Here is a 57,671-nt window from a genome sequence, read left to right on the forward strand (position 1 = left end):
ATCAGAATAAGTAGCATCCAGGGTAGTGTCGCAGTTATCAGCTTCATCGGTAACATCTCCTGTTAATGAAAGATCCGTTTCATCGTCATCACACTCGATAGTGATATCGGCAGGAACCGTAAATGTAGGATCAGTAGTATCTTCAATCGTGAATGTAGTCTCATACCATGATGTATTATTACAATTATCTGTAGCATTAAAACGAATATGACGTACTAGAGTACCTCCACAGTTATCAGTAGTGCTTAAGACTACCCATGACCAGGAAACATCATCATCACAAGCATCGGTGGCAGTAGCACCTCCATTAGACATTAACCATGCATTATAAGCAGCGGTATTTCCACTACCATCACATTCAACAACTTCAGGGCCACCACCGGTAATCACTGGTGGGATGGTATCATCAATGTTGATAAGTTGAGTGTCAAAAGCAGTGGCGCCACAATTATCTGTTATAGTAAATGTTCTGGTAACAACAATCGGACAAGTGCCACTAATTTCATCTTTATAAGTAATTAGTGCTACATTATCTTCAACGAAAGAACCTCCTTCTGCTGTATATTGAGCTTCTGTAATTGTTGCAGAAGTTGGGCTGTATGGTAACGCCGTTAAACCTCCGTTTGTAATGTCATCGGTGTCACAGCCTTCTACATCCTTATCGGTTGGTGCAGTAATTATTGGGTCAGCATCATCAAGAATCGTAATGTCAAAATCATCAGTGACTTGACATCCAAAACTATCTTCAACAGTTATTGTATATGTTCCGGCCTCAGTTAAGTTAGAGATATCTTCATTGTTAGCGGTAAATGAATTAGGGCCAGACCACGAATAGGTATAAGGAGCAGTACCACCCGAAACAGTTAAATTTATGGCGCCGGTATCTGTAGAACACGCTTTTTCAGTTACAGTAGCTGATAAAGTTAATTGAGCTGGAAATGTTATTTCCTGAGTGAAGGTATTACTTACAGTTGGATTTTGAGAATCGGTTACTGTTAGTGATACCGTATGTGGCCCGGGAGAAGTGAATGTTATTCCAGAAGGGTTAGGATCAGAACTATTAGAAGGTTGTCCGTTTTCAAAACTCCAACTGTAGGTATATGGTTCTAATCCACCATTTGTAGTAGAAGTAAAGTCACTAACTATTTGGGTTCCATCATTACAAGCTATATAATCAAATTGAACAGCTAAAGGAGCTGCAAAAAAAACAGATGTGTCATTCGAACATTGAGATTTACCATATGTTTTACAATTGTAAGAAGAGCTAGAGTCTAAGTTTCCATTACCTTCCCAAACTATTAAAGTTTCGGTAAATTCAAGTTCATCTCCGCATTCCCATGTATAAACATTATCGATTACTTTTATATCCATAGGGGTGGTATTTGCTTCAAAAACAGTACCTAACCACTGATTGATTTCATATGAGTCATCGCCTATATTAAATGTGGCAAATAGTCTGGTTTCATCAAAATCGGTGTTTTGGTTAGTTTCATATTTAGCCCAAACTTCCACTTGATAAGTGTCTCCAGTATTACAAGTTGTTACTAACTCATCTAATCTTTGTCCTGTATTAACTTCAACTAAGTAAACTTCAATAATACTTATATTATTAGAGGTACAATTGAATCCACAATTTAAAGAAGGGTCTCTTAAATCTGGTTGATCTGATGTAAACTGCGAGTACCCAATTCCAATATTCACCAACAGCATAAAGGCCAACAATAACAATTTGTTGACTGATTTATACTTTGGCATTTTTGAGAGTAGAAATTTTTTCAAATCCATCGTTTTTAGGTTATATCTAAAACATGAAAATGTAGGGTCGATAGGGAGTTATCCCATATCAACATCAAAGCCTTAGCTTATGCTACACTTCTTCTGCTTATCGTAAAATTTTCAGGTAAATAAAAAAGTTGCGGTATGATACCGTGTCGATCATCGTTCGTAGTCTTAAGAACTACATCATCTGAATAGAAGTTTGCACTCAGAAAGTACAAGAGTTTAGAGTAAAAATGTTTCATGGGCCTAATAATTTTAAATTTCTTTGCCCACAGCAACATGCTAGCTATCAATCAATGTTTGTATGGGTCACTAGCAAAAAATATTAAAGTGTTGTATCTTTAATACCAGGTTAAGTTAAGATGATTTGAATTTGGGATTCAGGAATTATCCTAGCACAAAGGAAGATTTAAACGTCACTCAACACAAAAATAAATGTTAAAATACCTGCTTTTGTCGATAAGCGTACACCCCAAAACACTTCATCGGTAAAAGCGGTTATTTTAACGACTCGAAAAATATGAAAAAGCTAGTTTTAATGCGTCATGGGAAATCATCGTGGGAATACGATGTTGAAGATATCGAACGACCTCTTAAAAAAAGAGGGATGAAAGACACGCAACGGGTAGCAAATCAATATGTTAAATTGGAAGGCCTCCCCCAGCATATTTTTTCAAGTCCGGCGAATCGTGCATTATCAACTTGCAAGCTTTTTATGGAAACTGCTGATGTACCGAAAAAGAAACTTACCGTTGTCGATAAACTTTATGATTTTGGAGGAAATTCGGTAATCAGTTATATCAAATCCCTCGATAAATCCTTAGATCATATTATGATCTTTGGTCATAACCATGCTTTTACTTCCATCGCTAATATTTTTGGAAATCGCTTTATCGATAACCTACCCACCGCGGGCTTGGTAGTGTTGCAATTTGATGTCGATTCCTGGAAAGATATCGATAAAGGAACGACCGAACTCCTCATCATCCCTAAAAAACTTAGAAAATGAAAATAAGAATTGTTGGATGATGTGGGATAATATTTTTAGTTTATAACTTAGATCATTATTGCTTGTTTCGTTTTTTAAATCCTTTCAGAAGTATATATGTTCTTTTTTTCATTGCCAAATGCTTTGCATTCATGAATACCATATAAAACAGTAATTATTACATGAATAAAAAAAGAACCAAAAAAGTCTAGCCTTGCCTTTTCGACGACCTCATTGAAGTTTGAATGTTAAATTAAACGAACTCGCCCCGCTAGGGCGTGACTCAAACAGCGTTTAATTCTTAACACATTTCTTACTTATGAGGTGCCCGCCTGCAAAGGACTATGGCGGGTTTGGTATATGGTTTACTCTTGAAACCTCATAACAACGTAACATGAAAACAGTGTAACTCCATAACACCATCACATGATATCAATGTAACAACATAACATCTTAACCCAATAACCCCATAACTTCATAACATCTTAATCCTATAACCCCATAATCCCATAACACCATAACAATTCTACTTATTCCTGTAAGCACGAGGCGATAACCCGATATATTTTTTAAATACCCTCGAAAAATACAACTGATCCTGAAATCCGGTCTTAAGACTAATTTCTTTGATGCTTAAATCGGTATAGCTAAGAAATTCACAGGCCTTTTGGATCTTCTTTAAATTAAAATAATACATTAACGAATGACCTGTAGCTTGTTTGAAGTAATTGAACAGGTGCGATCGGGAGTAATTAAATGCTTTCGCAATATCTTCGGCAGTTAAAGGCTGATCAATATTAGCCATTAAAAAATCAACAATGGCATTTCTTAAATTTTGTCCCTGTTCTAACGCCACCTCTTTAATGTGATCATAAAAAATAAAATCAGAAACAAACTTATAAGTAAGGATACATGCATACCTTAATTGTGCTTCAGAAAAGTTATTGTCTGCCAAACTAAATAGTTGTTCAAACAGATCAACGCTTTTCTTTTGATAGCCCACATGAAAAGCCTTATTGACTCTTTCCTCATGAGTACGTAACAAGGAATCTGAAGAAGAACCATTAAAATGAAGCCAGTAAATACTCCAGGGTTTTTTAATATCAGCTCCGTAACGATGGGGGGTATTTTTAGGAATTATAAAATACATACCCGGTTGGATCTGGTGATGGGTGTCATTTACTTCAATCCAACCACTACCTGAAGTACAATAAATAAAGATATGTTCTTCAGATCCTTTTTTGCGATATCTTTGGTGGTAATGAGCGTTTGGGTAATAACCCAAATCCCCAAAATGAAAGGGACTACTAACGGCATCCGTTTGCAACCATTTTTTAAGTTTTTTGGGCATGGCTACGATCTGTTGCCCAGGAAAACCTTCTTTTATAGTAATATTGTCCATATTTACCCTTTTCTTATCTATATCAAAATTAACAATAAAACCTACTTTTATAATCTCAAAAAGGGATATAATAATTTTTTAGTTTTATGTGTCTCTTATTTTATAGCATATAAATATCTATATTTTTAATAATATAAGTCTAATGAACCAGTTTAAATACAATAATAAATACTTACTCTCCATTGTTTTTATTTCCGCCCTGGGCGGCTTTTTATTCGGTTATGATTGGGTTGTAATCGGAGGGGCAAAACCCTTTTATGAAGTATATTTTAATATAGTAGATTTTCCTTCGCTACAAGGATGGGGAATGAGTAGTGCCCTGGTAGGATGTGTCTTTGGAGCAATGGTCTCCGGAGTTATTTCAGATCGATTGGGTAGAAAGAAACCTTTACAGATTGCTGCTGTTCTATTTCTGTTATCCGCATTAGGAACAGGATGGGCTCATAATTTTACTTTCTTTATAATTTACAGAATTATCGGGGGGGTGGGAATTGGTATTGCATCAACCCTTTCACCGTTATATATCGCAGAAGTTTCCCCGGCTAAATACAGAGGACGATTTGTAGCCATTAATCAACTTACGATCGTTATTGGGATCCTGGCAGCCCAAATTGTAAACTGGATCATAGCGAAAAATGAAATCAGTGATCAGGCAATGCTTTGGAATCAGCAGACAGGCTGGCGAATTATGTTCTGGGCTGAACTGATACCTGCTATGTTGTTTTTTGGCTTTCTTTTTATGGTGCCCGAAACTCCACGGTTTTTGGTAAAGTCCAACTTCACCGAAAAGGCTCTGAAAGTATTGAAAAAAATAGGAAATGAAGCCTATGCGGCTAAAGAACTGGCATTAATAAAAGGTACGCTGCAAACCGATCATAAATCTGTCGGTATCAGGAAAAAGGAACTCAAAAAACTCTACCCTATTCTTATTGTAGGGATCGTACTATCAGTATTCCAGCAATGGTGCGGAATTAATATCATCTTCAACTATGCCGATGAGATTTTTACCACCGCTGGGTATAGCGTAGGGGATATGCTGTTTAATATCGTAATTACCGGCAGCATCAATCTGATTTTTACCTTTGTTGCCATGGGGACTGTAGATAGTTGGGGAAGAAGAAAACTAATGCTGTTTGGTGCCCTCGGATTGGCCGTTGTGTATGTTGCCTTGGGTGCAGCGTATTATTTTAATTTTCAAGGCTGGCCAATATTGCTGTTAGTGCTCATCGCCATCGCTATCTATGCCATGACTCTGGCTCCGGTTACCTGGGTGGTCATTTCAGAAATTTTCCCTAACCGTATCAGGGGAGTAGCCATGTCTGTAGCTACCTTTTCCCTGTGAACAGCTTCCTTTGTGTTAACCTATACCTTCCCGCTTTTAAACGCATTCCTCGGAGCCTCCGGAACCTTTTGGTGCTATAGTGGTATCTGTATCTTAGGATTTATATTCATCTATAAAAAATTACCGGAGACAAAAGGAAAATCACTCGAAGAAATTGAAGAAGAATTGATAAATAATTAAAGAGACCTATGTTTTTTAAACCGATAAAAATAGCCGTATTACTTAGTTTGACGTTCATGGCATGCAGTGAAAAAATGACGGTAAAAGACGACCGTCCTAATATTCTTCTGATCATTACCGACGATCAGGGGTATGCAGATTATAGCGCCTATAATGGAGCACCTGATGCCATAACCCCTCATATGGATCAAATTGCTCAAAAGGGGATCCGTTTTACCGATGGATACGCAACCGCACCCGTTTGTAATGCTTCGCGTCAGGGAATTATAACAGGAGCCTATCAGGAGCGATGGGGAACCTATTATTATGGCGGTAAGATCTTTTCTGAAAGTCAATATACCATCCCTGAATTATTAGGAAAGCAGGGGTATCGATGCGTTAAAATAGGAAAGACACATTATGCTGATATACTGGATAATAATGCTAAGATTCAAAATCCGCTGGAATATCGGGAATTCCCATTGAACCACGGGTATGAAGAATTCTTAGGCTTCTGTGCACATCGTCACGATTACTTTAAATTAAAAGCCTCCGACGATTGGGTAGAAAATCCTGACGATGATAGGATGTCACAGTTCGGTCCGCTATGGAGAAATAAAGAAAAGGAAGATTTTAACGGGTATACTACCGATATATTTGGAGACGAAGCCGTAAGGCAAATAGAAAAGAAAGACAACAGACCCTTCTTTATGGAGCTATCCTTTAATGCGGTCCACCATCCAATTTATCAGGCGCCCGATAAATATCTCAAGCAATTCGGAGTCGAAAAGTTTCCTGAATGGAATCCTGAAGAAGAATCGTTTTTAGATTACCATGCACGCACATGCTGGCGCATGGAAGAAGATCCTGATGGTCGTAAAAGATACCTGGCGAATTTAGCCTGTTTAGATGATAATATAGGGAAAGTACTGCAGGCGCTTGATAGAACGGGAAAACTTGAGAACACCCTGATATTTTTTATTTCCGATAATGGAGGTTCTCAAAATACCTATGCCGATAATGGTGCCTTAAACGGACATAAATATATTCTTAGGGAAGGAGGCATCCGTACGCCTTTTACCATGAGTTGGCCAAAAAGAATAAAAAGCAATCAGGTTATTAATACGCCGGTTTCACATATGGATATTATGCCTACTTGTTTGGCAGCAGCTGGTTCGATAGCCACAGATAGCCTCATGTTCGACGGGAAAAATCTCTTTGATTTAACTGAGTCCAAACCTCAGGTATTTCACGAAACCTTGGTTTGGGATACCGGTAATGAATGGGCCCTTCGCAAGGGTGATTGGAAATTACATGTCGTAAAAAAGGACAATCATTTCAGAAGTATCCACCTCGATAAAGGAACCTACCTGTATAATTTAAAAAATGACCTTGGAGAGACCACCAATCTCGCAGGTGAACACCCGGAAAAAATAAAGGAACTCACAGCCAATTATCAAGATTGGAAAGAAGAAATATCTCAAAAATAGTACATAGTTGATCTTAAAATCAACCAAAGAATTTAATACCAATAGCTACAATTAATTATGAGTAAGGTTAAAGCCTGGAAAGATGTTGTAATAATACCTGCCTATGAAGTAGGGAAGCCAGAAAAATATCCGGTTTTTTTAGATAAACGAGTATATCAAGCCAGTAGTGGTGTAGTGTACCCAAATCCCGTGATCGAATCTATAAGTGACGAAAAAACCTTCAAAGAGTGGGAGGTGGTGTTTATCGAAAATGATTATGTGAAAATAATGATCATTCCAGCCCTGGGAGGAAGAATTCAAATGGCTTATGATAAAATAAGAGAACGCCATTTTGTATATTATAATCAAGTGATTAAGCCTGCATTAGTAGGCTTAACGGGGCCGTGGATTTCAGGAGGTATTGAGTTTAACTGGCCTCAACACCACCGTCCGAGCACTTACGATCCCACCGACTTTAATATAGAAGAAAATAAAGATGGCAGTATCACCGTATGGGTAAGTGAACTGGAACGCATGTTCAGAACCAAAGGGATGGCTGGTTTTACCTTATACCCCGATAAAGCATACCTGGAAATAAAAGCCCAGCTGTATAATCGCACGCCTCATCCACAAACCTTTTTATGGTGGGCCAACCCGGCAGTTGCAGTAAACGATCATTACCAGTCAGTATTTCCACCCGATGTGCATGCCGTTTTTGACCATGGTAAGCGTGATGTTTCAGAATTTCCTATTGCTAAAGGGGAATACTATAAGGTGGATTATGCGCCTGGTACAGACATTTCAAAATATAAAAATATCCCGGTACCCACGTCTTATATGGCTATTACCTCCAAGTACGATTTTGTGGGTGGGTACGAGAATGATACCAAAGGAGGTTTATTACATATAGCAGATCACCACATATCACCGGGAAAAAAACAGTGGACCTGGGGAAATGGCGATTTCGGACATGCATGGGATAGGAACCTAACAGATGAAGACGGCCCCTATATCGAGCTTATGTGCGGTGTTTATACCGATAATCAACCCGATTTTTCATGGTTACATCCTTATGAAGAAAAAAGCTTTAAGCAATACTTCATGCCATATTACAATGTGGGAGTTGTTAAAAACGCCACCAAAGAAGCTTTACTGAATTTAGAGCATAAGGATTCAGAAGCCTTATTGAAAATTCATGTGACTGCCGTATATAAGAATAGTTGCATTATCCTGCGCAATTCTGAATCTATACTGTTTGAAGAAACTTTAGATTTGAGTCCGCAAAATGGCTTTGAAAAAAGTATCCCCCTGGGTAATTCAACATTTGAAACACTTACTGCTACCTTATATGATGCTAATGGAAAAGTATTGGTTTCATGGTCGCCGGAGTTGAATGCTGATGTTGAAATTCCCGAACCGGCCAAAGCAGCCAAACAACCTGAAGAAATTAAGAGCATCGAGCAGTTATACTTACGTGGATTACACCTCGAACAATACCGCCATGCTACTTATGACCCAACTAAGTATTACCTCGAAGCCCTTGCTCGTGAACCGGGAGATGTACGATGTAATAATGCCATGGGGTTATGGAATCTTAAACACGCCAAATTCAAAGAAGCGTTAACGTATTTTGATAAGGCCATAGAAACCTTAACCGAGCGCAACCCAAATCCATACGATGGTGAGCCTTATTTTAATAAAGGACTCGCACTAAAATTCCTGGGAAAAAAGGAAGAGGCTTATGCAGCCTTTTTTAAAGCCTGTTGGAATGCCGCCTGGCAAGATGCAGGATATTTTAACCTGGCGCAAATAGATTGTTCAAATGGCAATCTTGAAAAGGCGCTGGAATTGGTTGATAAAGCACTTATTAAAAATTGGCACAATCACAAAGCAAGGCATTTAAAAGTACTTCTGTTAAGAAAAATGGGGCAAAACGAAGAAGCCATGCAGTTAGTCAATGAATCCCTGGCGATCGACAACTTTAATTTTGGCATACACTATGAGAAATACTTGTTAAGTGGGAAGCAGGAAGACTTGATAACCTTCAAAGAATTAATACGCGATAATCCACATAATTATATCGAGTATTCTTTAGACTACGCTCAGGCAGGACAGTTTGAAGAAGCTATAGCTCTTTTGGATGTTCACGTCGACGGAAAAGATACCGTTTACCCTATGATAGCCTATTTTTCAGGATGGTACCTTGAACAGCAAGGACAATTAGAACAAGCATTAAAACAGTATCAAAAAGCATCCATGATGCCTGGGGATTATTGTTTTCCAAATCGTTTAGAAGAAGTTGTTGTGTTGCAATCGGCCATACGACAAAATACATCCGATGCTCAGGCTCCTTATTATCTGGGGAATTTCTGGTATGCATTTAAACAATATAAAGAGGCTCAAAGTTGTTGGGAGCTTTCCGTTAAATTAAGCGATGATAATCCAATTTGTCATCGAAACCTGGCTTTGTTGTATTTTAATAAAACCGACCAGAGGGACTTGGCAAGAACCCATTTAGAACGTGCCTTCGAGTTAGATAATCAGGATGCCAGACTGTTAATGGAGTTGGATCAATTATATAAAAAATTAAATGTACCGGTAAAGGATCGTCTGCAACTGTTATCTTCTAATTTCGAATTAACTGAAATGAGAGACGATTTATACCTGGAGTGGATTACCTTAAATAATTTCAAAGGAGATTATGAGAAGGCTTTTGCTGATATTAAAGCGCGTCAATTTCATCCATGGGAAGGAGGAGAAGGTAAAGTGCCTTTTCAGCACATTACCATACACGTTGAACTTGCTAAGGAGTCCATAAAGCGAGGAGCATACCATGAGGCTGTATCTTTCCTTGAGGCAGCACAGGTATATCCCCATAACCTTGGCGAAGGAAAACTGTTCGGAGCTCAGGAGAATGATATTTTTTATTGGCTGGGATGTGCCTATGAGAAATTGGAAGAACTAACCAAAGCTGAACAATACTGGACTAAAGCATCAAAAGGATTAAGTGACCCGAGTCCGGCGATGTTCTATAACGATCAACAGCCCGATAAGATTTTTTATCAAGGCCTGGCATTATTAAAATTAGGTGATAAACAGGAGGCAAACCGCAGATTTAAGAATCTGATTTCGTATGGTGAAATGCATATGAATGATGATCTTAAATTAGACTATTTTGCTATCTCTCTTCCAGACCTTTTAATTTGGGAAGAGGACCTGAGTAAACGAAATCAAATTCATTGTTACTATTTGATCGGGTTAGGTCAATTAGGACTGGGTAATTATAAACTGGCTGAAGCAGCATTAAATAAGGCTTTAAACTTCGACCGTTATCATATGCCAGCCCATATCCATCTTAATATGGTTCACGATAATATTCAAAAAACAGACGTAGAAAAATAATTAGATTAAGTATGTTTAAAAACATTGTTTTATTCACAGTATTTGTATGCAATCTGACATTTCTGCAAGCTCAGGAAAATGTGCTCGACCTTTCAGGTGACTGGCATGTCAGCCTGAGTGAAGAGCGGCCGGAGATTGAAAATACAACCGATTATAAAAAGGAAGGGATAATCAGATTGCCTTCTTCATTAGCACAACAAGGCTATGGTCTGAAAACGAAAGGGTCCGATTTTGGAGTGCTGACTCCAACCCATAAATATTTGGGTGTAGCTACCTTCGAACGAAGCATCGAGATTCCCAAAGATTGGAAGAACAAGGAGTTTCAGATTTTTTTAGAACGGGTGCTTTGGCAGTCGAAAGTATATGTGGATGGAGTGGAGTTAAGCACTCAGGATGCCCTTGGGACACCGCATATTCATAACATAGGAATACTTACTCCAGGAAAACACCAACTTAAAATAGAGGTTAATAACGATATGATCCATAATATCGGAGATAAAGGACATGCCTATGGTGCCTATACTCAAAGCATCTGGAATGGAATTGTAGGAAGAATGGAACTCATGGCACACGACCCTACTCATATCACTGCACTCCGCACATATCCCTTACTGGATAGTGATCAGGTACGTGTAGAATTGGATATCACAGCAGCCAGAAAAGAAAAAGGGAAACTGTTTATAGATATCAGCGAGTTAGGCCATAAAGATGTGGTTAAATCTTTAGAGGTATCCTATAAACTGGAAGAAGGAAGCCATAAAAAAGAAGTGGTGCTTGATTTAAATGGAGCACTTAAAAAATGGAATGAGTTTGACCCCACGGTCTATATACTAAATGCCCGCCTTAAAACAAAAAGATTTGATGACAGCCGGGAAACTGAATTTGGATACCTTAAAATAGGCCATAACGGAACCAATATTCTTATTAATGACACCCCGGTTTTTTTACGTGGAAACCTCGATTGTGTACACTTTCCGCAAACAGGCTATCCGTCAGCCAAAGTAGAAGATTGGGAGCGCATATTTAAAATATATAAAGATTACGGACTGAATCATGCAAGGTTTCATTCCTGGTGTCCGCCGGAAGCAGCTTTTAAAGCAGCCAACCGGGTAGGTATCTATTTGCAGGCAGAGGCTTCGATTTGGATAGATTGGTGGATGAGTGTAGACAATACAGACCGCGGACGTCCTGAAATGAATACCAAAGGGTTCCCACAAGGACTGGGGAAAGACCCGAAACGCGATCAGTTTGTAATCGAAGAAATGAATCGCGTAGTCGATTATTATGGAAACCACCCGTCCTTTACCATGTTTTGTATTGGTAATGAGTTGGGTAACTCCGATTTTGATGTGATGAAAACGTGGGTAAAAGACCTCAAAGAAAAGGATAACCGACGACTGTATTCAGTTTCAACAGCCAGAAAGATTACGGAGGTAGACGACTATATGGCTACCCATTACATACAAAAAGTAGGTAGAACAAGAGGGTTGAATGGACCTCATACGGATTGGGATTTTGAGAAAGTATATAGCCAAATGGATATTCCTATCATCGCTCATGAAATAGGACAATGGCCGGTATATCCGTCCTGGAGTGAAATAGATACTTATAAAGGCGTTTTGAAGGCCAGAAACTTTCAAGAGTTTAAGGCAATTGCTGAAAAAAATGGAATAGCCGATCAGGCAGATGATTTTAAAATGGCTTCCGGAGCCCTGAATCAAATCATGTATAAATATGAAACGGAATCATTCTTAAGAACAAAAAGCTGCGCCGGAGTACAGTTGTTGAGCATGCAGGATTATCAGGGACAAGGCGAAGCTTTAATCGGTTGGTTGGATGCGAATTGGAATAGTAAGGGGATAACAACACCTCAAAAGTTCAAAGAACATTTCAATGAAACGGTACCCTTGCTGCGCATGAAAAAGATGGTGTGGACCACTAATGAAACCTTTGAAGGCGCTATTCAATTATCGCACTATGGACAGTTTCCAATAAAAGAAGGACAACTTGTTGCTAATATAACAACAGCATCGGGCAAGCTTCTGAAAACCAAAGAGTGGAAGTTAGAAGACCTTGAAATAGGAAGCCTTACAGATGTCGGTAACCTATCTATGTCTTTAAAAAATATAAACAAACCCCAACAACTTAACATTGCAGTAAGTCTGAAAGGAACAGCGTTTAAAAATGAATGGGATATATGGGTGTATCCTCCTGATGTACCGGAAGCAGACCATAAAGAAGTTATAGTTTCACAAATGCTGGATGATGAAACTCTGGAAGCCCTGAAGAAAGGAAAGGACGTTTTGTTAATAGCCAATAATTTGGGTACCGACGCTACCAGTGTCGATCTGTCTTTCTATCCGCTTTACTGGTCATTAACTTTTTTCCCTGGACAAGGTAAAACAAGTATCGGTCTGCTGTTGAAAGATAAGCACCCTGCATTTAAGGAATTTGTGACCGATTTTCATAGTGATTGGCAGTGGGAAACCATTATGAAAGGATCTAAAGGATTTATCCTGAATGATACTCCAAAAACATATAAACCTATAGCACAGGTAGTGGACGATTTTCATAGAAACAATAAAGAAGGTGCTATTTTTGAATTTAAAGTAGGGAAAGGTAATTTACTGGTATGTGGATTTAATGTAGCAAACAGCGAATTACCGGTGGCAAAACAACTTTTATACAGCCTCAAATCTTATGTTGCATCGGACGACTTTAAGCCAGCAACCGCTATTGAAGAAACTGCATTGAAAGAACTATTTCATTTTATCCCGGAGGCAGATGATATAGCTGTAAAAGGAGCATTCAAGAATGCTGTTCTTCAGGTTAATGCAGCCGAAAATGTAAAGGCTGAGAATGAAAGTGTAGCCTGGGAAATAGGTAACGATGAGATTCTGGTTCAAAAGGAGGTGTCTTATAATGTAAAAGCTGATGGATCCTGGAAAGATGATGAAGGAACAGCCTGGCACGGAAAAGAAATTACCGTTACCCTAAAATGCCCTGAAGGGATATTAGGTAGTTTTTATGTGCTGTTTGATGATTGGAATAAGCAGGGCCGTGAAGGGATCCTGGAGTTTGAAGGCCGTAAAGTACAGTTAGGTCCCCATAGTGCTAATGGAGGTCAATGGGTAAAGTTTCATGTAATGAGAGAAGATAGTAATGATGGAAAACTGATTTTAAAGGCAAAAGCAACAAAAAGTAACAATCTGATGATTCGTGAAATAGTACTGGAAAAGGAATAATAGTATTTCGAAATACTTTATGATGGATAACATGCCCGTGTAAAACCAGGTTTCGCACGGGTTTTGTTTTTATGTAAGATTAGAGCATCATACGTAACGTAATAATAAGAAAGCTCAAAGCCCGACGAAGTAATCTTTTCAATTGGAAGAAGATCCCTTTCAAGAGACAGCCACGCTTTTTTAAAAGCTCCTACCGACGAAACATCATAAAATCTTAACCCCATAACAGCATAACAAATAAATCACTCCCCCTCCAAATCTGAAATACGTTTTTCTAAAAACAACTTTAACTCTTTTAAGGTTGCATTACTTTCTTTCAATGCTTCATTAGCCTCTTTTAATGCTGCAATCCGTTCCTCTAAAACAGTTATTTTTTCCCGCAACTGATATTCAGACGAATCTTCAGCAATAGGATGTAGATCATCCGGAGTTTGAGATTTAAACATGGGGCCTTTCCCCATAAGAATCCACGAAGGATTGTAATTGGGATAATTTTCAACCAACGCTGCGAGCCATTTGGTTTGAATATCAGTTTTATTTTTCAGAGCTCTGGAAAGCACTCCCTTACTCGCACCTATCTGCTTCTCAAGCGCAGAGATTGTAATCCCTTCGTTTTGAGCAATCAAACCGAAAACTGTTAAAATTGTACTCATACAGTGAAATTAATCAACATTTACCCATTATAGGTGAAAATTATCATTTATATTTGCTTATAAATGCATCAATAAAACAATAATAAATCTACAAAAAAATAAAGAAATAGCAGTGGTATTTGTGAAGATAAAGATTACAATATGTGCTATAGCTTAAAATAGTAGAAGGAAATAATATAAGATAATGGTTATGGGAATGACGTTTTAGCATTTATTCATTCCGGTTTTTATTAATTCTAAGCCAATACTTTTGGCATTTGTCCCATAACAGACGATTACATTTTTTATGGTATCCGGCCATACAACGATTCCCGTCTTATTAAATAAGGTTTACGATCCTTAATGTGTTTCATTGAGTAATACATCTGTATAGTTGCTCATCTAATGCTCTTAAAAATCAGGGTAGAAATTTATTTCGTGATCGTATCCTATGGTATAAAAGCACCCCGAAATAGAGGGGTCGCATGCTTAAAAATAAATAGAATCATAAATAAAAAGGAAACCATGGAAAATCAATTCGTCAGCAAAATCACCGCTCTACTCGAGGTACAATGCATTTATCTATCTGAATTAATAATAAGAAAGGCCCGCCGGCCTTTGTACGTGATTATCCTTACGGGAAACTGCTCCTCCTTAACCCGGGAATTAGCCACTATGGTGGCTAAAATATTTCAGGAAGGAACCACAGCTTTATATCGAATATTCTCTTTGGAATATGCCAGTCAGCAATTAAAAGATCACAATCTTTTTTTTATGGAGCATTGTAGGTCCGAATGTCTTAAATTTTCCAGTACTGGAGAAAAGTCAGGGATTGTAGCATATGCTATGACCCAATATGCTTTTGAGAACCAATTGAAAAGGCATCAAGGAGAAAGTAATAAAATTGAAGCTTTTAAAAATGGTGCCGAATTTTTTCGGAAAAATCAAAACCATGCGCAGGCTGCTTTTATGTATCATCAGTATATAGAACTTTGGTATCGCTATTTGGCCCTTTCCTTTATGGGTAAGGAGCGTAAGAGTCATAGTATAAAAGAACTTCAGGTATATTTGAAAGCCTTTATACCTGAATTAGGAACTCTTTTTAATAGTGATACGGAAGAAGATCAGATAGTGTTAAAGCTCCTGGATGAAGCTTATGTTTCCGTACGCTATAAGAGTAATTATCACGTAAGCCAAGATCAGTTAATAGCCATCCAACGCAAGGCCAATACCTTACATGAGTTAGCCAATGAATTATTTCAGGAAGGCCAGGACAGGTGTCTTGGTTTTCTCGAAAATCAAGTTCATGAATCAGATTTTAAATCAAGGATTGTATTGGAAGATCAAGACTTTTTGAAAACGATTAAATCCTTGGTTAAAGAACATTACCACATGCTTGATCCGCATCCACATCGCAATGAATTATTTCGGTTCCGGGTAAATACAAAAGGTTACCTCGAGACCTCCTTTATGATCGCCAGTTTACTCAAGGTTTGTGCATTGGCTTTAGACGGGCAAGACGATACGAATATCATGGTAAAAAATGCAGGAGGTGATGTCAAAGAGGTGCTGACCCTCATATTGAACCTCATGCCTTACGAAGAAATGAGATTTCTCGATAAGATGCGCTCCGTAATAAAGGAAGAGGAAGTTAAATAATATTTAAAAACTGCAATAATAATATAAATGGACATTTTATGAATTCGAACGAAGAACAGCTGATTAAAGACTTAAAACGGCATGCCAAAGACCATACTCCTACCTTGCAGCCCCATTCCTTTTTTAATGACCGATTTCAGGTAACCTGCTTTTATGTGAAAAACCATGAGGACTTGCTATTATCCGTTAGATCATTATTATACCTCTGTAAACGAATCTTGGATCCGGAAGATGATATGGAGAAAGCACCAGAATGGATCGAAAAGGATTATATACGCCAGGCACTATCGATAGCCAATCGCTTAATGCCCTTGGGAGATGAAGCCTTATTGGGTCATATAAATAGTTTTTATCAAAAAGAAAATTAAACCTTATATCTACATAATATGATATTCTACCGTAATTAAGAGGAGGCCCATAGCGCTATGGAGTAATCGCATTACCGTATGTGGATCTTTTTCAAGAGATCCCCACGCATTTTCAAGGCTCGCATAGGCATAACAACATACCAGGATTACAAAAAAGTCACTTTTAGCCATTATTGCACCTTTTTGCCGCTATGTTTAAAACGATCTATTTCTTATTAAAATGTTTATTTAAAGGGTATTTGGACTTTAAATCTACCTGAAAAAACCCTCATTTTAGGGTGGTTTCCTTAATAGTTCAAGCATAGTTAAAGTATGGATAAAGTATGGATAAAGTATGAGTAGGTTTATATATGTTTAAATAGATACAAAAAGTTTCACATCACTTCCTCAAAAAACACGTGATAAATACCAAATCAAACTTTGTTCATCAACATTAATCTGTTAACTTTAAAGCGCAATAGATTTTCTAGGGCATTATCCTGTTAATAGATCAATCCAACTAACAATATCAAGTCATAGATAGAATTCACTTATTATATATGAATACAGTACAGAAACAATATGTAAACCGGGAAATAAGCTGGTTGCAATTTAATGCGCGCGTACTGCAAGAGGCTGCTGATGAGTCTGTTCCTTTAATTGACAGACTTCGTTTTGTAGGTATATTTTCCAATAATCTCGATGAGTTTTTTAAAGTTCGTTATGCTACGGTAAAACGAATCGCCCAAGCCGGTAAAACAGGTAAGAGTGTATTGGGTGGGGCAAACGCCAAGGAACTCCTGGATGAAATCACTCAGATAGTAATCAAGCAACAATCGGAGAGTCTGTCAATTTTAAGACGTATAGAATCGCTGTTGATCGAAGAGAATATCTATATGATTAATGAAAAGGATGTGACTCAAAGACAAGGTGAATTTCTAAAGAGCTACTTCTTAGAGAAAGTTAGCCCCGCCTTAGTCACCATCATTTTAAATGACCTCGATAAAATACCGCTCCTAAAGGACAGTGCAGGTTATCTGGCTGTTAAAATGGTTATGAAAACTAAAAGTGAAGCCAAAGGAGTCGGACGATTTTTCACCAATGTAACCAATGAAGTGCAATACGCTCTTATCGAAATACCACGCACGGTTGACAGGTTTGTGGTATTACCCAATGAGGGTGATAAAAGTTATATTATTTTCCTGGATGACCTTATTCGGTACAACCTCGGAAGTATATTCAGCATCTTTGACTATGAATCGCTATCGGCACACATGATAAAAATTACCCGTGATGCCGAACTGGATATCGATAATGATTTGTCGAAGAGTTTTATTGAAAAAATTTCCTCCAGCGTACGTGATCGAAGAATAAGTGAGCCGGTACGCTTTGTATACGATGATCACATTGAAAAAGATACACTCAAGTTTCTTAAAGATAAAATGGGAATCGAAGAAACCGATAGTGTGATTCCCGGAGGACGCTATCACAACCGTCGCGATTTTATGAACTTTCCAAGTTTGGGTAGAACCGATTTAATGTATAAGCGATATCCGCCACTACCCATTGTTGGATTGAGTATGGAAGGTAGTTTGCTGGAACAAATAGGTAAAAAGGATTACCTGCTTTATGCACCTTACCATACCTTCTCGTATATCATCAGGTTGTTAAGGGAAGCAGCCTTAGACCCAAAAGTTAAAGCGATTAAGATTACTGTTTACCGTCTTGCTGAAAACTCCCAAATAGCCAGCTCCTTAATTAATGCGGTAAAGAATGGTAAAGAGGTAACGGTACAAATTGAGTTACAGGCCCGGTTTGATGAAGAAGCTAATATTCAATATGCTGAACAATTACAGCAAGAAGGAATAAAGCTTATATTCGGGGTGCAAGGGCTAAAAGTGCACTCTAAAATATGCCTGATAGAACGAGAAGATGCAGGAAAACTTATGCGCTATGGGTTTATTAGTACAGGAAATTTTAATGAGTCTACAGCAAAATTGTATACCGACTATACACTGTTTACAGCGAACCAACCCATCTTAAAGGAGGTTGCGAAAGTGTTTAATTTCTTCGATACCAATTACAAAGTTCATAAATACAAACATCTGATTGTTTCGCCGCACTATACCAAAAGTGTATTCTCGAAATTAATTAAGCAGGAGATCGATAATGCAAAAGCAGGTAAGGAAGCATTCATCAAAGTAAAGATGAATAGTTTTACCAGTTACAAAATGGTCGACCGACTTTATGAAGCCAGTCAGGCCGGTGTGAAAATTCAACTTATCGTTAGAGGAACCTGCTGTTTGGTTCCGGGAATTGAAGGCCTGAGTGATAATATAGAAGCCATCAGTATCGTTGATAAATATTTAGAGCACCCCAGATTGTTTATCTTTGGCAATGGAGGTGATCCGAAAGTGTATATTTCTTCAGCCGATTGGATGACCCGTAATTTAGATTACCGGGTTGAGGTCGGATGCCCGATATATGATGAAGATATAAAACAAGAGCTGATAGACACCTTTAATATCAGTTGGAGTGATAATGTAAAAGCCAGAGTACACTCTATAAAACAAGATAATGCATATCGATCCAACAAAATGGTGAAGGTGAGATCGCAAGTCGCTACCTATGAGTATTATTTAAAAAAAATGACTCATATAGAGAACTGATAAAAGATATATTGTATCTTCTAAAATAGAAATGAAAATTAAGACCCGAATGAATTAAGTGTTAAAGCTTAATTTCAATAAATAAAATTGTAAGCGAATGAAAATCCGAAAATTTGCCGCCATAGATATAGGATCGAATGCTATTAGATTATTAATACATAACGTTATTGAAGACGAGGGTAAAGAAACGCAATTTAAAAAGAGCTCTTTGGTGAGGGTGCCTATTCGTTTAGGACAGGATTCTTTTACTGTCGGAGAGATATCAAAAAACAATGCTACCCGAATGGTGGAGGCTATGAAGGCTTTTAAGCTGTTAATGAAGGTGCACAATGTCGAAAAATATATGGCTTGTGCAACGTCAGCTATGCGAGAAGCTAACAATGGAAATGAACTGGTCGAAGCCATTCAACAAAAATCAGGAATTGAAATTGAAATTATAGATGGTAAAAAGGAAGCAGCCATTATTGCCTCAACCGACCTTCATTTATTGATAGAAAAAGATAAAACATACCTTTATGTAGATGTAGGAGGAGGGAGTACAGAGTTTACTATTTTCAACCAAGGGCGAGTGTTGGCCTCCAAATCGTATAAAATAGGGACAGTTCGCCTGTTAAATGAAATGATCACGGAAGAAATCTGGAGGGATATAGAAAAATGGATTAAAAAGAATACGAAGGATTATAAGAAGGTAGAAATAATAGGTTCCGGAGGTAATATCAATAAACTGTTTAAAATGAGTGGACGTAAACCGGGAACACCTCTTTCGTATATCTTTTTAAATGCTCAGTATCAGTTCCTGAAAGAATTAAGCTATGAAGAGCGTATTTCCGAATTAGGATTGAATCCCGATAGGGCGGATGTGATTATTCCGGCAACCCGAATTTACCTGAATGCCTCAAAATGGAGTGGTGCCAAAAAAATACATGTACCTAAAATAGGACTATCAGATGGTATAATAAAACTGCTGTATAGTTTGGAGAAGGATAAGGAATTGGCACTATTGTAGTCAATTAATTTTAGCAGATCCAAAAACATTGAGATACCAATTGTACTAAAAGCTAAATAGAAAGAGGCGATCTTAAGCAGTGTAAAACTGCAGGGAGATCGCCTCTTTTAATTTTTATACCTAACCGATTCCTTTCAAGCTTTTTGATGTTATAAGCATTTGTAAATGAACGTGTCACTCAACTAATATTGCCAGGGAAGTGATAAAGTATAGTATGGTTATGGTGATTTAAACTTTCATTCTCATTTAAAGCCGTTTAACCATGCATGGTTGCATCTTTGCCCAGTACTTGCATGATTTTAGCTTCAAACTCCAATAAGTCTTGCCATTTTTGGTCTACTTCTTCACGATCCCCATACTTGCGGGCAAAACCTAAAAACATGGTATAGTGGTTTGCCTCACTGGCCATAAGGTTTCTATAAAACTCAGAGAGTTCCCGATCGTTAAGTTCTTCGGATAGTAGGCGGAAACGTTCACAACTTCTCGCTTCGATAAGCGCAGCATATAACAACCTATGTACTAATTGAGTGGTTCTGTTTCCTCCTTTAGGGAAAAATTTCATCAAGCGGTTTACGTATTCATCTTTACGATCTCTACCCAAAACCCATCCGCGCGCTATAATTTTGTCGTGAACCATTTTAAAATGACTGATTTCTTCTTTTACCAAGGCAGTCATCTCCTGTACCAATTCGGTGTATTCGGGAAACTGTACAATTAGTGATATAGCTGTACTGGTTGCCTTTTGTTCGCAATAGGCATGATCTGTTAAAATTTCTTCAATATTCTTCTCGACAATATTTACCCAGCGGGGATCTGTTGGAAGTTTTAAACCGAGCATTGTTATGTGTGATTTTAATTAAAATGTTTTTAAAGTTCTTATGCTGAGAGTTTTATATCGATAAATATATTTCTTTATCGAGGATTTAAACCTCCGAGCTTCATCAAAACTTACCTTAGCACCATATAATAAGGCAAAAATAATGTTTTTAAAAACATTTTAGCCAATACTCGCAATAACGAATTCCCCTGTCTTGATTGATTAGTAGCAAAATGTAATTGAGATTATTGAATATCGATTGCTCAATTATATTTTAGGCTTACTTATGATTTGTATTTGGTTAGGCAAAAAATGATATGTAAAAGTATTGTTTAAAATTAAATAGAATACGAACCAAAAACATTTCGAATGCTAATTAACGATAAATATCATTTGTCTTATAGCACCAATATTCATCCTGGAGAAGGGTGGAAGGGTACCTTTAAGAATCTGGCCGAGTATATACCTTCGATTAAATCCAGTATTTCTGAAGACAAACCTTTTGGTATAGGTTTAACTCTGACTAATTTAGCCAGTCAAGAACTCAATAAAAATTATAATCTCATTTTTTTTAAAGAATGGTTGGAATCAAACAACCTTTATGTTCATACGATTAATGGTTATCTGTATGGTGGCGAAGCATATTCCGCTATAAAAGATGCTGTGCATTTACCAGATTGGACCACCAAAGAGCGGTTTAAATATACCAAGAGACTCATTGCGCAACTGGCACTCTTATTGCCTGAAAATATGAATGGTAGTATAACTACCTCTCCGTTGAGCTATAAACACTGGCATACTTCAGATGCTTTGTTGGAGAATAGTTATAAATCCTCTGCCAAAAATCTGGCTAAAACCATCCTGGAATTATATAAAGTTGAGCTTAAAACCGGGAAATATATTCATTTAGATCTCGAACCGGAGCCAGATACACTTATTGAAAATAGTAATGAGGTTATCGACTTTTTTAGAGGATATTTAGCACCTATAGCTGTTAATTACCTGGTAAAAAAATTAAAGACCAGTGAAGAAATAGCCGAATATATGGTTTATCGTTATATCAACATATGTTATGACGTGTGTCACTTCTCATTAGTTTATGAAGAACCAGAACTAACTTTCAAAAGGTTTAAGCAAACAGGAATCAAAGTGGGTAAAGTACAGTTGAGCTCCGCTTTGAAAGTCGTTTTTGAAGAGCACAGGAACGATTTGATTATTCAGAATTTGTTCGCACTAAAAAATTCAGATTTTTTACATCAGGTTCGTGAAAAAATAGGGGATCAGGTAGTGAAATATCATGACTTTCATATGATTTTAAACAAGAAGCAATTGATTAATGAAATTAGGGCACAATTCCATGTTCCTGTTTTTATAGATAAATTCGGCGCACTGAATTCAACACAGGATCAACTCATAAAAGTGATCAAGTGTCTTAAAGAGCAATCTATTACCGATCATATTGAAGTTGAAACTTATACCTGGGAAATATTACCTGAGGATTTACGAAAAGATTTAAAAGGTTCTATTGTTCGGGAATTGTGTTGGGTGAAAGAACAACTGAAGAGTTGATTAAAAATCGAGGTCAAAAGACTTTCGAAGTGTCTCTACATGAGGATTCTTTTCAACTAATTTCTGATACTTTTCCTGTGGAGTAAAAGCATATTGTTTGGCCGCAACTTCATTTACAACGATATGAAGCTTGAGATCATAATTGTTTAGTTTCTTTTTCAGGTAGGTCATTAACGGATATTGATCCCGTTCTACCTCTTTTTTCATAGTATCATTAGGTAACTCAATACTAATAGTGAAATCTTCTTTTAACTTTGGAATATCAGATGATAATGAAGACGCTAAAAGTTTTTTCCCTTCTTTGTCGATTTTCAACACATATTTTTTCCAGTATTCCTGTAAGGTTGATTCCTCAAATGGATCGCTTGGTAAGTTTTCCTCATCAACAACAACATCCTGTTTCTTTAACTCGTGCTCCTTTTTTGCTTTTATACTGGATAGAGATAGTCCGGAAACTTTTTTGTCGAGATTTTTTAATTTTATTTTAGGAGCAGGCTTTGTTGCCTTTTCTGTTACTGTAGCCGTCGAAACTTCGGAAACGTTAGACGTAGTTTCATCAGAAGATGTAACCTGAGTAGTAGTTGCTGAAGGTTTTTCGTGATCTAATCTTTTTTCAAGGACCTCAGGTTCAGTACTGTGGAAGTAAGTTGCTGGAATTATGAAACGTTTACCATTTTTTTTTTCTCCATCAAAATTGATAGAGGCAAGTTCCATTAAGCAAAGTTCCACCAGCAGTCGCTGATTTTTACTGGTCTTGTAATTCAGATCACACTCGTTGGTTAGTTTGATGCATTGCATCAAAAACGGAATGGAGGTTTTTTGGCTTTGCTCTAAATACTTTTGTTTTGCCTCTTCACCAACTTCAAGGAGCTCAATGGTGGCTTGATTCTTACAAACCATCAGGTCTCTGAAATGCGAGGCAAGTCCGGCTATAAAATGGTGGCCATCAAAACCATGAGAAAGTGACTCGTTAAACTGAATTAGTAATTCCGGAATATTATTAGATAATATATAATCAGTAACCTTGAAATAAGTATCGTAGTCTAAAACATTTAGGTTTTCGGTTACAGCTTGTCTCGTTAAGGTTGTTCCTGAAAAACTTACTACTCTGTCAAAAATTGACAGCGCATCCCGCATAGCACCATCTGCCTTTTGGGCAATGATATGTAAAGCATCATCTTCTGCCTGTATGCCTTGATTTTCAGCTATATATCTTAAATATTCCTTGGCGTCTGTAACCGTTATTCGTTTAAAATCAAATATCTGGCAACGTGAAAGAATAGTAGGAATGATCTTGTGTTTTTCAGTAGTAGCAAGAATAAATATAGCATGCTTTGGCGGTTCTTCCAGCGTCTTTAAAAAAGCATTAAAGGCAGCCTGAGATAACATATGCACCTCATCGATGATATAAACCTTGTACTTTCCTACTTGTGGCGGAATTCGAACCTGATCAATTAAATTACGGATATCATCTACAGAGTTGTTGGAGGCAGCATCGAGCTCAAAAATGTTAAAAGCAAAATCTTCGTCTTCACTTTGAGAGCCATCTTGATTGATCATCTTTGCCAGAATACGGGCACAAGTCGTTTTACCAACCCCTCTTGGACCACAAAATAATAAAGCCTGAGCTAAATGATTATGTTCTATGGCGTTTTTGAGTGTGTTCGTAATCGCTTGTTGTCCAACAACATCCTTGAATGTTTTGGGGCGATATTTTCTAGCCGATACTATAAAATGTTCCAACTTTGATTGTAATTTATTGAACCCGTAAAATGAGGTTTTTCAACGAGAAACAAAGTTAAAAATTGAATCCAAAATTTAATAATTCCAATCCATATTTTACCATAAGTTATTAACATCGGAAAAGACTTGAAAAGTTTAGTAATTGTGGCTTATTAATTAAATTTATAAAAGAGATTGATATTACCCCGATACTTTTCTGAATGGTCATTGAGAATACTTTAAACCAATTCCTGAAATTTAAATTAATAAGTCCAAAAAAGAAGTACCTTTGTGTCGCAGACTATCTTATCGCTGTCTCATTGAGATGGAGGAAAGTCCGGACACCATAGCGCGGCATAGCGGGTAACACCCGTCATCTACTTCGGTAGATAGGACCAGTGCAACAGAAAGAATGTACAGGTAAGGCTGTAGTGAAATCAGGTAAACTCTATGTGGTGCAACGCCAAGTAAACCAGCGCTTGAGGATCGCGCGTCCAATGTTGGAGGGTAGGCGGTTAAAGCTTTTTGGTAACAAAAAGTTCAGATAAATGATAAGACTCGACAGAATCCGGCTTACAGGTCTGCTTTTTTTGTGAATTAAATTAAAAATCCCTCTCAGAGGGATTTTTTTATTGCGGCATATAAGAAAGATCGCTCCGTATATAACCACTAACTTCTTCGAAATGAATTGCCGTTTGCATCACCTTCTCAAAAAGTGCTTTTCCTTCTTCCCCCATTAATCTCATCGTCTCAGCATCCTGTTGCTCAAAACTAATGGCATCTTTGGCAGCTACTGCAACCATGAAGTACGTTTTCATATTACCAAACCCACTTCGATACAGACGGTAATGTTGTTTTATGCCTTTATTCTTATACATGGCTTTAATCTCTTTGGCTAATGCAGTGGCTTTTTCAACATCAGATGGTTTAATTTGCCAATAATAGAATCTTCTGTATGGTTGCCCTTCAGGAGTCTGGGTCATACCATCCGGCATATATGATAGTTCGTGATCGAGATGAAGGATATAACCGCCGTGCTCGTCATAACATTTATTGATTCTGTGAAACAGTTCATTCAGGGCATTTTCTCCCATTTTTTCAGATAATGTAGCGAATGTATTTCGATCCATATCCGCCATCTTATCAATTTTGGTTACATGAAGATACCTGAAATCATTCGTTGCCACAGAGAGCCACTTAGCATCCGGAATATTATGTTTTTTTAAATTGCTTACCAGTTCTTTTATGGCATTCTCGTAAGTAATGGCCATATTAGGGATTACTATATCCTCGTGTATTCGATAAGTTTCAACAGTGCTTCCATTTTGTGCAATTGAAGAAAAAGGAAGCATAATGATTAATAAAATGATTAGCTTTTTCATGATTATAAAGTGGTTTGATTAATTCGTGTTAGTGGTGTCCATTTGCATTCTGGATTTTTTTAATGCCTGATATATAGGTAAATGATTCCAATACCCAAATTCTTTAATTATTTTGCCGTCTTTGATCATTGCGGTGATATGATAAGGAACTTCAACTTTCTCACCTGTGTTTTTGAAAGTTGCGCTCCAGGTAGCCCACATATTAATCCAGTGGTCACCATCATCTTCAACAATCATTTCATAATAAATAGAATCTTTAGAACTGTAGGTGGATACGTCCTTTAGTCCATCTTTGAAGCGCATGATCATTTCGTCTACTGTAATAGCTTCTGTGCTATTGTGATATATTTTTGCAGTATCGACGTAATTAGCCCTAAAGGCTTCCCAATTTCCTGAATAATAACTTTCGGTATTGGATTTTGCAAGATCTATTTCAGGCGCACTGCTGAAATATTGTTTTGGTTCTTGTTCGCATGCCAGTAATAAAACAAACATGACTACGAACACATGAATAGTTTTCATAATAGTTGTTGTTTGGTTTTAATAAAATTCTAGCAGAAAGAAGTACCGTTTATGGTAGAAATACCATGGGGTAGAATCAGTTAGTTAGACTATGTCTAAGATACTGAAAATAAATAATATATGCTATTTTTTTGCTCTTGGTATTATTAGGCTTTAAGCGGGAAGTTCAAAGAAACTAAATGTACTGCCGCCATATGATTTTAAATAACTGAAATTAGGAAGTTGGCTCAAATCAGTATGTTTAGAGTGCTCTATGATGAGCATACCATCTTCCGAAAGTAAGTTCTTTGAAAACACTAATTCTGAAATTCTGGCAAATTCTTCAGTAGGGAAGTTGTATGGCGGGTCAGCAAAAATGATGTCTGCTTTTTCACTTGTTTTTTCTAAGAATCTATAAACATCACTCTTAATGGGTCTTATTGGAAAGTCGAGTTCTCTGGCCGTTTTGCTGATAAACTGAATGCAACCAGAATTCCCATCGACGCTGGTTATGTGTATCGCTCCTCTACTGGCAAATTCATAACTGATATTTCCTGTGCCGGCGAAAAGGTCTAAAACGGTGAGCTCATCAAAATAATAATGATTATTTAGAATATTGAATAAGGCTTCTTTCGCAAAATCGGTAGTTGGACGTACGGGAAGCTTCTTAGGAGCTATTAGTCTTTTTCCTTTATGTTTACCTGAAATAATTCGCATCTAAAAACTATTGAGAAGTATAAAGTGTCTATGATTAGCTATCGGTGCAAGACTATCGTTTATAGTATAGTCAATATAGCTATTTCCGAACTCAACATATTTTATATATTTATAAGTTATATCAAATAACTCGCTGTCTTTTTGGATGTCTCCCAGAAGGTATAGCGTAAAATGCGCCGGATTTAATTGAAGCTGCTCAGCCGTGAAAAGAATGTAGTAAATGAAATCTTCTTTTGTTTGATAGGTATATCTGTTATAGAGAATTAATTTAGAATTTTTTGAAATGACAATTTCAAAATGACCGTTATGTACGTTCACAAACATAACTGAGTCCAAAGTTTTAGGAGCTTTATGTAATAGGTTCTCCACTAAAATTGAGGCAGTATGCTTAAATTCAAATTCTCCTATGCTGTCAAAGATAAAGTTGTTTACGTTAGTAAAAGGGACATAAACGTTTACCATTGAAGCAGTTTTAAGCTCATCGTAAGCAATAAAATCAGTCGCTAATATTTTGACATTGTATTTTAAATAATTAGCTAAATGATTTTCATTAAATAAATCTTTTGGGACGAACGAAGAAAGCTCATTATTATGAATAAGCGTTATTTTGTCGTAAGCTGTTTCGCTGAGTTTGTGTTCCTGAATGAAGGGATCTAATTGATCAATTAGTTCTTCAGGGGAGGAAATTTGCTCAAAAGACTTATGGGCTAAGCTTTCAATAGTCTTGTGTAGCGTATCAAGGATACAAAAAGAAAGTCCACTCAAGCTAACCTGAATGGACAGTTCTTTATAAGTTGTGGTAAGTATATTATTTGTCTTTCTTAGAGTCATAAATTGTAGGCCAGTTACCACTGGTACTAACTTCACTTAATGATCCAACAATAATTTCAGGTCCGTTAATATCATCAACTGAAATCACTTGACTTTCTTTTGTAACAAGATCTTTAGGCTGATCGTGTAATACTACACTCTTAGCTACTTTTGCTTCAAATACAGAAGCTTGATATCCACTCTGTTCTAATACATCAACCTTAAGGTCGAATTTCTCATTATTAGCAGCATGAGGAACATTCATTAAAGTTTTGTATCTGTCAGAATTTTTGAATAAAGAGTCTTTTACAGATTTAGTTCCCAGGGTATCAATGATCACAACCTCTTTAAGCATATCGATACGATATGTTTCGTCGTATGCCATGTAAGATGAATCTCTTTGCTGAGTTATGGTGAATTTAGCAGTGTCAACAAATTGAATTAATTTATCAAAGCTGCCCGTATAACTTCCATTTACTGTGAGATAGGCTTCCTCAGCGTTTCTAATATCTTTTAATTTTGCAATTACGTCAGCGTAACGTTTCTTTTTTACTTTTTCAAATTTTATTGGTCCATTGATTGAATTATAAATCATGTAAGCAAAAAAGAAGCTTAACAACCAAAAAACAATTTTTAATACGGTCTTCATCTTTTTTATTAAGTTAATTTTTGTGAGCGGTTAACGCAAATCTACAATTTTTTTTTATTCACAAAAGTATTTGCCCTTAAAAATCATCCCTAACTTTGGCTCACAAACCCTTTCTTTATGAATGCAATTAAATTTTATAAACTGTTAAAGGAAAAATTCCCTCATGAACCCACTCATGTTCAAAGTGTTGTGCTTCAGCAACTCTCTGAGTTTATCTTTTCTACAGACAAGAATGGGGTGTTTTTATTGAAGGGATATGCAGGAACTGGAAAAACAACAATCATTGCAGCTATTGTTAAAAATTTGTGGCACACCATGAAAAAGGTGGTTTTGTTAGCTCCAACCGGAAGAGCGGCAAAGGTTATTACCAGCTATTCTCAAATAACAGCTTACACCATTCATAAACATATATATTTTCCGAAGAAATCTAAAGGTGATGGTATTCGTTTTGTTTTAGCTCCCAATAAGCTTAGGGATACGATTTTTATCGTGGACGAAGCTTCCATGATCCCAGATGCTCCGACAGATTCTAAACTATTTGAAAATGGTTCTTTGTTAGATGACCTTATTCAATATGTGTATTCCGGGCATAACTGTAAGTTGGTTCTCATAGGAGATACAGCGCAGTTACCTCCGGTTAATCTTGAAATAAGCCCTGCGCTTAGCGAAGACACTTTATCGCTTAACTATAATAAAGAGGTCATTAAAATGGAGTTGAATGAAGTAATGAGACAACAACTCGATTCAGGAATTCTTTATAATGCAACTGCCCTCAGAGAGCATATGGATAATGGTTTTTATAATGATTTCAAGTTTAACTTAAATGGATTTTCTGATATCGTCAGACTGATTGATGGTTACGAAATTCAAGATGCCATTAATCAATCTTATAGTGAAAATGGTAAAGAAGAAACGGCAATTATTGTAAGATCAAATAAAAGGGCAAATCTTTATAATCAACAAATTAGAGGTCGTATTTTGTTTTTAGAAAATGAGCTGGCCGCAGGTGATTTCCTTATGGTAGTCAAGAATAACTATTTTTGGATTAAGGCCTCTAGTAAGGCAGGTTTTATTGCCAATGGTGATATAATAGAAATCCTTGAAATTTTTGCTATTAAGGAGTTGTATGGCTTTAAGTTTGCCGAAGTTAAAGTTCAGATGGTTGATTACCCTGATATGAAACCCTTTGAAACTGTATTGTTACTTGATACTATTACTGCAGAAACTCCTGCATTATCCTATGATGATTCTAATCGATTATATCAGGAGGTAATGAAAGATTATCAGAATGAGTCCTCCAATTACCGAAAGTTTTTACAGGTGAAGAATAATAAATACTTTAATGCATTACAGGTTAAATTTTCGTATGCTATTACCTGTCATAAAAGTCAAGGTGGTCAGTGGGATACTGTCTTTATTGAACAGCCCTATGCGCCTAATGGGATAGATAAAGATTATTTAAGGTGGTTGTATACTGCCGTAACCAGAGCAAAGAATAGATTATATCTTATTGGTTTTAAAAATGAGTTTTTTGAGGATTAAGAATAATAATCTATTTTAAATTTAGCTTAAGTAAATTATTCAATATTCGTTTTAAGTCAGGCTGTGTATTTGGATCCATAAGATTTAAAGCTGTGACATCGCATAGGTTTTCAACGAGCTCCCTTCCTCCCAGTGTATTGGTTGAAATACCTGTAACAATATCAGGTTTCATATTAAATGCCTTCATTAAACCATATACGGCATAAGGGTCTGAGGCACTTAAAATATTGCATTTTACATGCTTTTTAATTGCCTGAAATGCAATTTCACCATTATAAGGTTCTAAAGGAGAGGCTCCAATTTCTATAACAGCGACATCTGGATTTTCGTGACTCATCCGGCTTTTTAAATAATTCATTTTATCTTTAAAAAGTCCAGATCCACAAATAGAGGAGGGAAGTCCTGCATCTACAAAATCAATAATTGTATCTGCACCAACATCTTTAATAGCTAAAATGTCTTTATAGCGTCCTGCTCCTGCTATTTTTGCTCCAAGAACTTTTAAGCCATTTTCTTTGAAAATCTTGGTTACAATTCTAGCTGAAGTTGTTTTACCAGCTGACATTGAAGTGCCGGTAAATAAAACAACAGGTATATTAAACTCTTTTGTGGAAACGGGTTTAATAAAATCATTCATCACAATCTTATGATGGTTGCGACTGAGATGCCCAAGATATTCTATGGTAATCAATGCACTCATAAACATGGACCTGGAAGTGAGTTTACCCAATAAACCACCGGAGGTTAAAACATGCATGATCCCATCATCAGTAACTTCTTTCCAACTTCCTGTGGCCTCTAAGGTGGCATGCCTTAATCCCAGGGCTCCAATTAACACTTCTCCGCCCATTACACCCCTCATTCGTCCATTTGTTAGTTCAAGCTGCGCAGAGGGTTTTCCAATATCTATGATCTTACAGGCTACATAATCACCGGTTTCCCAAAGATCTTTATTAAGCTTTGTTACTGAATAATTTTTTTCGGAAAGATCAGTGATTCTCGTGAGGGAAGTATATATATGTGTTGAGTTCATCGTTGTAGTGGTTTTAGGTTTAACGGTTTATCTAAAATGAGGAGGGTTAGTAGTAAGGTGCGCTCCATCATTTTTTCTTTTAAAATAAATTCATGTTGAGCATGTGCTCCATCTCCTGTGGTCCCAAGTCCATCCAGAGTAGCAGTGTATAAACTTGTGGTATTTCCGTCTGATCCTCCTCCAGCAGTGGCATCCTCCAGGTTCATATTCATAAGCTTGGCCTTTGAAAATGCCAAATTCCATAGGGTTTCATTGCGTTTCGTTTTTTCCATAGGTTGCCTTCCGATTTTACCATGAATTTCCAGGGTTGTATCTGGTATCGTAGGTTTTAAACTGTGAATTTTATCACTAATAAATTTACCATCCTTTTGATTGAGTACCCTAACATCAATAACAGCAGTACTTTCAGGAGCAACCACATTAGGAGAAATACCACCAGTAATGGTACCTACATTTACTGTAATGCCTTTTTCAGCATCATTCATAGCATAAAGTTTTTGAATCTGATGAGAAAGTTCGACAATTGCATTCACCCCTTTTTCAGGCTCAAGCCCCGCATGTGCGGCCTTTCCTTTTACTGTTAAAGTAAATCTTCCAATACCTTTTCGAGCTGTTTTTAATTTTCCCTGTAATCCTAAAGGTGGTTCCAGAATATAGGCCCGGTCAGCAATGATTGCTAGCTTTTTAATTATGGAAGTTGATTCTTTACTGCCTGTTTCTTCGTCTGAATTAATCAATATAACCGGGGTAACTGAGGGAGTCAACTTTAAATGATGCAGTGCTTTAATTGCGAATATTATTTGTGTTAAGCCAGCCTTCATATCATAAACTCCAGGTCCCGATAGTTTTTCCCTGGTGTCGGTCATTGGCATCGATTTAATAGTGTTTAGACCCCAGACGGTATCACAGTGACCAATGAGCAGTTGAATGGGGATATTTTTTTTTCGTTGTTTTGGTCGGGCAAATAAATATCCACCGGATTTATTACCCGGATTTCGAAAAGTATAGTAATCGAGCGCTTCTAATTCTTGTCTTAGTAGCTCCATAATCTTATCAATGGCTGGTTTAGAACCTGTGGGAGATTCGGTTTTTACTAATAGTTTTAGGTAGGATAAGGCTTCTTCTTGCTTTGAATCTAAGAAGGTTTTAATCTCAGCAACTATTTGATTTACTGAATTCATCGTTTGAAGCCTTTAGGGAAAGGGAAGTTAAACGTCTCTGTAACCTTTGCAAACCTGCCAGGTGCAATATAAACCAGGAGGCCATGATCTTTTAGCTGAGATTGCTGGTCTTTTTCGGATTCTATGAGGTAGTTCTCATTTACCGAAGCATGAGTTATTATTCCTGAGATTATACTGTTTTCTCCAAAACCATCAATTATTTTAAAAAGTTTACATTCTAACCTTAGATAAGAATCTTTTAGAATCAGTGCGTCAATATGGTCAGATTTTAATGTGGGTAAAGCATTAATTATATTCTCTGATTTTGACGTGATTTGATCTCTTGGAAATGCCGATAAAGAGGCTATGGTAACGCTTTCAGGTAAAAGGAAGCTTACAGTGAATGTTTTGGAAACTTTTACATTTCTATAAGTTGAATGCTTTGGCGTACATACAAAACCAAAATAATTTTGGAATCCCAATGGCGTAATCATATGTTTAGGAGCCATATCATAGCCATCATTTTCTTTGGTTCCAATAACTACTAGCGGGGCTGCTATAAAAGTTTTATCCCAAATTGGAAATCCAATATCCAAAGAAACGTAATTATGATTCTTGTTTAATTTCATATCGCTACATTAATAGTTTAAATTACTGATTTTCAACCTGAAAAAGATTGATAATTATCATGTGTAGGTTAGTGTTATTGTTGGTGTTACGTTTGGAGGTTGCGGCTTATTCTAATCAGAAATGAGTTATTTCGTTGTTCAAATAATTAGTATATTTATTGATGGTGTTCTTAAAGTTTAAGTATGAACGTAGAAACTATAATTAGTATTTGTTTGGGTATAGGACTAGCGGCCAGTGTAGGCTTTAGGGTGTTTTTACCTTTATTTGTTCTTAGTTTAGTTTCGTATTTAGGGGTTTGGGATTTAAATGATAGTTGGCAATGGTTGAGTTCAATTCCCGCATTTATTACTTTAGGAGTAGCCATGTTGTTTGAAGTGTTCGCCTATTATATTCCTTTTGTTGATAATTTGCTGGATACTATAGCAATCCCCCTCGCAGCTGTTGCCGGAACAGCAGTTGTGGTATCAACAGCTTCAGATTTAGATCCGCTAATTACCTGGTCGTTGGCAATCATTGCAGGGGGAGGTACTGCATCGGCAATAAAAGGGATGTCATCAACGACTCGATTAGCTTCATCAACTTCAACAGCGGGATTAGGAAATCCTGTAGTAGCAACCATAGAAACGGGTGGATCAATAGTGATGTCTTTACTATCTGTTTTTTTACCGGTTGTTTCCTTTATTATAGTATTAATGATTCTTTACTTTTTATATAAGATTTCGAAAAAGTTCAAAACTTCTAAAAATTGATTTTTCATTTAGAAGCTGTATTTTTGAAGATTAAATGTTTCAGTAAAAATTTGTATAACTGAAATGTAGTGTTCTTGATTGTATTTGGAATTCTCAACGATTCTGAATGAGAAAAAAATATATAGATGAAAATTATTTCAATGATACCGGCCAGATATGCAGCCTCCCGCTTTCCGGCTAAATTAATGCAAGATTTAGGAGGGAAATCAGTTATCCTTAGAACATATGAAGCCACCTTGAAAACAAGGCTCTTTGATGATGTTTATGTGGTAACTGACAGTGATGTTATTTTTGAAGAGATCACAACAAATGGAGGGAAAGCTATAATGAGCCTAAAAGAACACGAGTGTGGCAGTGATCGTATAGCTGAGGCAGTTGAAAATATGGATGTCGATATTGTTGTTAATGTTCAAGGCGATGAACCTTTTACTGAAAAAGAAAGCCTAAGAAAGGTGTTGGAGGTCTTTAATGATGATCATCATAAAGAAATAGATTTAGCATCCCTGATGACACCACTTTCCGATTGGGAAGATATTTCCAATCCAAACAATGTAAAAGTGATTGTCGATAATCGGGATTTCGCTCTTTATTTTTCAAGATCACCAATACCTTATCCCAGAGATAAGGAAGCCGGAGCTAAATATTATAAGCATAAAGGAATATATGCTTTTAGAAAACAGGCCTTGATTGAATTTCCGAAAATGAAGATGATGCCTTTAGAAGCAACAGAAAAAATTGAAGCAATAAGGTTTTTAGAGCATGGTAAAAGAATAAAAATGGTGGAAACCTCAGTAACAGGAATAGAGATTGATACCCCCGAGGATTTAGAAAAGGCATTGAAGGTATGGAAATAAAATATGATAATATAAAGGTAATTGGATTTGACGCAGATGATACCCTGTGGGTAAATGAAACTTATTTTAGAGATACAGAACATAAATTTGCCAGACTTCTTGCCAGCTACGAAACGGAAAACAAAATTGATCAGGAATTATTCAAGATGGAGATGAAAAATCTTTCGCTCTATGGGTATGGAGTAAAAGGTTTTGTGCTTTCAATGATAGAAAGTGCCATTGACTTGTCTAATGGGAAAATTGCCGTGGATACAATTTCTAAAATCCTTGATCTTGGGAAGGAAATGATAGAGAAACCTGTGGAGTTATTAGATGGTGTAGAAGAGGTTCTTAAACAGCTGAGTAAAAGCTATCGATTACTTTTGCTAACCAAAGGGGATCTTTTGGATCAAGAGCGAAAGCTTGAAAAGTCCGGACTCTCAGAGTACTTTCATCATATTGAAGTTTTGAGTGACAAAAAAGAATCAAATTATAGCAACCTTTTGGAACATCTTGAGGTTGAGCATGAAGAATTTTTAATGATTGGCAACTCGTTGAAGTCTGATATTTTGCCTATTATTAATATTGGGGGGAAAGCAATTCATGTTCCCTTTCATACCACTTGGGTGCATGAAATGGTGCATGAAGCGGATGATAATGGAGGATATAAAAAGGTAAACAACATTAAAGAGGTACTGGAGATATTGTAATGGTTAAAAAACTGGACATCACCAATTGGAATCGAAAAGCGCATTTTAATTTCTATAAAAATTTTGATGAGCCTTTTTTTGGGCTGACTTTCGAGGTAGAGGTTAGCAATGCATATAAACATTGTAAAAAGGAAGCGTATTCATTTTTTATCTATTACTTATACGCTGCTCTTGAAGCTGCAAATAATATCCCTGAATTCAAACATAGAATTCAGGATGATGAGGTTTTAGAATATGATAAAGTTAATGCCTCACCTACAATTAATCGGGATAATGGAACATTTGGGTTTTCTTATATGGATTATAAGGATGATTTTAAGGGGTTTTATGAGGAAGCTATAATGGAGGTGGATAGGGTAAGGAAAGCAAATGATTTGGTTCCTGCCAATGATTCGAGTAATACGATTCATTTCTCTGCAATACCCTGGGTGAAATTTACTGCTGTTTCTCATGCCAGAAATTATAAGTTCAGTGATTCCATTCCAAAAATATCTTTCGGAAAGGTTTATAAAAAAGAAGATAATATGTTTATGCCTGTATCGGTTCATGTTCACCATGCGTTAATGGATGGTTATCATGTAGGTCTATTCTGTGAGTATTTTCAAAAAAACTTAAATAAAGAGTTTTAATCAAATAAGATAAAAGTATCCTATGAGAGCAATTTCGAGATTCATTTTTTTTAAACTAATGAAATGGAATATTTCAGGTGAATTCCCAGCTCTTAAGAAGTATGTTATTATTGTAATACCGCATACTAGTTGGCATGACTTTTACATTGGTGTATTGGTGCGAAGTATTTCTGGTTTTAAAATGAATTTTGTTGCGAAAAAAGAACTTTTTAAACCGCCGTTTGGTTGGTATTTTAAAGCGGTAGGAGGAGCAGAGCTTGATAGAACTTCCGGACAAAATAAAGTAGAGAGTATTGCCAGAATTTTTAAGGAACGCGATGAGTTCAGGTTGGCAATTGCTCCGGAAGGTACCCGAAAGAAAGTAGAGAAGTTGAAAACAGGATTTTACTATATTGCCAAAGAGGCAAATGTGCCTATTGTTATGACAGCCTTAGATTTTGGAAAGAAACAGGTGAAGATTTCTAATCCTTTTTATCCGACAGAGGATAAGGAAGCCGATTTTACAATCATAAAGAATTTTTATAAAGGCGTTAAGGGTAAGGTGCCTGAAAACAGTTTTGAATAAAAAAAAGCCGCTTTTTGCGGCTTTTTTAATTTAAGAATCTTCTGTTGAAGATGACATGGAGTGATATACGTTTTGTACATCATCATCATCTTCTATTAATCCGATAAGTTTTTCTACTTCGGCAGTGTCTTCTTGCGATAATTCTTTAGTAACCTGAGGAATTCGCTCAAAGCCAGAGGAAAGGATTTCAAGACCTCTTGCTTCCAGTTCTTTTTGGATGGCTCCAAAACTCTCAAATGGTCCATAAATTAATATTCCATCATCTTCAGCAAAAATTTCTTCTACTCCGAAATCAATCATGTCCAACTCTAGTTCTTCCAGATCTATACCTTCTTGTGGAATTTTGAAATGGCATTTATGATCAAACATAAACTCCACCGATCCGGAAGTACCCAAAGTACCATTACATTTATTAAAATAACTTCTAACGTTGGCTACAGTCCTGTTGTTGTTATCTGTAGCTGTCTCAATTATAACAGCAATACCATGTGGAGCATACCCTTCAAATAAAACTTCTTTATAATGATCAGTGTCCTTATCAGAAGCTCTTTTGATAGCTCTTTCAACATTGTCTTTAGGCATGTTTGCAGCCTTTGCATTTTGAATTGCTGCTCTTAATCTGGAATTGGTTTCCGGATTTGGGCCACCTTCTTTAACAGCCATGGCAATATCTTTACCAATTCGCGTAAAGGTTTTTGCCATACTGGCCCAACGTTTAAATTTTCTCTCTTTCCTAAACTCGAAAGCTCTTCCCATAGAATAGTGTTATTTAAAAACAAAATTACATTAAAATTTCTTCAATGAAAATTATGCGAATAATATTGAAAAAAAAATCTGCATTTTTAAAAAAAGCGTAGAAATGGATTAATTACATCGCTGTTTTTGGTATTTGATTTTGAGATAATGTCCGATGATTATATAAAATTTACTCTCCTTTAATGATGTTTTCAATTGAGGTCGCCATTTTAATATCTTTTTCGGTAACTCCTCCTGCATCATGAGTGAAAAGTTTTATGGAAAGATTGTTGTAAACGTTGCTCCAATCCGGATGATGGTTTTGTGCTTCGGCCTCGAATGCAATTCTGGTCATCATAGCAAAAGCATCTCTAAAACTTTTAAAGTCAAGGGAGGTGTGTAAGGCACCATCAATATAGTCCCAATACTCTAATTCCTGAAGTTTGATTTTTATAAGGTCTTCTGAAAGGATACTCATGGTTTTAAGTTTAATTGGTTATTAAGATAAAGTTAAACAAATTGATGAGAATAAAAACATCGATTTTGTAGTTCGTCCAACGAAGTGTTTTTAAGCAAGGTATTTTAGTGATTTGAAAATCATTAAATAAGAATTGAAGACACTTTCATAATAGGTGAAATCCCCATATTTAGGTATAAGCTAAACATTTAAAAGGCTAAATATTTTATATTGATTTATATTCATCAATGACATCGTTGTATGAATATTGTAAATAGTTAGGAAGTTTATTGTCTTTAGGAAGTACAGCCAGATAACGATCGAAATTAGAGGTATATACATTTTTGTAAATGATATTTCCATATCCATGTTTCTCAATCATTTCTTTTACGAATTCATCATGATGAACAAGATCATAACTTCCTAAATGATATATTCCTTTTCTTTTGCGATTAATCATATAATGAATTTGCCTGGTAATATTGTCTACAGAAGCAACGTTCATAATTAAGTCTGGAAAAACTTCATAAGGTTCCTTTTGTTGAATAGAAGATTTTAACTCTTTTACTCTAGGTGAAGTGCTACCAAAAACCATGGGTAACCGAGCTATTACGTACTTGTTTTCTGGTAATCGCATTAACATATTCTCAATCTTAATTTTTAAGCGGCCGTATTTACTAAGAGATAATGTTTTGTCGTATTCATAGGAAGGATAATTACTAAAGGCATCAAAAACATTTGCAGAGGAGAAAAAGAATATTTTACATTTGGTAAGTCGGATGTAATCCGTAATATCCTCATGGGTTTCTATCAATGCTTCGAAATCACCCCTTAAAGCTGAAACAATTACTTGAGGTTTTACTTTTTCTAAAACATCATAGATGTCATCGTGTTCAATGTCAAAATGAAAATAATGTTTGTTGTCTGAATATATCCTTCCGGTGTGATAGGTTCCATAGGTATCATAATAGTGGCAGAGCTCTTTATATAGAGCTTGTCCCAAAAAGCCACTGGCTCCCAATATTAATATTCTAGTAGACTTCTTTTTTTTCATATAATAAACCCCGGCACCTTATAAATAACAATACCGGGGTCTATATCGTATGTGTTATGAGAAATTTAACGAATTCCCCGGATATCTTTACAGTTGTTTTTTAAAAAGTAATTCACTTAATATAAAGTTAATTCTTATAAAAAGGTAACTTGACAACTTTAGCCGGAATTGCTTTTTTTCTGATTTGGATGTTGATAGTTTGATCAACCTTAGAGAGTTCAGTTGGAACATACCCTAATCCGATTCCTTTTCCCAGAGAAGGGGATTGGGTTCCGCTTGTAACTTTACCTACTATATTTCCAGCTTCATTTACAATATCATATCCTTGTCTGGGTATCCCTCTTTCCGTGAGTTCGAAGGCGATTAATTTTCTTTCTGCACCTGCTTCTTTTTGAGCTTTTAAGGCATCAGCATTTACAAAATCTTTAGTGAATTTGGTAATCCAACCCAAACCAGCTTCAATAGGTGAGGTAGAGTCGTCAATATCATTGCCATATAAACAATATCCCATTTCCAGACGAAGAGTGTCGCGTGCAGCCAATCCGATTGGTTTAATGCCATAGTCTTTACCAGCTTCAAAAACTTTTTCCCAGACATCTTTAGCATCTTCATTTTTACAATAGATTTCGAAACCACCACTACCAGTATATCCTGTAGCAGAGATAATAACGTTGTCTCTTCCAGCAAACTGGTCGACAGCAAAGTGATAAAATTTAATAGCGGAAAGGTCTACCTCAGTTAACGATTGCATGGCTTCAACAGCCTTAGGACCTTGAATTGCCAGTAATGAATATTCATCTGAAAGATTTTTCATTTCAGCACCAAATTCTTCATTGTATTTAGAAATCCAATTCCAGTCTTTGTCTATATTAGAAGCATTAACCACCAATAGGTAGCTTTCTTCTTTCATCTTATAAATAATTAAATCGTCTACAATACCACCATTTTCATTAGGAAGACATGAATACTGAGCACGACCCACAGTTAATTTGGAAGCATCATTCGAAGTTACTTTTTGAATAAGGTCTAGCGCTTTTGGCCCTTCAATTAAAAACTCACCCATATGACTAACGTCAAAAACACCAACACCATTCCTTACAGTTTCATGTTCAATGTTTACCCCCTCATACTGAACAGGCATGTTATATCCAGCAAAAGGAACCATTTTAGCTCCTAAAGCAATATGTACATCGGTTAAAGCAGTATTCTTCATTTAGTTAATTTTGATTATTCTATCAATTATAGATCTGTTATTTATGTATTTGGCTGCTAAATTATTTAAAAAATAAGGAGTTTTAAAGGAAAGTGAGAAGAATAAAAAAACACTGCTGAAAAAGCAGTGATTTCCTTGGAATATGATGATTGAATATTACTGAGGTAAATTAGCTAAAATTTCCTTTAAAGATGCTCTATTTCTATAATCTGGATCAAACTGTTGATATACAATTTTTCCTTTTGTATTAATAATGTAGGTTGCCGGGACAGGTAAAATAGCCTGATTGGATGCATTCGTTTCTGAGATAGAAGTGTTTAGACCTTTGAGAACTTTACCTTGATAATCTTCCGTAACATTAAAGTCTACGTCAAAAGCTTTCATAATCTTAGCGTCCGTGTCGGAAATAATTAAAAAATCGGTTTCATTTTTCTCCATAGTTTTACCAATGTTTTCATAATCTTGTGGAGTGATAGCTATTATTTTAGCTCCTCTTTTTTCTATTTCACTTGCATTTTTAGCAAAATCGGCCAGGTATCGATTACAAATCGGACACCAATATCCACGGTAGAAGATTATAACAATGGGTTGTTCTGTATAAAGGTCTTTTAACGTTGTTTTCGAGCCATCAGGCATGGTAAGGGTTACTTGAGGTGCATCATTCCCTACAGCCAAACCCATTGGGGCATCAACAGCTTCCATTCCATATTTATCGTACTTTATGTTTTGAGCATTAAGCTGTTTTGAGTTAAAGGATATAGCGACAAAAGCGATCAACATCCACAAAAAATTGTATTTCATAATTAAAAATTTATAGTTGTCCTACCTTTGTCGCTAACGCTAATCATGCATTACATAAAAATTATCTGTTTGATAGGTAATTTTTTAAATCTTGATAATTCCCTATTGGTATACTTGTCTTTTTCTTGTTCATGACGGATTTAATTTGTTCCGGGATATCTATTTTTATATCCAATGTTGTTTCTACGATATCTAAAAACTTAACAGGGTGAGCTGTTTCCAGAAAAACTCCTAATGTATTATTAAGGTTCTCTTTAAGTTGTTTTTTTAAGCCAAGATACCCAACAGCGCCATGAGGATCTGCAATATATTTAGAAGACTCATAAATTTCCATCATCGTTGATTTGGTTTCTTCATCGGTGAAACTATAGGATGAGAATAATGATTTTAAATGTTCAAAATCATTATTCATTAAATGCTGAATTCTAATAAAGTTACTGGGATTTCCTACATCCATGGCATTTGATATGGTTTGAATAGATGGTTTAGCCTGGTAGTTACCACTCTCCAGATATTTAGGAACTGTATCATTCACATTTGTTGCTGCAACAAAGTGTTTAACAGGGAGGCCTAATTTATTGGCCATAATTCCTGCACAAATATTACCGAAATTACCGCTTGGTACTGAAAATATTATTTCCTTCTGATGTTTTTTTAATTGTTTGTACGCAAAGAAAAAGTAAAACATTTGAGGTAGCCATCGGGCAACATTTATTGAATTAGCAGAGGTTAGATTTTCACCTTTTAATGAGTCATCTAAAAAAGCTGCTTTTACCATTTCCTGACAATCATCAAAAACTCCATTTACCTCTAAGGCCGTGATATTTTGGCCTAAGGTGGTTAGCTGTCTTTCTTGTATATCACTTACTTTTCCACTAGGATAAAGTATTACAACACGGACTCCTTCGACTCCTAAAAATCCACTGGCAACAGCACCTCCGGTATCACCAGAGGTTGCGACAAGAACGGTTACGTTTTGTTCATTGCTTTTACGATTAAAGTAGCCAAGGCAACGAGCCATGAATCGTGCTCCAACATCTTTAAAGGCCATGGTAGGACCGTGAAAAAGCTCTAATGAATAAACATTTTCTTCTACTTTTTCAATTGGAAAATCGAAGCATAAAGTTTCATTGATGATTTCTTGAAGTGCTGTTTGTGGAATATCATCTCCTACGAACTGTTTGATAACCTCGAAGGCTATTTCTTCATTTGAGTAATTTTCTATATTACTAATAAAATCGGAGGAAAGTGGTGTGATTTTCTCTGGGAAATAAAGTCCTTTGTCTGGTGCCAATCCTTTTATGACTGCTTCTTTGAAAGAAACCTTTGGAGCTTTCTTGTTTAAACTATAATAGTTCATTATTAAATTCTCGTTAATGGTTAGTTGTTTATTTGTTTAATACCTTTGGTATTAATTTTCGAGATATGCACATCATAATCCACTCCATAATTTTCATAGATTGTGCTCATTGCTTCACCTACTTTTTTCGCGCTATTTAATCCTTTACACAGGGCGAATATAGATGGTCCGGAGCCTGAGATACCGCATCCTAATGCGCCGGCTTTAATTGTCACTTCTTTCACCTGATTAAACCCTGGAATTAACAGACTTCTTAGGGGTTCTACGATTTCATCGTGTAAGCTACGAGAAATCAGGTCATAATCCTCTGTGTATAAACCACTTATGAGGCCAGCTAAATTTCCCCATTGCACAATGGCCTTTTTTAAGGGTATATTTTGCTTTAATACAGATCTTGAATCGGCAGTTTTTACTTCAATTTGCGGATGAACAACAGTTGCATAAAGTTCAGAAGGTGTGTTTATCGGAATAACATCCAACGGATGGTAACTTCTTACCAGTGTAAAACCACCAAAAAGGGCAGGGGCTACATTATCAGCGTGAGCTGCACCACTTGCTAATGCCTCTCCTTTCATAGCAAATTCAACCAATTTCGTTAAGCCAAAAGGCTTACCTAATAATTCATTGATGCCATATACCGCACCGGCAGCACTTGCAGCACTGCTACCAATACCACTTCCCGGTTTAATTTTTTTATGGATCTCTATTTCAAACCCATATGCTGAAGTTGTATTTTTCAGAAGCTCCATGGCTGCAACCCCGGCAACATTCTTTTCAACTTCTTTGGGCAGTTCTTGACCAGTAATTTTAGTAATCGATATTCCTTTTTTTTGGGTGGTACGAATTATCATTTCGTCACCCACACTATCCAAGCATAGACCAAGCACATCAAACCCACATGAAACATTAGCTATTGTGGCCGGACAGAATATTTTTATTTCTCTCATACCTAAAAGTTTCCGATTCTTATGATATCTGCAAATATTCCTGATGCTGTAACATCGGCACCTGCACCAGCACCTTTAATAAGCAAAGGTTGCTCTACGTATCGTTCGGTAAAAAATAGAACAATATTATCTTTTCCTTCCAGATTGTAAAATGGATGCCCTTCAGGAATCTCCTGAAGCCCAACTTTGGCCTTGCCGTTTTCAAATTGAGCAACATATTTTAACCTGCAATTTTTGGAAGCGGCTTTCTCAAAAATAGAATCAAAGTGTTTTTTGTTTTGAACTAATGAGGTGTAAAAGTCATCTACATTATCCGTATCGAGGCATTCTTGAGGAAGAAATGATTCATTCTCAATGTCTTCCAATTCCATTTTATAACCGCTTTCTCTGGCAAGTATCAAAATCTTTCTCATCACATCGATTCCACTTAAATCGATTTTCGGATCAGGCTCCGTATATCCCTCTTCCTGAGCTTGTTTTACTACATTCTCAAAATTTGTTGTGTTATCAAAATTATTAAAAACAAAATTAAGACTACCCGACAAGACCGCTTGGATTTTGGTTACTTTGTCACCAGAAGCAATTAAGTTTTTAAGCGTGTCAATTATAGGTAGACCTGCTCCTACGTTGGTTTCGAAAAGAAATGGAGCATTATACTTTCTTGACAGGTCTTTTAGTTGTAAATAGTTACTATATACAGATGAACTGGCAATCTTATTACATGTAACAACAGAAACACTATTTCTCAGGTACTCACCATAAGTGTTGGACACTAATTCAGTAGCAGTATTGTCGACAAATATGCTGTTGCGTAAATTTAATTCGTTCACTTTTTTAACAAATGTTTGGATGTCAGCTTGTTCGCCATTTTGAAGCTGCTCCTGCCATTTTGATAAGCTGATTCCTCCCTGGTCGAAAACCATTTTTCTAGAGTTGGATAAGGCTATGACTCTAACATTTAGCTTCATTTGTTCTTTTAAGAACTTTCTTTGTTGTTCTATTTGTTTTAGAAATTTAGCGCCAACATTTCCAACTCCCATTACAAATAAATTTAATTGTTTAATGTTGTCTTCGAAAAACTTCTCATGTAATGTATTTAAGGCTTTTTTTACATCTTTTAATTCAATTACGGCAGAGATGTTTCTTTCTGATGCTCCCTGGGCTATAGCTCTTATGTTTACATTATTCTTACCTAACGAACTAAACATTCTGCCACTGAGTCCTTGGTGACTTTTCATGTTGTCTCCAACCAGGGCCACAATCGCCAGGTCTTTTTCTACTATTAAAGGTTTTATCTTTCCTAATGATATTTCATAAGCGAAGGCTTCGTTTATAAGTGTTTCAGCTTTATATATGTCATCCTGCGATACACCAAGACAAATGGAGTGCTCGGAAGAAGCCTGGGTTATGAGAACCACATTAACCTCTCCATTAGACAATACCTCAAAGAGTTTTTTTGAAACACCGGGAATTCCAACCATGCCACTACCCTCTAAAGAGAGTAATGCGATATTTTCAATATGACTTATACCACGAACTGCCCTTTTGGTTCCATTAGAATTTTTAGTGATAAGTGTCCCATTAGCTTCTGGGTTAAATGTATTTTTTATATGCATAGGTATCCCTTTGGCCAGCACAGGTTGAATGGTTGGAGGATATAATACTTTTGCGCCAAAGTGAGAAAGCTCCATTGCTTCTTCATAAGATATTTCATTAATAGCAACGGCTTGATGAACAAGTTTAGGGTTTGCTGTGTACATACCACTCACATCAGTCCATATCTCTAACTTTTCGGCTTCGATTGCAGCAGCTATTATAGACGCAGTATAGTCGGAACCTCCTCTTCCTAGGGTTGTAGAGTTTCCTTCTCGAGATGAAGCTACAAAACCAGGAACTACAACAACATCAAAGGAAACCGTTCCGAAATAGGTTTCACACAATTGATTTGTGGTTGAGAAATCAACGATACCTTTACCGAAATTTTCATTGGTAATTATTAGGGTTCTGGCATCTTTAAAAACGCTATATAGCTTTTCAGATTCGAAATATTCATTAATAATAAAAGAAGAAAGTAATTCTCCGTAACTTACTATTTTATCAGATAGTTTAGGAGTTATTTCACCAATGAGGAAAGCCCCTTCTAATAAAGTTTCTAATATATTGAATTCTCTTTTTACAGCACTTAATACTTTACTCTGCTGTGCTACAGGGATTAAATCTTTAATAGATTCCAGATGCCTTCTTTCAATTTCTTGTAGTAAATCGGTGTATTTTTCGTCTTGCTGAGATGCTAATTGTGCTGTTTCTATGAGTAGATCAGTAACCCCTCCAAGTGCAGAAACTACGACTACTATCTTTTGATCTTTAACGGCATTTTGAACGATGTCCTTTACCTTTTTTATATTTTCTGCATTTGCAACAGAAGTTCCTCCAAATTTAAGTACTTTCATTTTGTTTGTTTAAAGTAGTTGATTTATATGGATATAGTTAATTTATTTGATGTTGATAAATATCAAATAGGGTATACGGATAATATGTGAATAAAGAGCCCCCTTACGGGGTAATAATTGTAGTAGAAGTGCCAATAATCGCAATAGCAATACGACCGATGCCTTTGCCGGTTGTAATAGTTGCTATGTGATTAAAGTTTTGCATAACTGAATAATAACAGTTCAAATGTAGTATTTTTACTTGTACAAACAATAGCTCAACTAAATTATTGTCAAATTAATAATTTTTCCATTTAAATATTAAAATATGAAGATTTTTGCTGCCGATCATGTTTATGCCGCTGATGAATTCACAATTAAAAGTCAGAACATATCAAGTAATGAATTAATGGAGCGTGCTTCCAATCAGGTATTTAAGTGGTTAGATTTGCGATTACAAGGCGCAAAAGCGAAGTTGCATGTGTTTTCCGGAGTGGGTAATAATGGAGGTGATGGTTTGGTTATTGCTCGATTGTTGCTGGAAAAGGGGTATGATGTTATTGTTCATATAGTTAATTTTAGTGATAATAGGTCTAGAGATTTTTTGATAAATCTCGACCGACTGAAACAATTAAAATATTGGCCGGAAGCAATTAATGCTGATACAGCTTATCCTGAAATATCGTCCGATGCAATAGTTATTGATTGTATATTCGGAATTGGATTGAATCGTTCACCAGAAGATTGGGTAGGAGGTCTAATAGGTCATATTAATAGTTCAAAAGCGTTTGTGTTGTCTGTAGATATTCCATCGGGTCTATATTTAGATAGAGTGCCTGATCGCAAAGACTTCGTTATTCGGGCAAATCATACCTTGACTTTTCAAGTTCCGAAATTAGTGTTCTTTTTACCTGAAACAGGGGTATATACGAATCAGTGGGAGCTATTGAATATAGGTTTGGATATGAATTTTCTGAGTAGTATTGAAACCATGATGTATTTAATAGGGAAACATGAAGTACTCCCGTTGTATATTCCTCGTCAAAAGTTTTCTCATAAGGGGACTTATGGTCATGCTCTAATTATAGGAGGTAGTTATGGAAAAATTGGAGCTCCATTAATGACTTCAGAGGCCTGTTTGAACACAGGAGCAGGTTTGGTAACAGCATTTATACCCAAATGCGGTTATACAATATTTCAAACCTCTTTTCCTGAGGCTATGGTCATAGCAGATAGTAATGAGGAAAGTATTACTAACATAAAATATGAAATTACTCCGAATGTAATAGCTATTGGACCTGGTCTTGGAACCAACACTACAACAATAAACGCCTTTGCAGACTTCTTAAAAGGAAATAAAGTCCCCTTAGTTATTGATGCAGATGGATTAAATATTTTGGCAGAATTTCCTGAACTCATAAAATTGATTCCACCTAAATCTGTATTAACACCGCATCCAAAGGAATTACAACGGTTAATAGGTGAGTGGAATGATGATTTTGACAAGCTTGAAATGGTAAAACGCTTTAGCAAGAATAATGATTTGATAATTGTAGTTAAGGGGGCTCATACCATAACCGTTTATCAAAATCAGTTATATATAAATAATAATGGTAATCCCGGAATGGCTACTGCTGGTAGTGGGGATGTGTTAACAGGGATGATTACAGGTTTAATAGCTCAGGGCTATAATCATTTGAATGCAGCAGTTTTTGGAGTATACTTACATGGGAAAGCCGGTGATCTTGGTGTTGAGAAAACCGGTTATCAAGCCTTGACAGCAACTACAATTATAGATTTTATCGGAGACGCTTTTCTAGATTTATTTAAAAATAATGATGAAACTAAATCTGGACAAGAAGTAGGTTCTAAATAGCTTAGTATTAACAAAAGTTACATTTATATTAAACAATTATCATTAATATATTAAATTCGCTAACGTATTTAATTATTAAATGTCTGTACAAAGTAAATTAATAATAGGTGATATAAAAACTTTTGAGCGGGTATATAACAAGTACTTTGATCAAGTTTATAGTGTGATTCTTAGGTATACCAGAGATGAAACTTTTGCTGACGATTTACTTCAAGAAGTTTTTATTAAACTGTGGAATAATAAAGCTAAAGTTTCTGAGGATCTAACCATTGAGCACCAAATTTTTGTTATTACCAAGAATGTTGTTTTAAATCATTTAAAAAAGTCTGTTAGAGAAAAACGTTTGATTGCGGATTATAAGGTTACTCTTATGAGTTCTTTTGCAAATCACCACACATTTAGTGAGGAGCGATTAAATAAATTAAAAAATCTAATAGATAGTCTACCAGAAAAGCAGCAACAAGTATTTAAAATGCATAAGTTAGAAGGATTAAGTTATGAAGAAATAGCTCAATCACTTAAAATTTCAAAAAATACTGTCTCTTCCCATCTATCAGCTGCGGTTAAAAGCTTAAAAAAGAATAATTTGTTGTTGATATATATATTAATCAGCTTAAATTAAAAATACCATTATTAGTTTAAAAAAGTTAAAAGTTTAATTTTTTTTCAATTTAAACTAGTGACTTCTGTTTTGGCAGTTGTATATAGGGGTAGATGATTGTTATAAATGGAAGTTAGAAAATTAATAGAAAAATTTTTAGCGGGTAACTGTAGCAGAGAAGATTTAAGAACTCTTGAAGAATACCTGAGCGATCCGGACCAAAAAGATATTAATGAGGACTTTTATAATCTATGGAAGGAAAAGTCAGCTATTATTGATTATGATAAATCAAGTCAGATTTGGAGAAAGTTAGAGTCTGTCATTGACTCCAAAACAGTTAATAATAATTTAAGAACAGTATATAAATATGCTGCAGCGTTGGTTTTGTTCTTCGGAATTGCATATTTCTATACTATGAGCAAAAATCAAGACTCTGCTTTAGACAGTGAAATTACCATAACACAAGGGGATGGTACTGAAGAAAAAATAATTGTAATTGATAGTGGCTATGTGTATGATGAGAGTGGGGAGGTGATTGCTCATCGTAAGAATGAGAAAATTTATTTTTTTAAAAAGGCAAATAATCAAGAAGTACAGTTTAATACAATTAAAGTCCCTAATGGGAAAAAAATCGAAATTGTATTACCTGACAGTTCTCAGGTTTATCTTAATGGAGGGACTGTATTTAAATTCCCTATGAGTTTTGGTAATAAGGAAAGTAGATTAGTAGAACTCAAGGGAGAAGCTTACTTTTCTGTACATAAAGATACTCGTAAACCCTTTATTGTGTCAACAGAGAATTTTAGCACTCGAGTTTTTGGAACCATTTTTAATATAGAGGCCTATCCAAATGATGATCATGTTTCAGTTGTTTTACTAGAGGGAAGTGTTGGGGTCTATTCTGAAAAACTTCAAGACGATCTTAAAATGATTACCCCTAATCACTTAGCTTCATATTCTAAAAATGATGCTAGTATAGAAATTCGTAAAGTTAGCGTAGAAGACCATATTGCATGGGTAAATGGGGTTTTGTTATTTAGGAATGAAAGTTTTAAAAAAATCCGAGAAAAACTAGAAATACATTATGGAGTCCCTGTAAAAAATCATAATATGGCACTGGAGGATAGAAAGTTTTCAGGCAGGTTTGAGAATGAATCCATTGAGGAGGTTTTAAAAGTTATTCAAGGTTTAGCTCCGTTTGAATATGAATATAAAAATGAAGTAATAACCATTAAATAAATATGTATGTAAAATAATCGTAAAATAATCGGGTGATGTTGTAGCATCACCCGATAAGACAATTCAAAAATCGTTCCACCAATTTTTAAATTTTTACTAAAGTATGAAAAAATCCTACTGTAGGTGCATTTTCAATGTGCCATCTTTAAAACTGAACTTAAAAATGAAGCTAACCTTTGTTTTGCTTACGGTTTCATTGTTTCAAATACAAGCCGGTAATATTGATCAAAAGCGTTTGTCGTTATCCTTTAAAAATCAGTCATTAGGTGTAGTGTTTAATGAGATTGAAAGACAAACTGAATATAATTTTTTTTATGATTCTGAAGAGATAGATTTAAAGAAAAAGATAAGTTTAAATTTTTCAGAAAAAACAATCAAAGAGATTGTAGCTGTTTTATTAAATGACATAAATCTTTCATATAGATTTATTGATAAACAGATTATTGTTTATAGACGTACTTCAGAAAGTAAAGGAAAAATAAAAGGGGATTCTCGTCAAGAACAAGAATCTATTCTTAAAGGAAAAGTCTTGAATGAAAATGGAGTCCCACTACCAGGAGCTACGATACTAGAAAAAGGAACTACCAATGGAGTCAGCTCAGATTTTAATGGTGGATTTTTACTGAAAACTACATCGAAGAATGTGATAATTACAGTTACTTATGTTGGTTATCAAAAAAAGGAAGTTGAAGCCAATGTGGGTTCAGTTGTAACCATACAAATGGAGCCTGCCCTATCTGACCTTGATGAGGTCGTACTCGTAGGATATGGAAAAGTCAATAAAGAAGACGTAACGGGGTCTGTCGGCTCAGTTGAAATGAAAAATATTCAGAATTTAGCCCCAACAGTAAATTTAGATAATGCACTTCAAGGTCAAGTTTCTGGTTTGTATGTTTCTTCTTCAAATGGTCAACCGGGAGCAGCTTCTAAAGTAAGAATTAGGGGTACGACCTCACTATTTGGTTCGAACCAACCATTGTATGTTATTGATGGTATTCCAGTTGTGCCTAATGGTAATATTCCCCCTGCAGGAAGTTCTGCAGGAGGTAGACTAGGAGATGAGTTGAACAATCAAGGGTTAAGCACTCCAATCGGAAATATAAGTTTAGATAATATTGAATCTGTAAGTGTTCTTAAAGATGCTTCTGCGGCTGCAATTTATGGTTCAAGAGCCGCAAATGGAGTTATAATTATAACCACCAAGCAAGGAAGTTTTGAGACAAAACCTTCTTTTGAATTTAATACATCATTGAGTTTACAAACCCCAAATACCTTAGATGTTTTAAATGCTTCCCAGTTTAGAGAAGCTTGGGTTACTGCGGTACAAAATAGTGAAGTGAATAATTCTTTTACTCAATCTGTTTTAGATGGTTCTTATTTTGGTAATGCCGATACCAATTGGGAAGATGAAGTAAGTCCGGGATCACCAAGTAGTGTCAATTATTATTTTGCTGTATATGGAGGGTCTGAAAATACGAGATATAATACTTCTTTAAGCCTGCTTAATCAGGAGGGAACTTATAATTCTTCAAAGTTTGACAGGTATGTATATAACTTAAATATCGATACCAAATTCAGTGATCGTTTGAGATTTGGCTCTAAAGTAAATTTATCTTTTTCAGATCAATCTTCCCCAGATGGAGGTCTTACCCAATTAACTTATAGGTTTAGACCAGACTTACCTGTTTTTAATGAGGATGGAGATTATTCAACGTCTTCAACATATTTCTCGGATAATCCTGTGGCTAGGTCTAAGGCTACCAACAATAATGAAACATTTTTAGTGTTAGCGAGTCTTTTCGCGGAATATGAAATTTTAAATGGTCTAAAATACAAGCCTTTAATAGCCTTAAATTATAATAACGGTAATCAAAACAGTTATTATCCTGGTTTTACTTTTAGAGGAGGATGGTTTCCGTTTTCTGGTATCGGAGATGGTTATGCCCAAGAAAGCACAAGTAATTTTACAAAAACACTTTTTGAAAATACACTAAGTTATCAGAAGACCTTTAATGGTAAGCATCATTTAAATGCTGTGGCAGGGGCTTCATTTGAAAAGAATTTGAATAAGTCATTAAAATCATGGGGAGAGGGTTTTCCTAATGATGTATTAACAAATATAACAAACGCCACTGTATATACTGATGGTTCTTCATACAAAATAAACTCAGGGTTAGTGTCCTACTTTTCAAGGGTTAACTATGATTTTAGAAATAAATATCTGTTAACCCTTTCAGGTAGGATCGATGGTTCGTCCAAGTTTGCTACTGATAACAAATATGCTTTTTTCCCTGCGGCAGCTATAGCCTGGAGAGTTTCTTCTGAGGAATTTTTAGGCGACAGTAATATAATCTCTGATCTTAAGTTGCGAGCTAGTGCAGGAAAAACCGGGCAACAAGATTTTGGTCCATATGCTTGGAGAACTTTGTTTTCAAATGAAGATTATGGGAAGGATCCAGCTATTGTAATGGATCAACTAGGAAATGATCAATTAAAGTGGGAAACGACCAACCAATTTGATGTAGGGATAGATTTCACACTTTTTGATGGAGCCTTTTCCGGAACCCTTGGTTATTATTTGAAAGAAACCAATGATGCCTTGTTCTCTACAATTACACCCGGAAGTACCGGGTTTAACAGAACAATTGCAAATATTGCCGATACAAAAAATGAAGGATTAGAATTGGAGTTTAAAGCAGATATTATCAATACGAATGATTTTAATTGGAATATGAGCTTTAATATTACCAGAAATAAAAATGAACTTACTAGAATTAACGACGATTTTAAGGATGAGAATGGATTTTTAACTGGTTTCAGTGGAGGAGGATATTTAAAGGAAGGAAGTCCGATTGGTTTGATATACGGGTATGTTTCAGAAGGCATATTTCAATCACAACAAACGATTGAAGGTTTAAATTCAAGCTCCCCAACAGGATATTATCAGGATGAATATACAAGTCCGGGAGATATAAGGTTTAGAGATATTAATGGACCGGAGGGAGTTCCTGATGGGGTTATAACTAACTTAGATAGAAAAGTTATAGGAGATTCTCAACCTGAGTTTTTCGGAGGCTTTTCCAATACATTTCGATATAAAGGATTCAGTTTATCTGCATTTTTCAATTATTCATTTGGAAATGATTTACATGCTTTTGTATTAGGACAGGATACGAATTTTTCGAGCACCTATGTTGGAGAAAACAAAACCACTGCCGTATTAAACGCATGGACTGAACAAAATACATCCTCAGATATCCCGAGAATAGTATACACTGACCCTAATGATAATGATCGTATTTCAAGTCATTATCTATATGACGCATCCTTTATTAGATTAAGAACATTAAACTTAAGTTATAGCCTGAGTCCAAAAGTGCTTAATAAAATAGGCTTCATTGATCATATAACCTTGTACTGTTCCGGACAGAATCTTTTTACAATCACCGATTATCCGGGTGCGGATCCGGAAGCAACGAACTTGTTTAATAATGACTTGAGTTCTGGTCGTGATATAAATAGATTTCCTATTAGTAAAGTATTTACGACAGGAATTAGAGTTAAATTTTAAAGATTAATTATTATGATAAAAAGATATATCTATATACTGTTATTATTTGTTTTAACATCTTGTGAACTCACAGATGTATTGGATAACGACCCTCCTAATAATCTGGTTCCAGAAAATGTAGTAAAAACTCAGCAGGACGCAGAAGCATTATTAAATGGGGTGTATACTACTATTACTTCAAGAACTTCGCCTTCGTATTATATGTATACTGAATTAATTCCAAGTGGTCTTATTGGAACCATGAGTACCATCGGAGGTGGCAGCAATGTTCAGTTTACCATAAATGATGTAAACTTTCAGAATAATGAAGTCAAAAATTTGTGGACAAGTTTTTACAAAGTTGTAGATATGGCTAATACATCAATTCAATTAACCTCTGAATTAGCCGATGAAAAGTTTGTGGGGAATAAGAAAATGGAAATTATAGGCGAGGCTCACTTCTTGAGAGCCATAGCACACTTTGATGCTTTAAGGTATTTTGGTCAATATGCTGATGAGTCAAGTACATTGGGTGTTGTTTTACGCAATGAACCTGTCAATTTTGTATCAAGAAATAAAGGAAGGAGTACAGTAAAGGAGTGCTATAATATGATCATAGACGACCTTAATATAGCTATTCGAAATGCTCCAGACTTTTCTGTGAGTTATAAAGGTTCTAAAATATCAGCGATGGCTTTAATGGCTAGGGTAATGTTGTATAAGGGGAATTATCAAGAGGCTATAAATTGGGCTGATCAGGTTATCGGTAATGGAAGTAGAAGCCTAGAGAGTACATTTGCTCAAGTCTTTGATAAGGGAATCAACTCTTCAGAAATGATATTAATGACTTATCGAGATGCTAATTCTGATACTGAGGATAACAATCGAAAAAGATTTTATAATGGTAAACCTGGAACTACTTGGTATGCAGACTTAATGGAGAATGACCCAAGAAAACAATATACCTACGACGGCAGTAAAATACTAAAAGTTAATCATGCAGAAACATACAGGCCAACATATTTTATAAGAATGGCCGAAATGTATTTAATTAAATCAGAAGCACTATTTCGAATGGGTTCTGAACTACAGGCCATCAAAGAACCTTTGAATGTGATTCGTTTAAGAGCTGGTTTGAATTCCTCTCAAGCAACCACACTTGAAGAAGTTAAAGATGATATTTTTAATGAGATTATTCGTGAACTATCATTTGAAAATGGTAGTGATTGGTTTGCAGCTATAAGGTTTGATAAAGCTATGGATTTAAAAGAAACTATAACCAATAATGATCAATTTATTCTTCCAATTCCCGAAGAAGAGATTTTAGGAAATAGTGAAATTAATTTTTCGGATCAGAATCCAGGTTACGAATAAGGTTTTCTCTGAAATTTAGTAAAAAAAATAATCTACGTAATCACCTGTAATAATTCAGGTGAGGCATTTTATTGCCTGTATTAAAAATACAATGTATTATGATAAATAAATTAATGTTGCCCATGCTGTTGTTGGGAGCAGTATTAGTGCATGCGCAAACTGGGCAAGGCTACGATGATACATCGAAAATCCCATTGGATAAGTCCGTCACTGTAGGAAAGCTTAAAAATGGACTAACATATTATATAAAAAGAAATACCAAGCCAGAGAGCAAAGCTCAGTTGCGACTGGTATTGAAAGCAGGTTCTTTACATGAGGATGATGAGCAACAAGGGTTAGCTCATTTTATAGAACACATGGCATTTAATGGAACTAACAACTTCGAAAAAAATAGTCTTATAGATTACTTGCAAAAGATGGGAGTGGAGTTTGGGGCTGATTTAAATGCTCATACATCTTTTCATGAAACAGTTTATAAATTATCAGTACCCACAACTGACGAAGGGTTGTTTGACAAAAGTTTTTTGATTTTAAGAGACTGGGCTGACGGAATTGTGTTTGATGAGGAAGAAATTGATGCGGAGAGAGGGATTATCCTAGAAGAGCAACGAGAGCGAAATAGTGTTGCTCGACGATTTTATTTTAACTCCTTACCAACACTTACTAATAATTCCCGATATGCTCATCGTTTCCCTTCTGGTAAGAAGGAAGTTATACAAAACTTTAAATATGAGGATTTGGAACGCTATTATGATAATTGGTACAGACCGGATTTGATGGCTGTAATTGCTGTTGGGGATTTTGATGTAGCTCATGTTGAGAAGTTAATTAAAAAGCATTTTAAGACCATGAACTCTGCTAAAGACAAGTCTGGTCAATTAGAATATCCAATACCTGGGCATAAGGATACTAAAATTGTTAAGCTTCATGATCCTGAAGCAAGTAAAACTAATTTTTCTGTCTATTATAAAAGTAAAAAATCGGATTTGAGATCTTTAAATGATTTACGATATAGTATAATAGAAAAATTATACTGGATCATGCTTAAGGATAGATTGAAAGAGAAGGAATTAGATCTTAATTCACCGTTTTTGTCGACAAATGCGGGTATCGGCTCTCTTCTAGGCGATACGGATAATTATTTTTTAAAGGCCTCATTAAAAGAAAATAAAGTAAAAGAAGGCATCACATCGCTTTTTGTAGAGAATTACAGGGTTAAACGAAATGGCTTTACGAAAACTGAATTGGATCGGACTAAAGCCTATTTGTTGAATTATGTTAAGTTTGTAGCTTCAGAGGAAGATAAAATACCTTCAAAACATTTTGTTGATTTACTTACAAAACATTACAGTACGGGTAAACCTGTTCCAGGTAAAACATATGAATATCAATTTTATAAAGAGGTATTACCGGGAATCACATTAGAAGAAGTTAATGAATTGGCAGATAAATGGATACGGGATGATAATACGGTGATAGTATTAACTGCCAATAAGAGTACAATATTACCTTCCAATTCATGGATTAAAGAAGAAGTTGATTCCATTTCCAAAGCTCAACTGGAACCATATCATGATTCCCTAGCAGATAAGCAGCTGATGGAAGAACTGCCATCACCAGGATCTATTTTAAATACATCCTTCATCTCCAGTATAAATACTACCATTTGGGAATTAGCTAATGGAGTCAGGGTCATTGCGCGTCCTAGCAACCTTCAAAATGGTATTGTAGAGATGAACAGTTTTAGATCCGGAGGTAGCTCTGTTGCTGAAGACAGTTTGTTTGTCTCTGCAAGTAACGCAAGTTCGATTGTGGGGAATAGTGGTTTTAATGGAATTTCTGATATCCAAATTGAAAAATTGAACATGGGGAAAATAGTTTCGGTGACCCCTCGTATTAATTTTTACGATGATTTGATTTCTGGGGATTGTACTTATTCAAACCTTGAAACAATGCTTCAAATGGTATATATGTATTTCACCAAGCCAAACAAGGATGAAGCTGTATATAACAAGGTTAAATCATCATTGGTTGCAAGTGCAAAAAATAATCAAAACAATGCCAATACGGTATTTTATAACACGATTAGCGAGGTGATGACTCAAAACCATTTGAGGGGTAAACCGTTGGAATATGATAAGATCAAATCTGACCTTAGTTTAGAAACTGCATTTAACTTTTATAAGAATCGATTTGCTTCAGCTAAAGGGTTTACCTTTATATTCACTGGTAATTTCGATTTAGAAAAGATGAAAGAATTAATCGTAGTTTATTTGGCTAGTCTACCGGTTAACGAAAATGTTTCAACAGAATGGAGGGATATTGGTTTGCGGAGAGTTAAAGGTCGTGTAAAAAAAATAATTTATAAAGGAAAGGAAGAGAAGAGTAAGGTAAATATTAGATATACAGGAGTTCTGAATTATTCTGAAGAAGAACGTTATAAGATTCAAACCTTAGGTAAGATTTTAAAATTAAGGTTAACAGAAGAATTGAGAGAAAAAATGTCTGGTATATATGGGGTAAGAGCTTCTGGGTTTTCCACATATGTTCCTTATGAATGGTATAGACTTAATATAGAATTTTCTTGTAGCCCCTCAAATATAAATAAATTAACAGATGCCGTTAATAAAATCATTCAGGACATAAAACTTAATGGTGTAGACGAAGAGGATTTGAATAAAATTAAAAAAGCTGACATCAATAATCATATAGAAGGAATGAAATTTGATGCTTATTGGAGTTATAAGTTTAAAGATAAAATTAAGGATGGGAAACCTCTGGAAAGTATATTAGATTTTCCAGATTTAGTTAATTCTGTAACGACAGAGGAATTACAGGAGCTTGCTGTGAAGTATTTTAATTCGGAGAATTACGCTGAATTTGTTTTACTTCCGGAGCACTATAAAAAGTAAAAAAAAAGCCGCTTTAAGCGGCTTTTTTTATAACAATGTATTCAATGTTTCTTTTAATTTTGGATTTGATGGTCTTGGAGCATCAGCAGAAATAATATTTCCATCAGGGTCTATAAGGATGAATCTAGGAATTCCTGTTATGGCATAATTTTTAACAAAGTCAGAACTCCAGTCTTTATCAGCAAAAAGCTGAACACCTTTTAGTTCTTTGTCAGCAACCATTTGTTTCCACTTTTCTTTATCTGCAGCTTTATCTACAGAGATACTAACGAACTCTATATCTTTACCATGGTATTCTTTTTCAACTTCTTTTAAGAATGGGATTTCTCTTTTACATGGTCCACACCAGGTAGCCCAAACGTCTACATAAACATATTTGCCTTTTAAATCTTCCAATGAAGTGGTTCCGCCTTTATAGTTCTCGTAACCATCAAATGAAGGAGAAGGGTTCCCTTTCGCCAATTTTTGAATGGTAGTATATTTCTTTTCTAACTTCTGCTTAAACTCTTCATTTGAAGATGCATCCATGATAGCCAGGTATAATTCTTCAGAATTTTCATTCGATGGAGAAATTCTGTAAGAAAGCATTTGAGCTAGGTCATTTTTAATCGATTTAGCTTCGATAGAGGTAAGAACATCAGCAATTGTTGTTGTAGAATCTAATGTAGCTATCTTTTCATTATAATGAGATTTTACCAGGTTTTGATAACCTGCAAAATTATTATAATCCGCTTCATTGTTGAAATCAAGCTCCGCTAATTCCGCTTCAAAGCCCTCTGAAGGTACAAAGTCATTGTTTTTAGTAAGATAACGATGCGCATTAGTATAAGTAGCTAACTTTGATAAATAATCGTAATTGATATTCTTGGTTTCAAGGGCTACGAAATCTTCATCAAGATTTTGTGCTTCACCTAAAGACTTAGCAATTTTGTCTTTGTCTTCTTGAATTTTAGCTTTAAACGCTTCCTCTTCTAATTTATACAGCTCTTGTGGTGCAATAGCCTCT

Annotated in this window: 45 protein-coding genes, 1 other RNA gene and 1 pseudogene (1 of these 47 running past the window's edge); 23 read left to right on the top strand and 24 right to left on the bottom strand. The window is 35.8% G+C overall.

From position 1 onward, the window contains the following. Together P278_RS03250 and P278_RS16575 are read right to left on the bottom strand one after the other, a co-directional pair. Positions 1–1,779, bottom strand: a 1,779-nt coding sequence (locus tag P278_RS03250) for a PKD domain-containing protein (RefSeq protein WP_161808333.1), incomplete at its 3' end; no start/stop codon positions are given. An 83-nt stretch (positions 1,780–1,862) separates the two neighbouring features. After that, the gene (locus P278_RS16575) at positions 1,863–2,021 is read right to left on the bottom strand and encodes a hypothetical protein (RefSeq protein WP_161808334.1); all 159 of its coding nucleotides are present in this window, start codon (positions 2,019–2,021) and stop codon (positions 1,863–1,865) included. Between the two features lie 278 nt (positions 2,022–2,299). Here P278_RS16575 and P278_RS03260 point away from each other — a divergent pair, with 278 nt between their 5' ends. Continuing rightward, complete coding sequence (locus P278_RS03260) at positions 2,300–2,788, top strand: SixA phosphatase family protein (RefSeq protein WP_038262344.1); 489 nt, start codon at positions 2,300–2,302, stop codon at positions 2,786–2,788. A 505-nt stretch (positions 2,789–3,293) separates the two neighbouring features. Here P278_RS03260 and P278_RS03265 read toward each other — a convergent pair. Next, on the bottom strand, positions 3,294–4,169 hold the full coding sequence (locus tag P278_RS03265) for an AraC family transcriptional regulator (RefSeq protein ID WP_038262347.1): 876 nt from the start codon (positions 4,167–4,169) through the stop codon (positions 3,294–3,296). 142 nt (positions 4,170–4,311) lie between these two features. Between P278_RS03265 and P278_RS03270 the strand changes: the two are divergent. The 4 genes and pseudogenes from P278_RS03270 to P278_RS03285 all read left to right on the top strand — a co-directional run bounded on the left by P278_RS03270 (position 4,312) and on the right by P278_RS03285 (position 13,786). Further along, a pseudogene (locus tag P278_RS03270) lies at positions 4,312–5,691 on the top strand (sugar porter family MFS transporter). An 8-nt stretch (positions 5,692–5,699) separates the two neighbouring features. After that, complete coding sequence (locus P278_RS03275) at positions 5,700–7,160, top strand: sulfatase family protein (RefSeq protein ID WP_082436076.1); 1,461 nt, start codon at positions 5,700–5,702, stop codon at positions 7,158–7,160. Positions 7,161–7,217: 57 nt separating this feature from the next. Continuing rightward, positions 7,218–10,541 carry a DUF5107 domain-containing protein gene (locus P278_RS03280; RefSeq protein ID WP_038262349.1) on the top strand — a complete coding sequence of 1,108 codons (3,324 nt, stop codon included), beginning with the start codon at positions 7,218–7,220 and terminating at the stop codon, positions 10,539–10,541. Between the two features lie 11 nt (positions 10,542–10,552). Further along, positions 10,553–13,786, top strand: coding sequence for a glycoside hydrolase family 2 (locus P278_RS03285; RefSeq protein ID WP_051413382.1), 3,234 nt, complete (start codon positions 10,553–10,555; stop codon positions 13,784–13,786). A gap of 242 nt (positions 13,787–14,028) precedes the next feature. Here P278_RS03285 and P278_RS03295 read toward each other — a convergent pair whose 3' ends face one another. Beyond that, positions 14,029–14,439 carry a hypothetical protein gene (locus P278_RS03295; RefSeq protein WP_038262355.1) on the bottom strand — a complete coding sequence of 137 codons (411 nt, stop codon included), beginning with the start codon at positions 14,437–14,439 and terminating at the stop codon, positions 14,029–14,031. A 504-nt stretch (positions 14,440–14,943) separates the two neighbouring features. On the opposite strand from P278_RS03295, the gene P278_RS03300 reads away from it, so the two are divergent. Together P278_RS03300 and P278_RS03305 are read left to right on the top strand one after the other, a co-directional pair. Continuing rightward, a complete protein-coding gene (locus tag P278_RS03300; RefSeq protein WP_161808335.1) occupies positions 14,944–16,077 on the top strand; it encodes a HEPN domain-containing protein in 1,134 nt (377 codons plus the stop codon). A 38-nt stretch (positions 16,078–16,115) separates the two neighbouring features. Then, on the top strand, positions 16,116–16,445 hold the full coding sequence (locus P278_RS03305) for a hypothetical protein (RefSeq protein WP_038262361.1): 330 nt from the start codon (positions 16,116–16,118) through the stop codon (positions 16,443–16,445). 9 nt (positions 16,446–16,454) lie between these two features. Here P278_RS03305 and P278_RS16580 read toward each other — a convergent pair whose 3' ends face one another. Then, positions 16,455–16,616: a hypothetical protein gene (locus P278_RS16580; protein WP_161808336.1), complete on the bottom strand. Its 162-nt coding sequence runs from the start codon at positions 16,614–16,616 to the stop codon at positions 16,455–16,457. 368 nt (positions 16,617–16,984) lie between these two features. Between P278_RS16580 and ppk1 the strand changes: the two genes are divergently transcribed. Both ppk1 and P278_RS03315 read left to right on the top strand, forming a co-directional pair. Beyond that, complete coding sequence (ppk1, locus tag P278_RS03310) at positions 16,985–19,093, top strand: polyphosphate kinase 1 (protein WP_038262365.1); 2,109 nt, start codon at positions 16,985–16,987, stop codon at positions 19,091–19,093. A gap of 97 nt (positions 19,094–19,190) precedes the next feature. After that, positions 19,191–20,099, top strand: coding sequence for a Ppx/GppA phosphatase family protein (locus P278_RS03315; RefSeq protein WP_038262366.1), 909 nt, complete (start codon positions 19,191–19,193; stop codon positions 20,097–20,099). Between the two features lie 256 nt (positions 20,100–20,355). On the opposite strand, the gene miaE is transcribed toward P278_RS03315, so the two are convergent. After that, a complete protein-coding gene (gene miaE / locus P278_RS03320) occupies positions 20,356–20,937 on the bottom strand; it encodes a tRNA-(ms[2]io[6]A)-hydroxylase (RefSeq protein WP_038262369.1) in 582 nt (193 codons plus the stop codon). Positions 20,938–21,285: 348 nt separating this feature from the next. On the opposite strand from miaE, the gene eboE reads away from it, so the two are divergent. Then, the gene (eboE, locus tag P278_RS03325) at positions 21,286–22,485 is read left to right on the top strand and encodes a metabolite traffic protein EboE (RefSeq protein WP_038262372.1); all 1,200 of its coding nucleotides are present in this window, start codon (positions 21,286–21,288) and stop codon (positions 22,483–22,485) included. Here the strand turns inward: eboE and P278_RS03330 are convergent, their stop codons facing one another. Then, positions 22,486–24,228, bottom strand: coding sequence for a DNA polymerase III subunit gamma/tau (locus tag P278_RS03330; RefSeq protein ID WP_038262375.1), 1,743 nt, complete (start codon positions 24,226–24,228; stop codon positions 22,486–22,488). 272 nt (positions 24,229–24,500) lie between these two features. Here P278_RS03330 and rnpB point away from each other — a divergent pair. After that, an RNA gene (gene rnpB / locus P278_RS03515) (RNase P RNA component class A) lies at positions 24,501–24,799 on the top strand. A 37-nt stretch (positions 24,800–24,836) separates the two neighbouring features. On the opposite strand, the gene P278_RS03335 is transcribed toward rnpB, so the two are convergent. The 5 genes from P278_RS03335 to P278_RS03355 form a co-directional block, all read right to left on the bottom strand. After that, on the bottom strand, positions 24,837–25,589 hold the full coding sequence (locus P278_RS03335; RefSeq protein WP_038262378.1) for a hypothetical protein: 753 nt from the start codon (positions 25,587–25,589) through the stop codon (positions 24,837–24,839). Between the two features lie 18 nt (positions 25,590–25,607). Next, a complete protein-coding gene (locus P278_RS03340) occupies positions 25,608–26,111 on the bottom strand; it encodes a nuclear transport factor 2 family protein (RefSeq protein ID WP_038262382.1) in 504 nt (167 codons plus the stop codon). A 153-nt stretch (positions 26,112–26,264) separates the two neighbouring features. Next, positions 26,265–26,807, bottom strand: a complete 543-nt coding sequence (locus P278_RS03345; RefSeq protein ID WP_038262385.1) for an RsmD family RNA methyltransferase — start codon at positions 26,805–26,807, stop codon at positions 26,265–26,267. Further along, complete coding sequence (locus P278_RS03350; RefSeq protein WP_038262387.1) at positions 26,808–27,638, bottom strand: DUF3822 family protein; 831 nt, start codon at positions 27,636–27,638, stop codon at positions 26,808–26,810. It abuts the gene before it with no gap. Beyond that, on the bottom strand, positions 27,616–28,266 hold the full coding sequence (locus tag P278_RS03355; RefSeq protein ID WP_038262391.1) for a hypothetical protein: 651 nt from the start codon (positions 28,264–28,266) through the stop codon (positions 27,616–27,618). The genes P278_RS03350 and P278_RS03355 overlap by 23 nt, the downstream gene beginning before the upstream one ends. 117 nt (positions 28,267–28,383) lie before the next feature. Between P278_RS03355 and P278_RS03360 the strand changes: the two genes are divergently transcribed. After that, on the top strand, positions 28,384–29,808 hold the full coding sequence (locus P278_RS03360; RefSeq protein ID WP_038262392.1) for an ATP-dependent DNA helicase: 1,425 nt from the start codon (positions 28,384–28,386) through the stop codon (positions 29,806–29,808). A gap of 10 nt (positions 29,809–29,818) precedes the next feature. Here the strand turns inward: P278_RS03360 and P278_RS03365 are convergent, their stop codons facing one another. From P278_RS03365 to P278_RS03375, 3 genes are read right to left on the bottom strand one after another with little or no spacing between them, the layout of a single operon-like run. Further along, positions 29,819–30,841, bottom strand: coding sequence for a hypothetical protein (locus P278_RS03365; protein ID WP_038262394.1), 1,023 nt, complete (start codon positions 30,839–30,841; stop codon positions 29,819–29,821). Further along, the gene (locus tag P278_RS03370) at positions 30,838–32,022 is read right to left on the bottom strand and encodes a M20 family metallopeptidase (protein WP_038262396.1); all 1,185 of its coding nucleotides are present in this window, start codon (positions 32,020–32,022) and stop codon (positions 30,838–30,840) included. The genes P278_RS03365 and P278_RS03370 overlap by 4 nt, the downstream gene beginning before the upstream one ends. After that, positions 32,019–32,630, bottom strand: coding sequence for a flavin reductase (locus P278_RS03375; protein ID WP_038262398.1), 612 nt, complete (start codon positions 32,628–32,630; stop codon positions 32,019–32,021). The genes P278_RS03370 and P278_RS03375 overlap by 4 nt, the downstream gene beginning before the upstream one ends. A gap of 183 nt (positions 32,631–32,813) precedes the next feature. Between P278_RS03375 and P278_RS03380 the strand changes: the two genes are divergently transcribed. From P278_RS03380 to P278_RS03400, 5 genes are all read left to right on the top strand, one after another. Next, entirely contained in the window at positions 32,814–33,380 is a 567-nt protein-coding gene (locus tag P278_RS03380) for a DUF4126 domain-containing protein (RefSeq protein WP_038262400.1), read from the top strand. Positions 33,381–33,505: 125 nt separating this feature from the next. Beyond that, entirely contained in the window at positions 33,506–34,234 is a 729-nt protein-coding gene (gene kdsB, locus P278_RS03385) for a 3-deoxy-manno-octulosonate cytidylyltransferase (protein WP_038262402.1), read from the top strand. Further along, positions 34,225–34,923 (top strand): HAD family hydrolase, encoded by a 699-nt coding sequence (locus P278_RS03390; RefSeq protein ID WP_038262405.1) that lies wholly within the window; start codon positions 34,225–34,227, stop codon positions 34,921–34,923. Before kdsB ends, P278_RS03390 begins: the two co-directional genes overlap by 10 nt. Then, positions 34,923–35,552 carry a chloramphenicol acetyltransferase gene (locus tag P278_RS03395; protein ID WP_038262407.1) on the top strand — a complete coding sequence of 210 codons (630 nt, stop codon included), beginning with the start codon at positions 34,923–34,925 and terminating at the stop codon, positions 35,550–35,552. Before P278_RS03390 ends, P278_RS03395 begins: the two co-directional genes overlap by 1 nt. A 22-nt stretch (positions 35,553–35,574) precedes the next feature. Further along, positions 35,575–36,117 (top strand): 1-acyl-sn-glycerol-3-phosphate acyltransferase, encoded by a 543-nt coding sequence (locus P278_RS03400; protein ID WP_038262410.1) that lies wholly within the window; start codon positions 35,575–35,577, stop codon positions 36,115–36,117. A gap of 30 nt (positions 36,118–36,147) precedes the next feature. On the opposite strand, the gene P278_RS03405 is transcribed toward P278_RS03400, so the two are convergent. The 8 genes from P278_RS03405 to thrA all read right to left on the bottom strand — a co-directional run bounded on the left by P278_RS03405 (position 36,148) and on the right by thrA (position 45,134). Continuing rightward, on the bottom strand, positions 36,148–36,873 hold the full coding sequence (locus tag P278_RS03405) for a YebC/PmpR family DNA-binding transcriptional regulator (RefSeq protein WP_038262414.1): 726 nt from the start codon (positions 36,871–36,873) through the stop codon (positions 36,148–36,150). Between the two features lie 169 nt (positions 36,874–37,042). Beyond that, a complete protein-coding gene (locus tag P278_RS03410) occupies positions 37,043–37,330 on the bottom strand; it encodes a 4a-hydroxytetrahydrobiopterin dehydratase (RefSeq protein ID WP_038262416.1) in 288 nt (95 codons plus the stop codon). A gap of 205 nt (positions 37,331–37,535) precedes the next feature. After that, positions 37,536–38,363, bottom strand: a complete 828-nt coding sequence (locus P278_RS03415; RefSeq protein ID WP_038262418.1) for a sugar nucleotide-binding protein — start codon at positions 38,361–38,363, stop codon at positions 37,536–37,538. Positions 38,364–38,490: 127 nt separating this feature from the next. Then, on the bottom strand, positions 38,491–39,576 hold the full coding sequence (gcvT, locus tag P278_RS03420; RefSeq protein ID WP_038262421.1) for a glycine cleavage system aminomethyltransferase GcvT: 1,086 nt from the start codon (positions 39,574–39,576) through the stop codon (positions 38,491–38,493). A gap of 156 nt (positions 39,577–39,732) precedes the next feature. Beyond that, the gene (locus P278_RS03425; protein ID WP_082436077.1) at positions 39,733–40,377 is read right to left on the bottom strand and encodes a peroxiredoxin-like family protein; all 645 of its coding nucleotides are present in this window, start codon (positions 40,375–40,377) and stop codon (positions 39,733–39,735) included. Positions 40,378–40,438: 61 nt separating this feature from the next. Further along, positions 40,439–41,737 carry a threonine synthase gene (gene thrC / locus P278_RS03430; protein WP_038262426.1) on the bottom strand — a complete coding sequence of 433 codons (1,299 nt, stop codon included), beginning with the start codon at positions 41,735–41,737 and terminating at the stop codon, positions 40,439–40,441. Positions 41,738–41,757: 20 nt separating this feature from the next. Then, positions 41,758–42,684, bottom strand: coding sequence for a homoserine kinase (locus P278_RS03435; RefSeq protein WP_038262429.1), 927 nt, complete (start codon positions 42,682–42,684; stop codon positions 41,758–41,760). Between the two features lie 2 nt (positions 42,685–42,686). Then, positions 42,687–45,134 (bottom strand): bifunctional aspartate kinase/homoserine dehydrogenase I, encoded by a 2,448-nt coding sequence (thrA, locus tag P278_RS03440; protein WP_038262433.1) that lies wholly within the window; start codon positions 45,132–45,134, stop codon positions 42,687–42,689. Between the two features lie 307 nt (positions 45,135–45,441). Between thrA and P278_RS03445 the strand changes: the two genes are divergently transcribed. The 6 genes from P278_RS03445 to P278_RS03470 all read left to right on the top strand — a co-directional run bounded on the left by P278_RS03445 (position 45,442) and on the right by P278_RS03470 (position 56,665). Then, positions 45,442–46,989 (top strand): NAD(P)H-hydrate dehydratase, encoded by a 1,548-nt coding sequence (locus tag P278_RS03445; RefSeq protein WP_038262435.1) that lies wholly within the window; start codon positions 45,442–45,444, stop codon positions 46,987–46,989. Between the two features lie 79 nt (positions 46,990–47,068). Beyond that, positions 47,069–47,611, top strand: a complete 543-nt coding sequence (locus P278_RS03450) for an RNA polymerase sigma factor (RefSeq protein WP_038262438.1) — start codon at positions 47,069–47,071, stop codon at positions 47,609–47,611. A gap of 105 nt (positions 47,612–47,716) precedes the next feature. Beyond that, entirely contained in the window at positions 47,717–48,829 is a 1,113-nt protein-coding gene (locus tag P278_RS03455) for a FecR family protein (protein WP_038262441.1), read from the top strand. Between the two features lie 163 nt (positions 48,830–48,992). Further along, positions 48,993–52,400, top strand: coding sequence for a TonB-dependent receptor (locus tag P278_RS03460; protein WP_235444241.1), 3,408 nt, complete (start codon positions 48,993–48,995; stop codon positions 52,398–52,400). A 12-nt stretch (positions 52,401–52,412) separates the two neighbouring features. Then, on the top strand, positions 52,413–53,753 hold the full coding sequence (locus P278_RS03465; protein ID WP_038262447.1) for a RagB/SusD family nutrient uptake outer membrane protein: 1,341 nt from the start codon (positions 52,413–52,415) through the stop codon (positions 53,751–53,753). 98 nt (positions 53,754–53,851) lie between these two features. Beyond that, on the top strand, positions 53,852–56,665 hold the full coding sequence (locus P278_RS03470) for a M16 family metallopeptidase (RefSeq protein WP_051413383.1): 2,814 nt from the start codon (positions 53,852–53,854) through the stop codon (positions 56,663–56,665). Between the two features lie 27 nt (positions 56,666–56,692). Here the strand turns inward: P278_RS03470 and P278_RS03475 are convergent, their stop codons facing one another. Then, positions 56,693–57,671, bottom strand: the 3' portion of a protein-coding gene (locus tag P278_RS03475) for a TlpA family protein disulfide reductase (protein ID WP_038262450.1). Its footprint extends 371 nt past the window's final position; the window shows 979 of its 1,350 coding nt (coding positions 372–1,350); its start codon lies off the right edge, out of view; the stop codon is at positions 56,693–56,695.

The organism is Zhouia amylolytica AD3 (genome assembly GCF_000511935.2).
Lineage (GTDB): Bacteria > Bacteroidota > Bacteroidia > Flavobacteriales > Flavobacteriaceae > Zhouia > Zhouia amylolytica.

Excerpts from the sequence above, each read along its gene's own strand:
- P278_RS03340 (WP_038262382.1), bottom strand. The coding sequence starts at position 26,111 with ATGAAAACTATTCATGTGTTCGTAGTCATGTTTGTTTTATTACTGGCA.
- P278_RS03285 (WP_051413382.1), top strand. The coding sequence starts at position 10,553 with ATGTTTAAAAACATTGTTTTATTCACAGTATTTGTATGCAATCTGACA.
- P278_RS03295 (WP_038262355.1), bottom strand. The coding sequence starts at position 14,439 with ATGAGTACAATTTTAACAGTTTTCGGTTTGATTGCTCAAAACGAAGGG.
- P278_RS03435 (WP_038262429.1), bottom strand. The coding sequence starts at position 42,684 with ATGAGAGAAATAAAAATATTCTGTCCGGCCACAATAGCTAATGTTTCA.
- P278_RS03365 (WP_038262394.1), bottom strand. The coding sequence starts at position 30,841 with ATGAACTCAACACATATATATACTTCCCTCACGAGAATCACTGATCTT.
- P278_RS03345 (WP_038262385.1), bottom strand. The coding sequence starts at position 26,807 with ATGCGAATTATTTCAGGTAAACATAAAGGAAAAAGACTAATAGCTCCT.
- ppk1 (WP_038262365.1), top strand. The coding sequence starts at position 16,985 with ATGAATACAGTACAGAAACAATATGTAAACCGGGAAATAAGCTGGTTG.
- P278_RS03350 (WP_038262387.1), bottom strand. The coding sequence starts at position 27,638 with ATGACTCTAAGAAAGACAAATAATATACTTACCACAACTTATAAAGAA.
- P278_RS03410 (WP_038262416.1), bottom strand. The coding sequence starts at position 37,330 with ATGAGTATCCTTTCAGAAGACCTTATAAAAATCAAACTTCAGGAATTA.
- P278_RS03460 (WP_235444241.1), top strand. The coding sequence starts at position 48,993 with ATGAAGCTAACCTTTGTTTTGCTTACGGTTTCATTGTTTCAAATACAA.
- eboE (WP_038262372.1), top strand. The coding sequence starts at position 21,286 with ATGCTAATTAACGATAAATATCATTTGTCTTATAGCACCAATATTCAT.
- P278_RS03275 (WP_082436076.1), top strand. The coding sequence starts at position 5,700 with ATGTTTTTTAAACCGATAAAAATAGCCGTATTACTTAGTTTGACGTTC.
- P278_RS03335 (WP_038262378.1), bottom strand. The coding sequence starts at position 25,589 with ATGAAAAAGCTAATCATTTTATTAATCATTATGCTTCCTTTTTCTTCA.
- P278_RS03280 (WP_038262349.1), top strand. The coding sequence starts at position 7,218 with ATGAGTAAGGTTAAAGCCTGGAAAGATGTTGTAATAATACCTGCCTAT.
- P278_RS03300 (WP_161808335.1), top strand. The coding sequence starts at position 14,944 with ATGGAAAATCAATTCGTCAGCAAAATCACCGCTCTACTCGAGGTACAA.
- P278_RS03400 (WP_038262410.1), top strand. The coding sequence starts at position 35,575 with ATGAGAGCAATTTCGAGATTCATTTTTTTTAAACTAATGAAATGGAAT.
- P278_RS03395 (WP_038262407.1), top strand. The coding sequence starts at position 34,923 with ATGGTTAAAAAACTGGACATCACCAATTGGAATCGAAAAGCGCATTTT.
- P278_RS03265 (WP_038262347.1), bottom strand. The coding sequence starts at position 4,169 with ATGGACAATATTACTATAAAAGAAGGTTTTCCTGGGCAACAGATCGTA.
- P278_RS03315 (WP_038262366.1), top strand. The coding sequence starts at position 19,191 with ATGAAAATCCGAAAATTTGCCGCCATAGATATAGGATCGAATGCTATT.
- P278_RS03380 (WP_038262400.1), top strand. The coding sequence starts at position 32,814 with ATGAACGTAGAAACTATAATTAGTATTTGTTTGGGTATAGGACTAGCG.
- P278_RS03305 (WP_038262361.1), top strand. The coding sequence starts at position 16,116 with ATGAATTCGAACGAAGAACAGCTGATTAAAGACTTAAAACGGCATGCC.
- P278_RS03455 (WP_038262441.1), top strand. The coding sequence starts at position 47,717 with ATGGAAGTTAGAAAATTAATAGAAAAATTTTTAGCGGGTAACTGTAGC.
- P278_RS16580 (WP_161808336.1), bottom strand. The coding sequence starts at position 16,616 with ATGGCTAAAAGTGACTTTTTTGTAATCCTGGTATGTTGTTATGCCTAT.
- kdsB (WP_038262402.1), top strand. The coding sequence starts at position 33,506 with ATGAAAATTATTTCAATGATACCGGCCAGATATGCAGCCTCCCGCTTT.
- P278_RS03445 (WP_038262435.1), top strand. The coding sequence starts at position 45,442 with ATGAAGATTTTTGCTGCCGATCATGTTTATGCCGCTGATGAATTCACA.
- P278_RS03470 (WP_051413383.1), top strand. The coding sequence starts at position 53,852 with ATGATAAATAAATTAATGTTGCCCATGCTGTTGTTGGGAGCAGTATTA.
- P278_RS03465 (WP_038262447.1), top strand. The coding sequence starts at position 52,413 with ATGATAAAAAGATATATCTATATACTGTTATTATTTGTTTTAACATCT.
- P278_RS03390 (WP_038262405.1), top strand. The coding sequence starts at position 34,225 with ATGGAAATAAAATATGATAATATAAAGGTAATTGGATTTGACGCAGAT.
- P278_RS03370 (WP_038262396.1), bottom strand. The coding sequence starts at position 32,022 with ATGAATTCAGTAAATCAAATAGTTGCTGAGATTAAAACCTTCTTAGAT.
- miaE (WP_038262369.1), bottom strand. The coding sequence starts at position 20,937 with ATGCTCGGTTTAAAACTTCCAACAGATCCCCGCTGGGTAAATATTGTC.
- P278_RS03415 (WP_038262418.1), bottom strand. The coding sequence starts at position 38,363 with ATGAAAAAAAAGAAGTCTACTAGAATATTAATATTGGGAGCCAGTGGC.
- P278_RS03355 (WP_038262391.1), bottom strand. The coding sequence starts at position 28,266 with ATGAAGACCGTATTAAAAATTGTTTTTTGGTTGTTAAGCTTCTTTTTT.
- P278_RS03260 (WP_038262344.1), top strand. The coding sequence starts at position 2,300 with ATGAAAAAGCTAGTTTTAATGCGTCATGGGAAATCATCGTGGGAATAC.
- gcvT (WP_038262421.1), bottom strand. The coding sequence starts at position 39,576 with ATGAAGAATACTGCTTTAACCGATGTACATATTGCTTTAGGAGCTAAA.
- P278_RS03405 (WP_038262414.1), bottom strand. The coding sequence starts at position 36,873 with ATGGGAAGAGCTTTCGAGTTTAGGAAAGAGAGAAAATTTAAACGTTGG.
- P278_RS16575 (WP_161808334.1), bottom strand. The coding sequence starts at position 2,021 with ATGAAACATTTTTACTCTAAACTCTTGTACTTTCTGAGTGCAAACTTC.
- P278_RS03360 (WP_038262392.1), top strand. The coding sequence starts at position 28,384 with ATGAATGCAATTAAATTTTATAAACTGTTAAAGGAAAAATTCCCTCAT.
- thrC (WP_038262426.1), bottom strand. The coding sequence starts at position 41,737 with ATGAACTATTATAGTTTAAACAAGAAAGCTCCAAAGGTTTCTTTCAAA.
- thrA (WP_038262433.1), bottom strand. The coding sequence starts at position 45,134 with ATGAAAGTACTTAAATTTGGAGGAACTTCTGTTGCAAATGCAGAAAAT.
- P278_RS03450 (WP_038262438.1), top strand. The coding sequence starts at position 47,069 with ATGTCTGTACAAAGTAAATTAATAATAGGTGATATAAAAACTTTTGAG.
- P278_RS03375 (WP_038262398.1), bottom strand. The coding sequence starts at position 32,630 with ATGAAATTAAACAAGAATCATAATTACGTTTCTTTGGATATTGGATTT.
- P278_RS03425 (WP_082436077.1), bottom strand. The coding sequence starts at position 40,377 with ATGAAATACAATTTTTTGTGGATGTTGATCGCTTTTGTCGCTATATCC.